Annotated in this window: 33 protein-coding genes, 7 tRNA genes and 3 pseudogenes (1 of these 43 only partly in view); 30 read left to right on the forward strand and 13 right to left on the reverse strand. The window is 72.0% G+C overall.

Translation table 11 applies throughout. From position 1 onward, the window contains the following. The 7 genes from AC07CM_RS14485 to AC07CM_RS14515 form a co-directional block, all read left to right on the forward strand. On the forward strand, nt 1–539 hold the 3' portion of the coding sequence (locus AC07CM_RS14485) for a methionine ABC transporter permease (RefSeq protein ID WP_478876706.1). Its footprint begins 199 nt before the window's first position; 539 of the gene's 738 nt are visible here — the last part of the coding sequence; its start codon lies beyond the left edge, outside the window; it ends in the stop codon at nt 537–539. 75 nt (nt 540–614) lie between these two features. Further along, nucleotides 615–1,445, forward strand: a complete 831-nt coding sequence (locus AC07CM_RS14490; protein WP_478876707.1) for a MetQ/NlpA family ABC transporter substrate-binding protein — start codon at nt 615–617, stop codon at nt 1,443–1,445. A 143-nt stretch (nt 1,446–1,588) separates the two neighbouring features. After that, nucleotides 1,589–2,227 (forward strand): GNAT family N-acetyltransferase, encoded by a 639-nt coding sequence (locus AC07CM_RS14495; RefSeq protein ID WP_478876708.1) that lies wholly within the window; start codon nt 1,589–1,591, stop codon nt 2,225–2,227. A 136-nt stretch (nt 2,228–2,363) separates the two neighbouring features. Next, nucleotides 2,364–3,620 (forward strand): precorrin-6y C5,15-methyltransferase (decarboxylating) subunit CbiE, encoded by a 1,257-nt coding sequence (cbiE, locus tag AC07CM_RS14500; RefSeq protein WP_478876709.1) that lies wholly within the window; start codon nt 2,364–2,366, stop codon nt 3,618–3,620. 345 nt (nt 3,621–3,965) lie between these two features. Beyond that, nucleotides 3,966–7,979, forward strand: coding sequence for a nicotinate-nucleotide--dimethylbenzimidazole phosphoribosyltransferase (cobT, locus tag AC07CM_RS14505; RefSeq protein WP_478876710.1), 4,014 nt, complete (start codon nt 3,966–3,968; stop codon nt 7,977–7,979). 141 nt (nt 7,980–8,120) lie between these two features. Further along, nucleotides 8,121–9,353, forward strand: coding sequence for a uroporphyrinogen-III C-methyltransferase (gene cobA, locus AC07CM_RS14510; protein ID WP_478876711.1), 1,233 nt, complete (start codon nt 8,121–8,123; stop codon nt 9,351–9,353). 74 nt (nt 9,354–9,427) lie between these two features. Next, nucleotides 9,428–10,246 carry a TrmH family RNA methyltransferase gene (locus tag AC07CM_RS14515; RefSeq protein WP_478876712.1) on the forward strand — a complete coding sequence of 273 codons (819 nt, stop codon included), beginning with the start codon at nt 9,428–9,430 and terminating at the stop codon, nt 10,244–10,246. Between the two features lie 10 nt (nt 10,247–10,256). On the opposite strand, the gene AC07CM_RS14520 is transcribed toward AC07CM_RS14515, so the two are convergent. Beyond that, nucleotides 10,257–11,651, reverse strand: coding sequence for a protein kinase domain-containing protein (locus tag AC07CM_RS14520; RefSeq protein WP_478876713.1), 1,395 nt, complete (start codon nt 11,649–11,651; stop codon nt 10,257–10,259). A 603-nt stretch (nt 11,652–12,254) separates the two neighbouring features. On the opposite strand from AC07CM_RS14520, the gene AC07CM_RS14525 reads away from it, so the two are divergent. From AC07CM_RS14525 to AC07CM_RS14535, 3 genes are all read left to right on the forward strand, one after another. Then, nucleotides 12,255–12,431 carry a hypothetical protein gene (locus AC07CM_RS14525; RefSeq protein ID WP_014671580.1) on the forward strand — a complete coding sequence of 59 codons (177 nt, stop codon included), beginning with the start codon at nt 12,255–12,257 and terminating at the stop codon, nt 12,429–12,431. Nucleotides 12,432–12,937: 506 nt separating this feature from the next. After that, a complete protein-coding gene (locus AC07CM_RS14530; protein WP_478876714.1) occupies nt 12,938–13,894 on the forward strand; it encodes a phosphotransferase in 957 nt (318 codons plus the stop codon). An 80-nt stretch (nt 13,895–13,974) separates the two neighbouring features. After that, complete coding sequence (locus AC07CM_RS14535) at nt 13,975–14,280, forward strand: TFIIB-type zinc ribbon-containing protein (RefSeq protein WP_478876715.1); 306 nt, start codon at nt 13,975–13,977, stop codon at nt 14,278–14,280. A 53-nt stretch (nt 14,281–14,333) separates the two neighbouring features. Here the strand turns inward: AC07CM_RS14535 and AC07CM_RS14540 are convergent. The 5 genes from AC07CM_RS14540 to AC07CM_RS14560 all read right to left on the reverse strand — a co-directional run bounded on the left by AC07CM_RS14540 (nt 14,334) and on the right by AC07CM_RS14560 (nt 14,814). After that, nucleotides 14,334–14,405 (reverse strand) — tRNA-Val (locus AC07CM_RS14540). Between the two features lie 53 nt (nt 14,406–14,458). Beyond that, nucleotides 14,459–14,530: transfer RNA gene (locus AC07CM_RS14545), tRNA-Val, on the reverse strand. Nucleotides 14,531–14,556: 26 nt separating this feature from the next. Continuing rightward, nucleotides 14,557–14,628 (reverse strand) — tRNA-Val (locus AC07CM_RS14550). 1 nt (nt 14,629) lies between these two features. Then, nucleotides 14,630–14,703, reverse strand: a tRNA-Cys gene (locus tag AC07CM_RS14555). A 38-nt stretch (nt 14,704–14,741) separates the two neighbouring features. Further along, nucleotides 14,742–14,814, reverse strand: a tRNA-Gly gene (locus AC07CM_RS14560). A 178-nt stretch (nt 14,815–14,992) separates the two neighbouring features. Between AC07CM_RS14560 and AC07CM_RS14565 the strand changes: the two genes are divergently transcribed. Genes AC07CM_RS14565 through AC07CM_RS14575 form a run of 3 tightly spaced genes read left to right on the forward strand, consistent with a single transcriptional unit; the run spans nt 14,993 to nt 17,766 of the window. Beyond that, nucleotides 14,993–16,069: a chorismate-binding protein gene (locus tag AC07CM_RS14565; RefSeq protein ID WP_478876716.1), complete on the forward strand. Its 1,077-nt coding sequence runs from the start codon at nt 14,993–14,995 to the stop codon at nt 16,067–16,069. Further along, on the forward strand, nt 16,066–16,887 hold the full coding sequence (locus AC07CM_RS14570) for an aminotransferase class IV (RefSeq protein WP_478876717.1): 822 nt from the start codon (nt 16,066–16,068) through the stop codon (nt 16,885–16,887). The genes AC07CM_RS14565 and AC07CM_RS14570 overlap by 4 nt, the downstream gene beginning before the upstream one ends. 54 nt (nt 16,888–16,941) lie before the next feature. After that, complete coding sequence (locus tag AC07CM_RS14575; protein WP_478876718.1) at nt 16,942–17,766, forward strand: GNAT family N-acetyltransferase; 825 nt, start codon at nt 16,942–16,944, stop codon at nt 17,764–17,766. A 9-nt stretch (nt 17,767–17,775) separates the two neighbouring features. Here the strand turns inward: AC07CM_RS14575 and AC07CM_RS14580 are convergent, their stop codons facing one another. After that, nucleotides 17,776–18,297, reverse strand: a complete 522-nt coding sequence (locus AC07CM_RS14580) for a DsbA family protein (RefSeq protein ID WP_478876719.1) — start codon at nt 18,295–18,297, stop codon at nt 17,776–17,778. A gap of 274 nt (nt 18,298–18,571) precedes the next feature. Here AC07CM_RS14580 and AC07CM_RS14585 point away from each other — a divergent pair, with 274 nt between their 5' ends. Beyond that, a complete protein-coding gene (locus AC07CM_RS14585) occupies nt 18,572–19,015 on the forward strand; it encodes a hypothetical protein (RefSeq protein WP_478876720.1) in 444 nt (147 codons plus the stop codon). A gap of 122 nt (nt 19,016–19,137) precedes the next feature. Next, a complete protein-coding gene (locus tag AC07CM_RS14590; RefSeq protein WP_208031233.1) occupies nt 19,138–19,290 on the forward strand; it encodes a hypothetical protein in 153 nt (50 codons plus the stop codon). A 95-nt stretch (nt 19,291–19,385) separates the two neighbouring features. Here AC07CM_RS14590 and AC07CM_RS14595 read toward each other — a convergent pair whose 3' ends face one another. Both AC07CM_RS14595 and AC07CM_RS14600 read right to left on the reverse strand, forming a co-directional pair. Continuing rightward, nucleotides 19,386–19,946: a CGNR zinc finger domain-containing protein gene (locus AC07CM_RS14595; protein ID WP_478876721.1), complete on the reverse strand. Its 561-nt coding sequence runs from the start codon at nt 19,944–19,946 to the stop codon at nt 19,386–19,388. Nucleotides 19,947–20,236: 290 nt separating this feature from the next. Further along, complete coding sequence (locus tag AC07CM_RS14600; protein WP_004002642.1) at nt 20,237–20,650, reverse strand: SsgA family sporulation/cell division regulator; 414 nt, start codon at nt 20,648–20,650, stop codon at nt 20,237–20,239. A gap of 191 nt (nt 20,651–20,841) precedes the next feature. Between AC07CM_RS14600 and AC07CM_RS14605 the strand changes: the two genes are divergently transcribed. The 6 genes and pseudogenes from AC07CM_RS14605 to AC07CM_RS14630 all read left to right on the forward strand — a co-directional run bounded on the left by AC07CM_RS14605 (nt 20,842) and on the right by AC07CM_RS14630 (nt 26,067). Next, the gene (locus AC07CM_RS14605; RefSeq protein ID WP_478876722.1) at nt 20,842–21,321 is read left to right on the forward strand and encodes a TIGR02611 family protein; all 480 of its coding nucleotides are present in this window, start codon (nt 20,842–20,844) and stop codon (nt 21,319–21,321) included. A gap of 81 nt (nt 21,322–21,402) precedes the next feature. After that, a tRNA-Val gene (locus AC07CM_RS14610) sits at nt 21,403–21,474 on the forward strand. Nucleotides 21,475–22,045: 571 nt separating this feature from the next. Next, nucleotides 22,046–23,125, forward strand: a pseudogene (locus AC07CM_RS14615) (ABC transporter substrate-binding protein); the annotation flags it as partial. 1 nt (nt 23,126) lies between these two features. After that, nucleotides 23,127–25,381, forward strand: a pseudogene (locus AC07CM_RS14620) (exo-rhamnogalacturonan lyase family protein); the annotation flags it as partial. A 128-nt stretch (nt 25,382–25,509) separates the two neighbouring features. Next, nucleotides 25,510–25,956, forward strand: a complete 447-nt coding sequence (locus tag AC07CM_RS14625) for an SRPBCC family protein (protein WP_478876723.1) — start codon at nt 25,510–25,512, stop codon at nt 25,954–25,956. A 39-nt stretch (nt 25,957–25,995) separates the two neighbouring features. Continuing rightward, nucleotides 25,996–26,067, forward strand: a tRNA-Val gene (locus AC07CM_RS14630). Nucleotides 26,068–26,116: 49 nt separating this feature from the next. Here AC07CM_RS14630 and AC07CM_RS14635 read toward each other — a convergent pair. Next, nucleotides 26,117–26,842 (reverse strand): exonuclease domain-containing protein, encoded by a 726-nt coding sequence (locus tag AC07CM_RS14635; protein WP_478876724.1) that lies wholly within the window; start codon nt 26,840–26,842, stop codon nt 26,117–26,119. 168 nt (nt 26,843–27,010) lie between these two features. Here AC07CM_RS14635 and AC07CM_RS14640 point away from each other — a divergent pair, with 168 nt between their 5' ends. The 3 genes from AC07CM_RS14640 to thrS all read left to right on the forward strand — a co-directional run bounded on the left by AC07CM_RS14640 (nt 27,011) and on the right by thrS (nt 30,882). Beyond that, complete coding sequence (locus AC07CM_RS14640; RefSeq protein ID WP_478876725.1) at nt 27,011–27,577, forward strand: DUF4365 domain-containing protein; 567 nt, start codon at nt 27,011–27,013, stop codon at nt 27,575–27,577. Further along, nucleotides 27,574–28,806 (forward strand): hypothetical protein, encoded by a 1,233-nt coding sequence (locus tag AC07CM_RS14645; protein ID WP_478876726.1) that lies wholly within the window; start codon nt 27,574–27,576, stop codon nt 28,804–28,806. Before AC07CM_RS14640 ends, AC07CM_RS14645 begins: the two co-directional genes overlap by 4 nt. Nucleotides 28,807–28,905: 99 nt before the next feature. Then, complete coding sequence (gene thrS, locus AC07CM_RS14650; RefSeq protein ID WP_478876727.1) at nt 28,906–30,882, forward strand: threonine--tRNA ligase; 1,977 nt, start codon at nt 28,906–28,908, stop codon at nt 30,880–30,882. Between the two features lie 28 nt (nt 30,883–30,910). Here thrS and AC07CM_RS14655 read toward each other — a convergent pair whose 3' ends face one another. Then, the gene (locus AC07CM_RS14655; protein WP_478876728.1) at nt 30,911–31,570 is read right to left on the reverse strand and encodes a potassium channel family protein; all 660 of its coding nucleotides are present in this window, start codon (nt 31,568–31,570) and stop codon (nt 30,911–30,913) included. A gap of 67 nt (nt 31,571–31,637) precedes the next feature. On the opposite strand from AC07CM_RS14655, the gene AC07CM_RS14660 reads away from it, so the two are divergent. Further along, nucleotides 31,638–32,198, forward strand: a complete 561-nt coding sequence (locus AC07CM_RS14660) for an HIT family protein (protein WP_478876729.1) — start codon at nt 31,638–31,640, stop codon at nt 32,196–32,198. 151 nt (nt 32,199–32,349) lie between these two features. Here the strand turns inward: AC07CM_RS14660 and AC07CM_RS14665 are convergent, their stop codons facing one another. Further along, nucleotides 32,350–33,996, reverse strand: coding sequence for a hypothetical protein (locus tag AC07CM_RS14665; protein ID WP_478876730.1), 1,647 nt, complete (start codon nt 33,994–33,996; stop codon nt 32,350–32,352). Nucleotides 33,997–34,231: 235 nt separating this feature from the next. Further along, entirely contained in the window at nt 34,232–36,433 is a 2,202-nt protein-coding gene (locus AC07CM_RS14670) for an elongation factor G-like protein EF-G2 (protein WP_478876731.1), read from the reverse strand. 251 nt (nt 36,434–36,684) lie between these two features. Between AC07CM_RS14670 and pgsA the strand changes: the two genes are divergently transcribed. The 5 genes and pseudogenes from pgsA to AC07CM_RS14695 all read left to right on the forward strand — a co-directional run. Continuing rightward, nucleotides 36,685–37,413 (forward strand): phosphatidylinositol phosphate synthase, encoded by a 729-nt coding sequence (gene pgsA, locus AC07CM_RS14675; protein WP_478876743.1) that lies wholly within the window; start codon nt 36,685–36,687, stop codon nt 37,411–37,413. Continuing rightward, nucleotides 37,410–38,318, forward strand: coding sequence for a phosphatidylinositol mannoside acyltransferase (locus tag AC07CM_RS14680; protein ID WP_478876732.1), 909 nt, complete (start codon nt 37,410–37,412; stop codon nt 38,316–38,318). The genes pgsA and AC07CM_RS14680 overlap by 4 nt, the downstream gene beginning before the upstream one ends. Beyond that, nucleotides 38,315–39,475 carry a glycosyltransferase family 4 protein gene (locus AC07CM_RS14685; RefSeq protein ID WP_478876733.1) on the forward strand — a complete coding sequence of 387 codons (1,161 nt, stop codon included), beginning with the start codon at nt 38,315–38,317 and terminating at the stop codon, nt 39,473–39,475. The genes AC07CM_RS14680 and AC07CM_RS14685 overlap by 4 nt, the downstream gene beginning before the upstream one ends. A 266-nt stretch (nt 39,476–39,741) precedes the next feature. After that, nucleotides 39,742–40,284, forward strand: a complete 543-nt coding sequence (locus AC07CM_RS14690; protein WP_478876734.1) for a LemA family protein — start codon at nt 39,742–39,744, stop codon at nt 40,282–40,284. 102 nt (nt 40,285–40,386) lie between these two features. After that, nucleotides 40,387–40,522, forward strand: a pseudogene (locus tag AC07CM_RS14695) (pyridoxal 5'-phosphate synthase lyase subunit PdxS); the annotation flags it as partial.

The raw sequence follows: 40,522 nt of genomic DNA on the forward strand, positions 1-40,522 counted from the left end.
TGCCCTTCATCATCCTGATGGTCGCCCTGATGAGCTTCACCCGCTGGGTCACCGGGACGACGATCGGTACCACCGCCGCGATCGTGCCGCTCGCCATCGGCGGTATCCCGTTCTTCGCCCGCCTGGTCGAGACGGCCGTCCGCGAAGTGGACAACGGTCTCGTCGAGGCAGTTCAGGCCATGGGCGGCAACACGTGGACGATCGTCCGTAAGGTCCTCGTCCCCGAGGCGCTCCCCTCGCTGATCGCCAGCACGACCACCACGATCATCGCCCTGATCGGCTACTCCGCCATGGCCGGCACGGTCGGCGGCGGCGGCCTCGGCGACCTCGCCGTCCGCTACGGCTACCAGCGCTTCGAGACCGAGCTGATGTGGATCACCGTCGCGATCCTCGCGGTCGTCATCTCCCTCATCCAGTTCGCCGGCGACTACGCGGCCCGCTCCCTGCACGACCGCGGCGGCCGCTCCGGGCCCGCGCCGAAGCTGCGCCTGCTCAAGGCCGAGGAGCCCGCGGCGGCCGACATCGGCAAGGTCGCCTGAGCACCCGCGACACCCCCGAAGACTCCCCGTACACCCATCACGGGGTCGCACCACCCTTAAGGAAAGGCACTTTTCGTGCGTAACACCGCCAAGCTCACCGCTGCCGTCCTCGCCGCCGGAGCCCTCACCCTCGGGCTCACCGCCTGCGGCTCGGGCAAGGACTCCGGCTCCTCCGACACCAGCGGTCCGCTGGTCGTCGCCGCGAGCCCGACCCCGCACGCCGAGATCCTGAACTTCGTCAAGAAGAACCTCGCGCAGAAGGCGGGCCTCGACCTCGAGGTCAAGGAGTTCACCGACTACATCACGCCGAACACGGCGACCGAGGACGGCTCGGTGGACGCCAACTACTTCCAGAACCAGCCGTACCTGGACGACTTCAACAACAAGCGCGGCACCCACATCGTGCCCGTGGTCACGGTGCACCTGGAGCCGCTCGGCCTCTACTCCCACAAGGTCAAGAGCGCCGACGCGCTGAAGAGCGGTGCGACCGTCGCCGTCCCGAACGACGCCGTGAACGAGGCGCGCGCCCTCAAGCTGCTCGCCGCCAAGGGCCTCATCACCCTCAAGGACGGCGCCGGCAGCGAGGCGACCCCGCAGGACATCGCCAAGAACCCCAAGAACCTGAAGTTCAAGGAGGTCGAGGCGGCCCAGACCGCGCGCTCCCTGGACGACGTGGACGCGGCCGTGATCAACGGCAACTACGCCATCTCCGCGGGCATCAGGCCCGCCAAGGACGCCCTGGTCCTGGAGTCCGCGAAGAACAGCCCTTACGGCAACTTCCTCGCCGTGAAGAAGGGCAACGAGAAGGACCCGCGGGTGAAGAAGCTCGCGAAGCTCCTCACCTCGCCCGAGGTCAAGAAGTTCATCGAGGACAAGTACCAGGGCTCGGTCATCCCCTCCTTCTGACGGGGCGTATACCGCGTATCGCCACGCACGGGGTCCACTCCTTCACTTGGAGTGGGCCCCGTCGTGCGGTTCGGTGGTTTCATGCTGCATGCTGGGCAGTTCAGCAGGCCCAGAAGGTTTTTCCGAAGGTTACGGAGCGGCGCATGACTAGCACCTTCCCCAACATCTCCATCAGCACGGAGCGGTTGGTGCTGCGTCCCCTCGACGAGGACGACGTGCCCGCCCTGGCCGAGATGATGAACGACGAACAGGTCGGCGCCTGGACCGATGTGCCCCAGCCCTTCACCGAGGACGGCGCCCGGCACTGGATCACCGAGTGGGCGCCCACCGAGCGCGCCGAGGGCCGCGGCCTCGACCTCGCGGTCACCGAGTTCCTCACCCAGCGCCTGGTCGGCATCGTCCAGCTGACCAAGACCAACTGGCGCATCCGCGCCACGGAGCTGTCGTACATCATCGCCCCGTGGGCCCGCGGCGAGGGCTACGCCTCGGAGGCCGCGCTCGCCACCGCGCAGTGGCTCGTCGGGGACCAGAAGTTCGAACGGGTCGAGATCCGCACCGCCGCCGACAACACCGCATCCCAGCAGGTCGCCCAGAAGATCGGCTGTATCAGCGAGGGCGTGCTGCGCAACGCCTGCATAGTGCACCACCGCGCCGAGGACGGCACCTGGACCGACGTGCGCACCGACTTCATCGTGTGGAGCCTCCTCCCCGAGGACCTGGAAGGCGCCGACGAGCAGCTCGCCGACACCGGCGGTTTCACCTCGTACTCCGACTGGAACTGACACCCCCGAGGCGCGCCCGGAACCGCGCACGGCCCCGCCCCGGCGCGCGTCCGCTACCTTCACCGGGTACTCTCACGAAGTCCGCCCACGGGCCCCGCACCCCTGACGACCTGCGCAAACCGGGAGACTGACGACGATGGCCGATCGGGTCACGGTGATCGGCTGGGACGGCTCGCCGCTGACCGACGCGGCACGCGCCGCCCTCGGCGCCGCCACGCTCGTGGCGGGCGCGGCCCACCACCTGGCGCTCCCCGAGGTCCCGCCCGGCGCCGAGCGCATCCGTCTCGGCAGCCTCGCCCTGGCCGCCCGCCGCATCGCCGCCCACCGCGGCACCGCGGTGGTGCTCGCCGACGGCGACCCCGGCTTCTTCGGCGTCGTACGGGCCCTGCGCGCACCGGAGTTCGGCCTCGAGGTCGAGGTCGTTCCCGCCGTCTCCGCCGTGGCCGCGGCCTTCGCGCGGGCCGGCATGCCGTGGGACGACGCCCAGGTGGTCGTCGCCCACCCGCGCACCCTGCGCCGGGCCGTGAACGTGTGCCGCGCCCACACCAAGGTCGCCGTCCTCACCTCACCGGGCGCCGGACCCGCCGAACTCGGACTGCTGCTCGAGGGGGTCCACCGCACCTTCGTCATCTGCGAGGAACTGGGCACCGACCACGAGCAGGTCACCGTCGTCACCTCCGACAAGGCCCCCGACCACACCTGGCGCGACCCGAACGTCGTCATCGTCATCGGTGGCCCCGCCGGACCGGGCGTCGCGGCCGAGGGCGGCGGCTGGATCGCCGGGCGCGACCCGGGCGCCGGCCCGCGCGGCTGGGTGCAGCCGGACGCAGAGTACGCGGAGTACGCGGAGTACGCGGAGCACGCCGGGTACGGCGGCGGGCTCGGCGAGGGCGAGACACAACTGCTCCGCGCCGCCCAACTCGCCCGGCTCGGCCCCCGGGTCGGCGACCTCGTCTGGGACATCGGCTGCGGCAGCGGCGCGTTCACCGGCGAGGCGGCGCTCGCCGGAGCCGCCGTCATCGCCGTCGACCGGCTTCCCGACGCCTGCGCCCGGACCGAGGCGGTCGCGCGCCGTTTCGGGGTCCAGCTCCAAGTGGTGCAGGGAACCGCCCCGCACGTCCTCGAAAACCTGCCCGAACCGGACGTCGTACGGGTCGGCGGCGGGGGAGCGGCCGTGGTCTCCGCGGTCGCCGACCGCCGCCCGCAGCGCATCGTGACCCACGCCGCGACCCGCGACGAGGCCGAACTCGTCGGCCGTGGCCTGACCGAGCACGGGTACCGGGTCGAGTGCGCCCTGCTGCAGTCCGTCGAACTGGACACCAGGGCCTGGACGGAGACCGAGCGGAACGTGGTGTTCCTGCTCAGCGGCGTACTGCCGGACCGCGCCCCGTGATCCTGTTGTCGTACCGCGCGCGGTAGGCTGGCCGATCGTTGTACCCCACCGGTGGCCCGGAAATTCGTTCGCCAATGTCCGGAAAACACGCCCGTTTTGGGGCGGGTGTGGTACGGCAGAACCCGAGGACGCGCAACGTGGCGCAGTCCACAGCGGACTGTCGCGGATCATGCTGTCGCGATGGCGGAACGGCCGGGACAATGCCACTGAATGGCTTTGTCGCCTTTTTTGGGCGGGTCGTTCGTGCCGCTGGGCACGCACGCTCGTTCTTCACTACGGGGCGGTCGGTGCGCCGTTCCGGGTGAGCTGGTCGTAGAAGCACTAACCGATGGGCGAGGGGTACGCATGACCGACACCGGCCAGGTCCCGGGCGAGGGGCAGCCGGAGAGCGCAGGCATGGTGGAGCAGCCGGGCGTCCCCGCGCACGGCGCGTACACCTACCTCTCCGAGGCACCCGCCGAGGACGAAGACCTGCTGCTGCCGGGTGCCCAGGGCGCGTGGGGCAACGAAGTGCCGCCACCCGCCCCGGAACCGGTGGTCGAGGCCGTCCATGAGCCGGGCCCGCACGAGGCGGCGGGCCGGGACAGCGGTTCCGTCGACCTCAACGGCGTCCGGCTGCCGAACCCGGCGCCGGCGTCCGTGCCGTCTTCCGCCATCCTCTCGAACCCGCACGACCAGGCGGCGGCAGCCCAGCCGCCGCGCCGGCCGCTGCACCTCGGCCCGCCGATCCCCGACGCCTCCGCGAGCCCGGTCCGCTCCCTCGCCGACCGCGGCCCCGCGGGAGCGCCGGTACGGCAACCGGGGCCCGCCGCGACCGGGCCCGAGTACCTCGACGTCCAGCCGCTGCGTGAGATGGCTCCGCAGAACGCGGCACCGTGGGGCGCGGCGCCCGCCGCCGTGGCCCAGGTCGGCGCGGAGCCGCCGGCCGCCGAAACGGTTGGTCCGGCCGGTGCCCCCGAGCCCGCCGCCGACGCGTCCGACGCCGCCCAGGCGGCGGTGGCCCGACTCGCCACACAGGCGGCCGCACAGGTCCGGGCCGAGGACGTCCGGGCCGCGGGCGGGCCGCAGGGCGTGCACGGTCACGACGGTGTACAGCCCGCGCACGGCCACGACGGCGTGCACGTCACTCCGGGCACCCCGGGCCAGGCGCCCGAAGGCGCGCAGGCTTCGGCCGGTGCCGAGCCGGCGGCTCCGACGGGGCACGGGCATGGCATGCCGGGCGCGCAGCCGGCCGAGGCCGTGAACGTCCCCGGGGCCGAGGCCGCCGTCGACGCCGTGAGTGCTGCCTACGGCTCGGTCGTGGCCGAAACGCCGGCCGCGGCGGAAGTCGCCCCGCAGGCCGACGGGGTCGTACCCGCGCCGGAAGCCGTGGAGACCGGGGAGACCGTCCCGGCAGCCGAGACCGCGGCAGCCGCTGAGAGCGGACAGATGCCGGAGGTGGCGGAACCGGTCGCTCCGGTCCAGGCGCCGGAAGCGGCACAGGTCGCGGAGCCCGTCCGGGCGCCCGAGCCCGGCCGGCCGGCCGAACCCGTTGTGCAGCCGGCCGAACCCGTTCAGGCGGCCGAACCCGTGCAGCCCGTCGAAGGCACGCAGATCCCCGAGACCCCGCAGGCGGAGGTCCCCTCGGCCGTCGCCGAGGCCGCGGATGCCGTCCCGGCGCGGGCCGAGAGCGCCGACGCCACCGCCGAGGGCATCGCCGACGCGGCTGCCGCCGCCCACGCCGTGGCCGAAGTCGCGGAAGCCGAAGACGTCGCCGTGGCCGCCCCGGTGCAGCCCGACCCGCAGGCCTCCGGCATCGCCGAGGCCGGCCCCGTCGCCGCCGATCCCGCCGCCCAGGTCCCGTCTGCCGCCGACCCCGCGCAGGCACCCGAGTTCGTGCCCGTTGCCGAGCCGATGCCGGCCCACGGAACCGAATCGGCGGAGGCGGCTCCCGAGGCCGTCGCCCCGGCGCAGGACGCCGTACCGGCACCGATCGCCGAAGGCACCCCCGTGGCGCCCGAGCCCGCACCCGAGCAGGCCCAGGGCCCGCAGCTCGCGGGGCCCGTTCCGCACGACGGCGAAGTCGCGGCCGCCGAGCAGCAGCCGCAGCCTCAGCAGCAGGATGCGGACCAAGTCGCCGCCGAGCAGGCAGCCGCCGTCGGCACGCGGACCCCGGCCACCGGCACCGCCCTGCCCGCCGGCCCGCAGCTCCAGCCCGCCGAGGACGCTCCCGTCCCGGCGGCGGACGAGACAGTGACGCCGGCCGAGCCGTCCCCCGAGGCCGACCCGGCCGCGGGTGCCGCGCAACCGGCCGCCGCCGGTACCACCGAGCCGCTGCCCTCCGGCGTCCCGCTGCAGCCGCACCCCGAGCAGCCGCTCGGCCGGTTCGTGCCTGTCGAGGGCCAGGTGCCGACCACCCCGCACCTCGCGCCGACCCCGCCGCACCCCCTCGTCCTGCCCGCCCAGGAGCAGCGGGAGCCCGTCGCCACGGTCCCCGCGCCCCGCGAGGCGGAGCCCGCCGCAGCGGCGGCCGCGCCGGACGGCGAGCACGCCCCCGACGTCGTACAGCAGGCGGAGGACCTGGAGACCAGGGCCGCCGACCAGGAAGAGAGCGCGGCCGCAGTGGAAGAGGCAGGACAGTCCACCGGACCGGCCGCTCCCGCGTACGACGACGCCGAGCGCGAGGCCGTCCTGAAGGTGATGCGCGAACGGCGCGACATCCGCAACGGCTTCCGCAACGACCCCATCCCGCACGAGGTGCTGCTGCGCGTCCTGGAGGCGGCCCACACGGCGCCCTCCGTGGGCCACTCGCAGCCCTGGGACTTCGTCGTCATCCGGTCCGCCGAGACCCGCCGGACCATGCACGAACTGGCCATGCGCCAGCGCGAGGCGTACGCGAAGTCGCTGCCCAAGGGGCGTGCCAAGCAGTTCAAGGAACTGAAGATCGAGGCCATCCTCGACACCCCCGTGAACATCGTCGTCACCGCCGACCCGACCCGCGGCGGCCGCCACACCCTCGGCCGGTACACCCAACCGCAGATGGCGCCGTACTCCGCCGCGCTCGCGGTGGAGAACCTCTGGCTCGCCGCCCGCGCCGAGGGCCTCGGCGTCGGCTGGGTCAGCTTCTTCGACGAGCGCGAGATGGTCCGCGCCCTCGGCCTGCCCGAGCACCTGGAGGTCATCGCCTACCTGTGCGTCGGGTACGTCGACGAATTCCCGGACGAGCCCGAGCTGATGCAGGCCGGCTGGTCCAAGCGCCGCCCGCTGTCCTGGGTGGTGCACGAGGAGACGTACGGCCGCCGCGCCCTGCCCGGAGAGGAACCCCACGACCTGCTTGCCGAGACCGTCGCACAGATCCGCCCGCTCGACGCCAAGGCGCTCGGCGAGGCCTGGGAGCGCCAGAAGCGCATGACCAAGCCGGCCGGCGCGCTCGGCATGCTGGAGATCATCTCCGCGCAGCTGTCCGGGCTGTCCCGGCAGTGCCCGCCGCCGATCCCGGAGCCCGCGGCCGTCGCCATCTTCGCCGGCGACCACGGCGTGCACGCCCAGGGCGTCACCCCCTGGCCGCAGGAGGTCACCGCCCAGATGGTGGCCAACTTCCTGGGCGGGGGAGCGGTCTGTAACGCCTTCGCCGGCCAGGTCGGCGCCGAGGTGTGCGTCGTGGACGTCGGTGTCGCCGCCGACCTGCCCGCCACGCCCGGCCTGCTGCCCCGCAAGATCCGCGGCGGCACGTCCGACATGACCACCGGCCCCGCGATGAGCCGCGAGGAGGTCAAGGCGGCCATCGAGGTCGGCATCGAGACCGCCCGCGACCTGGTGGCGGCCGGCAACAAGGCGCTGCTCACCGGTGAGATGGGCATCGCCAACACGACGGCGTCCGCCGCTCTCATCTCCGTCTTCACGGGAGCCGACCCCGCCGAGGTCACCGGCCGGGGCACCGGCATCAACGACGAGACGCTGGCCCGCAAGACCGAGGTCGTCCGCCGCGCCCTGGAGCTGCACCAGCCGGACCCGGCCGACCCGATCGGTGTCCTCGCGGCCATCGGCGGCTTCGAGCACGCGGCCATGGTCGGACTGCTCCTCGGTGGTGCCTCGCTGCGTACGCCGGTGATCCTGGACGGCGTCAGCGCGGGCGCCGCGGCTCTCGTCGCCCGTGCGATCGCCCCCGAGGTCCTCGCGGCCTGCATCGCCGGCCACCGCAGCGCCGAGCCCGGCCATGTGGCCGCCCTCAACAAGCTGGGCCTGCGCCCCCTGGTCGACCTCGACCTGCGCCTCGGCGAGGGCACGGGCGCGCTGCTCGCGCTGCCGCTGGTGCAGAGCACGGCCCGGGCGATGCACGAGGTGGCGACGTTCGATTCGGCGGGGGTCACCGAGAAGTAGGGGAGGCGCACGTGGTGGTCCGGTGCTCAGCTGCCGGACCACCCGTGCCGTCTGCGCTGCCCACAGCATAAAATCCGCACGTCAGGGCCGCTTCGGAGCTGCAGCGGGCCCACCTCACAGCTGCACGAGGAGCCGTACCTCATGGCCGAACACCCCGCCTATCCCGTAGGCCTCCGCCTCTCCGGCCGCCGCGTGGTCGTCCTCGGCGGCGGCCAGGTGGCCCAGCGGCGTCTGCCGGCGCTCATCGCCGCAGGTGCGGACATCGTGCTCGTCTCGCCGGAGGCGACTCCTTCCGTGGAGGCGATGGCGGACACGGGCGAGATCACCTGGGAGCGGCGCGCCTACGCCGAGGGCGACCTCGCCGGGGCCTGGTACGCCCTCATCGCCACCAGTGACCCCGAGGCCAACGAACAGGCCTCGGCGGAAGCGGAGCGCCACCGCGTCTGGTGCGTCCGCTCCGACGACGCCGACCGGGCGACCGCCTGGACCCCGGCGACCGGCCACAGCGAAGGCGTCACCGTCGCCGTCCTCACCACGGACGCGCGCGGCCGCGACCCGCGCCACACGGCCGCCATCCGCGACGCGGTGGTCGAGGGTCTGCGCGACGGCACCCTGGTCGCCCCGCACCACCGCACCCGCACGCCCGGTGTGGCCCTGGTCGGCGGCGGCCCCGGCGATCCGGACCTCATCACCGTCCGCGGCCGCCGCCTGCTCGCCGAGGCCGACGTCGTCATCGCCGACCGGCTCGGCCCGCGTGACCTGCTCGCCGAACTCCCGCCGCACGTCGAGGTCATCGACGCGGCGAAGATCCCGTACGGCCGCTACATGGCCCAGGAGGCCATCAACGACGCGCTGATCGAGCACGCCAAGCAGGGCAAGTCCGTCGTCCGGCTCAAGGGCGGCGACCCGTTTGTCTTCGGGCGAGGCATGGAGGAGGTCCAGGCGCTCGCCGAGGCCGGCATCCCCTGCACGGTCGTCCCCGGCATCTCCAGCTCGATCTCGGTGCCGGGCGCGGCCGGCATTCCGGTCACTCACCGGGGTGTCGCCCACGAGTTCACCGTGGTCAGCGGCCATGTCGCCCCCGACGACGAGCGGTCCCTGGTCGACTGGCCGTCGCTGGCCGGACTCACCGGCACGCTCGTGATCCTCATGGGCGTCGACAAGATCGGGAAGATCGCCGAGACGCTCGTCGCGCACGGCAGGTCGCCCGCGACCCCCGTCGCCCTCGTCCAGGAGGGCACGACGGCCGCGCAGCGCCGCGTGGACGCGACCCTCGCCACGGTCGCCGAGACCGTACGCGCCGAGGACGTGCGGCCCCCGGCGGTCATCGTCATCGGCGAGGTCGTGAACGCCGGTCCCGAGCCCGCGGCTTGATCACGCGTAACCCGGGGTAACGCAACCCGTTCCCAGCCGTTGGCAGCACACCCAGGACAAGGCAGTATCACTCTGTGGCCGATCTCATCACCGTTGAGGATCCCGACGACCCGCGCCTGCGCGACTACACGGGCCTGACCGACGTCGAACTGCGCCGCAAGCGCGAGCCGGCCGAAGGCCTGTTCATCGCCGAGGGCGAGAAGGTCATCAGAAGGGCCAAGGAAGCCGGCTACGAGATGCGCTCGATGCTGCTCTCGGCCAAGTGGATCGACGTCATGCGCGACGTCATCGACGAACTCCCGGCCCCGGTGTACGCCGTCAGCCCGGAAATCGCCGAGCAGGTCACCGGCTACCACGTGCACCGCGGTGCCCTCGCCTCGATGCAGCGCAAGCCGCTGCCGACGGCGGCGGAGCTGCTCCGCTCCGCCCGCCGGGTGGTGGTCATGGAGTCGGTCAACGACCACACCAACATCGGCGCCATCTTCCGCTCCGCGGCCGCCCTCGGGATGGACGCGGTACTGCTGTCGCCGGACTGCGCCGACCCGCTGTACCGCCGGAGCGTCAAGGTCTCCATGGGCGCTGTCTTCTCCGTGCCGTACGCCCGTCTGGAGACCTGGCCCAAGGGCCTGGAGTCGGTCCGCGAGGCCGGCTTCACGCTGCTCGCGCTCACCCCGGACGAGAAGGCCAAAACCCTGGACGAGGCCGCCCCCCACCGGATGGGCCGGGTAGCCCTGATGCTCGGCGCCGAGGGGGACGGCCTGTCCACGCAGGCCCTCGTCGCCGCCGACGAATGGGTGCGCATCCCGATGTCCCACGACGTCGACTCCCTCAACGTGGGAGCGGCGGCCGCGGTGGCGTTCTACGCGGTGGCGTCGGGACGGCCGGGGGCCTGAGCCCGGGGCGTCACTTCCCGGGGCCGGACGTGAGCGTCGACTCGTACCGCTGCGACAGCGGCTCGCCGTCGTCCGGTGACGTGAAGCCCGTCCCCGTGTGCTGCGGCTCGCGCCGGTCGCCGTCACCGCCGAGCCCGCGCGCCGGACCCTGACAGCCCTGCGCCACCGCGATGCCCAGCGCCACCAGCAGTGTCACCACCACGAACACGAACAGCCGCTGGCGCAGCAGCCGGGGATTGGCCGGCCGCCGCCCGGTCCCGGTCGCACGCGGCGCCGGACGTCCGGCGCCGCTGCGCGCAGCGGGCCGGCTCCCGCTCCCGGAGCGCGGGCCCGCGACGCGCGGGGTGGGGGTGGGGCGGGCCGCGCCCGGCCGGTTGGCGACACCCCCGTTGCGCGGGGCGCTGCCGCCGCGCGAGGGCGCACCGCCCCGTGCCGGCGTGCCGCCGCGCGGCACCGGAGTGCCGGGGGCGGTCCGCCGCTGGGTGCGCTGCTGCTCGGGGTAGGTGTCCACGAGCCGTCCGGTGGGCCGGTCGGCCTCCGCGGCACGCGGCGCGGGCGGCCGTGCGTCGGTCAGGCCCTGTGCCTCGCGGGCGGCGATCTCCTTGAGCCGCAGCGACAGTTGGAGCGTGCTGGGCCGGTCCTCGGGGTCCTTGGCCAGACAGGCCCGGACCAGCGGGGCGAGGGCGTCCGGTACGCCGTACAGGTGCGGCTCCTCGTGCACCACGCGGTACAGCATCACCTCGGAACTGCCCTGTCCGAACGGTGAGTCGCCGGTCGAGGCGTACGCCAGGGTGGCGCCCAGCGAGAAGACGTCCGTCGCCGGGGTGACGAGCGCGCCGCGCACCTGTTCGGGGGCGAGGAAGCCGGGGGAGCCGACGGCGGTGCCGACGTGGGTGAGCGTGGAGGCACCGGTGGCCCAGGCGATGCCGAAGTCGATGATCCGCGGCCCCTTGGGGGACAGCAGGATGTTGGAGGGCTTCAGATCCCGGTGGACGACGCCGGCCTCGTGCACGGCGACGAGCCCCTCGGACAGCGCGGCGCCGATCGCCGCCGCGTCGGCCGCGGCGAGCGGGCCCTCGCCTGCGACCTTGTCGTGCAGGGAGGGGCCGGGCACGTACTGCGTCGCGAACCAGGGACGCTCCGCCTCCAGGTCCGCCGCCACCAGGCGGGCCGTGCACCCGCCCCTGATGCGCCGGGCCGCCGAGACCTCACGCGCGAACCTCGACCGGAACTCCTGGTCCTCCGCCAGATCGGGCCGGATCACCTTCAGCGCGACCCGCTGCCCCTTCTTGTCGGAGCCGAGGTAGACCACACCCATCCCGCCCGCGCCGAGCCGTCGGTGAAGCCTGAACGAGCCGACGACGCGCGGGTCCTCGCGCCTCAGGCGCATCATCGCCATGTTCATCCCCGCTGCCCGGTCCCTGTGACGTGGCACAGCTTACGTTTCCACGGCCGCCTGCGCGCAGAGGCCGCGCCCTCTCGGGCGGACGGATTGTGCGCGGCGGGCGCACGAGGTGAAACGCGGTCAGGAAGCCAGTCCCTGAGGTGGCTTTGGGGCTCCTGTGGCTTCAACGTACGCATATGACAAGGAGGTTGAACCCGAGACGGATGACCACGGCCCGGGACCCGCGACCTCCCGGACCGGCCCGCGAGCCCGCGGGCGTACGTCGTTCGGAACCGTCGGCGGCCCGGATGCGGCCCCTCACCCCTACCCGGTCGAAGTGATCGAAGTCACTCGAACCGTCCCGCCGGACGGTCCGGACATGGCGGTACACCGCGGGCGCCCCCTCCGGGAAGACCCCGAGACCTGGGACCGCGTCTCCACCCAGGGGAGTACTCCTCGGGCAATGGCTCATCCTCCGGGAGGCCCGCGATTCGGTACGAGGGCATGACGTCCGCCGGGCGCCCCGCGCCTAGATTTGAGGTCAAGCGGCGGGTGCAGCACTCGTCCCCCGAGGTCAGGCACCCGCCGCTGCCAACGACAACCGAAAAGGTCAGGAGAGGGACCATGGCCCACACGGCACCGAGGCGCACAGCGTTCGCCCCTCGCCGGACGGGCCGTCGCCACCCCCTGGTGGCGACGCTCATGGCCCTTCCCCTGGCGGCCCTGCTCCTCCTCGTCTTCGACGGCTGGGAGACAGTGGCCACACAGGCGTCGTCCGTGGGTGCGATGCTGGGGCGCTGAGCGGCGACCCCAGGCCCGGAAGAGCGGTCCGGGCGGGGACATCCATCCATGAAACCCCGTGGGGACGGGGGTCCGGCGGACGGCACAAATGCCGGCGCAGCTGGGGAGCTGCGCCGGCATCGCCGTTCCCTGGACCCGTGACGGGCCGAAGCCCACGTAGCTGCGGGCACTCGCGCCTCCCTCGGTGCGCACCGTCTACGACCCGGACGCCGACGACGTTGTCCAGGCCGAGCTCGCCGCCGACGCGCGGGAAGCCAGGCTCCGCGAAGCCGCCGGGATCACGGCCCGCGCCGATGAGCGCGCCGACGCCCTGACCGCCCTCGACCCTGACTGGCGGCCTTGCGGAACCGGGGGGACCCCAGGCGCCACGGGTGGGCGCGGCGGCACCCGGCAAGCGCGGGCGAGCGACCCCACCCCCGCCCAGCCCCAGCGCAGGGCGCCGACGCGGCTCCGGCGACCGTCACCCGCGTACGCTCACCCGCAGACCCCACCCACCCGAGGCCCCCGTGACCCCAGACACCCCCGCCCTCCTCCCCGCCCTCACCGCAGAGCTCACGGCCACCGCCCACCCCCGAACCGGCGGAGCCCCCTGCACCTGCGCCACCATCCCCCTCGCCGACCGCCCCGACGCCACCGTCGTCCGGCACGCCGGCACCGTCGCCAAGGCCCACGCCCCGGACACGGTCCCCGCCGAGCTGGCCCTCCGCCTCTCCGCGGCGACCCGGCTCCCGGACGTCCTCCTGGCCCCGCTCGCCGCCACCCCCACCGCCCTGCACGAGCGTCTGGTGACCCTCTGGCCGTACGGCGCCCCCGTCGACCCGGAGGACCCGGACGCCGCCCCCTGGGAAGCCGCCGCCGCGCTCCTCGCCCGGCTGCACCGGACGGCCCCTCCCGGCCCCCTGCCCCCGATGCGCGGCCCCGCGAAGGCCGCGCACGCCGTCGGCCGGCTGCGGACGGCCGTGAGCGCCGCGCCCCACCCCGCCGCACCCCCGGTCCTCCAGGCCTGGCAGGCTCTGCCCGCCTGGGCCCGTGCCGAGGCCCCCATGCCCGGCACACCGGCTCTCTGCCACGGCGACCTGCACCTCGGCCAGCTCGTCCGCCACCCCGCACCGGACGGCCCCTGGCGGCTGATCGACGTGGACGACCTCGGCCTCGGTGTCCCCGCCTGGGACCTCGCCCGCCCCGCCGCCTGGTACGCCTGCGGGCTCCTCCCGCCCGACGAGTGGACCCGCTTCCTGACCGCGTACCGCGAGTCCGGCGGCCCCGCCGTGCCCCCGGACGGCGACCCCTGGGCCGCCCTGGACGTGCCGGCCCGCGCGCTCACCGTGCAGACCGCGGCCCGCGCGATCACCAAGGCGCTCGCGGCGGACCGCCCCCTGGACGAGGTGGAACGGGCCCTGGTGGACGCCTGCGCCCGAATGAGTCCGGTCCCGCAGCAGTTGGGACACGGATTCCCGGCGTAGGGTGCAACCGACCGGGGCCCGACGGAGTCTGTCCTGGGGAAACGCGAAGCAGTACCAACCGGCGAGGAGTTGAGCCGACCATGCAGTGTCCGAAGTGTCATGCGCCGATGCACACCTACAACCGCAACGGCGTCCAGATCGAGCAGTGCAGCGGTTGTCGCGGCATCTTCCTCGACTACGGCGAGCTGGAGTCGCTGACCCGCCTGGAGTCCCAGTGGTCCCAGCCTGCGGCGCCCCCGCCCCCGGCGGCCCCGCAGGCGTATCCCGCGCCGTCCGCCCCCGCCTGGGGCGCCCCGCACGGCGGCGGCCACCACGGTGGTCACTACGGCGGCCACGGCAGCCACCACCGCCACAAGAGCTTCGGCCACATGCTGTTCTCCAGCTGAGCGCACGAAGAAGCCCCCGGCCGTACGAGACGGCCGGGGGCTTCTTCGGTGTGTGGACGATACTGGGATTGAACCAGTGACCTCTTCCGTGTCAGGGAAGCGCTCTCCCGCTGAGCTAATCGTCCTCGGACCACGATCACTCCGCTGTAACTCCATGGAGCGGATCATGGGCACTGCGTGCGCGATACTGGGATTGAACCAGTGACCTCTTCCGTGTCAGGGAAGCGCTCTCCCGCTGAGCTAATCGCGCGGGTGGGGACCTTCGAGAAGATCCAGTGGACGATACTGGGATTGAACCAGTGACCTCTTCCGTGTCAGGGAAGCGCTCTCCCGCTGAGCTAATCGTCCTTGGAGGTGGAGACGGGATTTGAACCCGTGTAGACGGCTTTGCAGGCCGTTGCCTCGCCTCTCGGCCACTCCACCAGGAGTGTAGGGGACCGGGAAGACCCCTTCTTCCTTCGAGCGGACGACGAGGCTCGAACTCGCGACCTCAACCTTGGCAAGGTTGCGCTCTACCAACTGAGCTACGTCCGCCTGTCGTTTCGGTCCGCTTGCGCGTCCCGGCGACGTGTTGAACTCTAGCGGATTCCCGGGCCAGCACAAAAACGCGTTTGCGCAGCGTGCTGCGCTGCACCCGACGGACTACGTGGTCAGTGCCCCCGACGGGACATCCCGGAGCCACCTTTCGGACACCCGTCCTAGACTCGACCCCGTGCTCCCCCACCCTCTCAGACGCCCTTCCGGGCTCAGTCCTCTCGCCCGCTTCGGCGACCGGCTCGCCACCGGACTCCTCGATGTCACCAGCGATCCCGCGGCCCTGGACTCCACCGGCTTCTGGGCCGTCTGCGCGGACTTCGAGGGCGGGCTGACCTGCGCCCGGTTCGCGCAGGTGCGGCGGGAGCCGGTGCCCGCCCCGGTGCCGGGCGCCTGGCGCGGCCCGGCCGTCGGCGACTGGACGTCCTCCCTGGACCGCGCCGCGTACACGGCGGCCGTCGGCCGGATCCGCGAGCACATCGCGGCCGGCGAGGTCTACCAGGCAAACCTCTGCCGGGTGCTCGGCGCGCCCGTCGCCTCCGACGCCGACGTGGACGCCCTGACCGCCCTGCTGGCCCGCGGCAACCCGGCGCCGTACGCGGGCACGATCCGGCTGCCGGAGCACGCCGTGGAGATCGCCACCGCCTCGCCCGAGCTGTTCCTGCGCCGGGACGGCCGCACCGTCGAGTCGGGCCCGATCAAGGGCACCGGCCGCACCGAGGCGGACCTCCTGCAGAAGGACTACGCCGAGAACGTGATGATCGTGGACCTGGTCCGCAACGACATCGGACGCGTCTGCGCCACCGGCAGCGTGACCGTGCCGGACCTGTGCGCCGTGGAGAAGCACCCCGGCCTGGTGCACCTGGTCTCCACCGTCCACGGCGAGCTGCGCGCCGGCGCCGGCTGGCCGGACCTGCTCGCCGCCGCCTTCCCGCCCGGCTCGGTCACCGGCGCCCCCAAGTCGAGCGCCCTCAGGATCATCGAGGCCCTGGAGACCGCGCCGCGCGGCCCGTACTGCGGGGGCGTCGGCTGGGTCGACGCCGACCGGGGCGTCGCCGAGCTGGCCGTGGGCATCCGCACCTTCTGGATCGACCGGTCCGACCGGGGCGCTGCGGTGCTGCGGTTCGGCACCGGCGCCGGCATCACCTGGGGCTCCGACCCCGAGGGGGAGTGGCGGGAGACCGAACTGAAGGCGTCGCGGCTGCTCGCGGTAGCGTCGGGAACGTACGAGGCGAGTGGAGGCGCACTGACATGAGGATCTGGCTGGACGGCGGGCTGCAGGACATCGAGTCCGCCCGGGTCTCCGTCTTCGACCACGGCCTGACCGTGGGCGACGGCATCTTCGAGACGGTGAAGGCGGTCGACGGGAAGCCCTTCGCGCTCACCCGGCACCTCGACCGGCTGACCCGCTCTGCCCGCGGTCTGGGCCTGCCCGACCCCGATCACGACGAGGTCCGGCGGGCCTGCGAGGCCGTCCTGGAGGCCAACCCGATGCCGCTGGGCCGGCTCCGGATCACCTACACCGGCGGCCACGGTCCCCTCGGCTCCGACCGCGGCGACCACGGCCCGACCCTGGTGGTCGCCCTCGGCGAGACCGCGCGCCGCCCCGACGTCACCGCCGTGATCACCGTCCCCTGGACCCGCAACGAGCGTGGCGCCCTCACCGGCCTGAAGACCACCTCGTACGCCGAGAACGTCGTGGCCCTCGCCCGCGCCCACCAACACGGCGCCTCCGAGGCCCTGTTCGGCAATACGGTCGGACAGCTGTGCGAGGGCACCGGGTCGAACGTCTTCGTCGTCCTGGGCGGCGAGATCCACACCCCGCCGGTCTCCTCCGGCTGCCTGCCCGGTATCACCCGCGCACTGGCCGTCGAGTGGTCCGGCGCGAAGGAGACCGACCTGCCGCTGGACGTGCTGGAGCGGGCCGACGAGGTGTTCCTCACCTCCACCCTGCGGGACGTCCAGGCCGTGCACCGGATCGACGACAGGGAACTGACCGCGGCCCCCGGCCCGGTGACCGCCAAGGCGATGCAGATCTTCGACGAGCGGGCCGGCGACGACCTGGATCCCTGACGGACGCGGGAAATTCGGCTGACCGGCGGCTGCCGAGCGGGTAGAACACCCGTGATGACGACGACCCTGCGGCCGGCCGAGCCGCTCCAGCAGCACGCCGACGGGACCCGCTCGCGCCGCTACCAGGTGTGCGTGAACAGCCGTCCCGTCGGCGACATCCACCTCGGCACCTCGCCGTCCCTCGGCGCCTCGGTGGCCCGCATCCTCGACCTGCGGATAGCCGAGCCCGACCGGCGGCGCGGCCGGGGCACGGTGGCCGCGCTCGCCGCGGAGGAGGTGGCACGCGGCTGGGGCTGCACCCGGATCGAGGCCGAGGTCCCGGCAGGGGCAGCGGCCGCACTGCGGCTCGCCGAGGTCCTCGGCTACCTCCCGCGCAGCCGCAGGATGGAGAAGCGGCTCGGCGACACTCCGCCCGAACTGCCTTCGGGCAGCCGGGCGCGGCCCATGACCCCGGCCGAGTTCGAACCGTGGCTGGAGCACGAGTCCGAGGACTACGCCCGGATGTGGATCGAACAGGGCGTGCCCGAGGCCGCCGCCCGCGCAAAGTCCCAACGGGACCACGAGACGCTGCTGCCGCGCGGCCTCGGCACCGGGGACATGCTCTTCAGCGTCCTGGAACACGAGGGGACGCGGGTGGGCACGCTGTGGGTGGCCCTGCGGGACGTCAGGGCGTACGTCTACGACGTCGAGGCCGACGCGGCCCACCGCGGCCGGGGGCACGGCCGCACGCTGATGCTGCTGGCGGAGCGCCAGGCGATCGGCGCGGGCCGGACTGTTCTCGGGCTCAACGTGTTCGCGGGCAACACCCCGGCCGAGCGGCTGTACGAGTCGCTCGGCTACGAGACGACCGACCGCTCCTTCTCCAAGCCGCTGCTGTAGGGCCCCGGGTCAGGCCTCCCCGGCCAGCAGCCGGTCCGCGATCTCCTCGATGCGCTCGCGCAGCCCGTCCTGGCTCTTGCCGCCGTCCAGGCGCTCGCCCCCGATGACATAGGTCGGCGTGCCGGTCACGCCGATCGCCTTGCCCTCGGCCTGGTCCGCGTCGACGATCAGGATGTGCCGGCCGTCGATCAGCCCGGTGTCGAACTCCTCGGCGTCCAGGCCCAGTTCGCGGGCGACCTCGACCAGGAGGGGTTCTCCCGCACGGTCCAGCTCCTCGACCCGCGCCAGCACAGCCTCCACGTACGGCCAGCCCTTGCCCTGCTCCAGGGCCTCCTCGGCGGCCTGGGCGGCGGCGAAGGCGTGCTTGTGCTTCTCCAGCGGGAAGTGCCGCAGCCGCAGCTCCAGCCGGTCGCCGTAGCGGGCGCGCAGGGCACGGAGGTCGTCCAGGGCGCTGCGGCAGTCGGGGCACTGGAGTTCGCACCAGACGTCGAGGACGGGGGCTTCGGTGCGGGCGGGGGAGGAGTCGCTCATGTGCCCCAGTCTTCCAGGCCGCGCGCGGGCGACCCAATCCGGACCGTACGGCTCCGCACGGCCGCGGCACCTGGTACGGCCGGATCGGCGGACCGGCACTCCGGGCCGGATCGGCGGACCGGCACTCCAGGAGGAGGTGACCCGGAGATCTCCCTGATCTCGGGCCTGGGCATGGCATCGCGAGGAGCGGACGGTGCAGGATGGAAGGGACGAAGCGCACCCTGCCGTGCCCTTGCGTCACCCGCCGACCGACCCAGCCCGCCAGGAGGACCGGATGATTGCCGAGACCGTCTGCTCCGCCGTGTCCGCGGCGGGCCTGGGCATCGCGGTGGTCACGGCCTACCGCAAGCGTTTCCTGTCGGCCGCGCGCATCGCCGCCTACTCGCTCGTGCCGATCGGCCTGGTGATGACCGGGGTCGTCGGCTGGCTCGCCGACACCGCCTTCAGCCCCACGGCCTGGGCGGGCTTCGGCCTGCTGGCCACCGCGTGGCTGCTGCTCGCGGGCACCCGTGCCGTGGAACGCCGGCGCGGCGGCACCCGGGCCGAGCGCAAGGCGGCCCGGAGCGGCCGGGGTGACGCCGTGGCCCCCGCGGCTTCGGCGCCCGCGGTCGGTGCGGGGACGAGCCCGGCGGCCCGTCCCGCCACCGCCCCGCGCTCCAGCGGCTCCGCCGACGACTTCAGCGACATCGAGGCCATCCTCAAGAAGCACGGCATATGAACTGAAACCGTTCACAACCGGAAGCAAGTCGAACGGGCCGGTACGGAGATCGGTGCAGTCCCGTACTCGGCGGGTGTGTTGATCGCCAACAGGGTGCGCCCTGGGCCATCATCACCGGCGAGATGCTGGACACGTCACAGAGCGAGGCCGCGCCGCCGAAGGACGAGCCGCGCGGGTGCCTCTTCGCCCTTTCCCAGCCACCGCTGATGATCTTCCTTGCGGTGATCGGGTGTCTGCTCCTCATGGCTGCGCTGCACGACCTGCTGTGGCTGTGAGCCGTACACGTCCGTCCCGGCGCCACCCGCCGGGACCGGCGTCGAATCGGGCGAGTCTCCCTGGCTCGGCCTGTATCGGCCTTGCTCGGGCCGGATCAGCCTGCCGCCTCCTTGCGCCGTGCCCGGTAGGCGGCCACATGCAGACGGTTCCCGCAGGTGCGGCTGTCGCAGTAGCGGCGCGAGCGGTTGCGGGAGAGATCCACGAAGGCGCGCCGGCAGTCCGGTGCCTCGCAGCGCCGCAGCCGCTCCTGCTCCCCGGCCACGACGAAGAAGGCGAGCGCCATCCCGCAGTCGGCGGCCAGGTGGTCGGCCACGGAGGCGCCGGGGGCGAAGTAGTGCACATGCCAGTCATAGCCGTCGTGGTCCGTCAGCCGCGGGGTGGTGCCCGCCGCGGCGACCAGCTCGTTGATCATCCCGGCGGCGGCCCGGGCGTCCGGGGCCGCGAAGATCCCCGCGAACCGTCCCCGGACCTTGCGCACCGCCGACAGGTCGAACTCCGACAGCACCCCCACGTCGCTGATTTCGTGCCTTCGCACGAAATCGGCGAGAGCCGGGACATCCTGCAGTCCGTCCGCCGCCGTGTCGTCCTCCGGCACGGTGTTCACCAGATCCACCACGGTGTCCAGCGCGCACCGGGTGTCGTGGGTGATCAGCACGTTTCGCTCCCTGGCCTGGGGGTCGGGCGGGCGCCCGCCGATGCTGGCCGATGGTAGCGACTACCGCGCCCACCGCACCGGGTTCCGCCCCACCGGCGATTGTCGGTGGAACGCCTCCCTGCCCCTGGGGGTTCCCGAGACCGTCCTACACCCCCGAGCGGGCGGAGAACAGCCCGGCGCCGCCCCGTGAACACTCACGGTGACGGCGCCGGTCCGTGCCGTATGCGGTTGTCTTGGCCCGAGCCGTCTCCCCGAGTGGACGGCGCCGGGCGGCTCTGAGATGCCGCGGCCTAGCTCTCCGCCAGGATGTGCGAGAGCTCCTGATCCAGATCGAAGTGCCGGTGTTCCGTGCCCGGGGGCACGGCGGCGTCTGTTCGCTTCAGGAAGGACTCCAGGGCCCGCGCAGGGGCCTCGAGCAGGGCCTCCCCCTCCGGGGAGCTGAGGGCGATGCACACGACGCCCTGACCATGACTGCGGGATGGCCAGACGCGGACATCGCCGGTGCCGGTGGGCCGGTGAAGCCCCTCGGCGAGGAGGTCGCGGGCGAACACCCACTCGACGGTCTCCTCGGCTCCGGTGTGGAAGGTGGCGTGCACGGCGTAGGGGTCGGCCGTGTCGTACCGCAGGCCTGCGGGGACAGGCAGGGAGGACTCGCTCGACACAACGAGGCGCAGGTGCAGCTCGCAGCTGACCGTGGTGTTCATAAGCGCCAGGGCCTTTCGCTCAGTGTGCGCTCGGGGATTCGCACGTCGGCGAAATCGACATGCCACCTACGGTGCCGTTGTAAACCCCTCTGAGCGTTTTGCCTGTCTTTACGTAACTCTTCCGGCCGAGAACTCGTACGAGGTCTACGACCATTCCGGTGACCTGATTCACTCGGGTAGGGTTTGTCTGCATGAATACGGGGAGTGACGAGGCGGGCGAGGTTGCCGTGGCCTCGGGCAAGGCAGACGGGGTCGGCGGGATGGACGAGGCGAAGGCGGGCGAGGAGTATTCCGAGCGGGGGCTGGGCTCTCGGGCGCCCGAATTCGTCAAGGCCCGCCGGGCCCTGCATCTGAGTTGGCAGGTCGGCGTCTTCGTGGTCGGCCTGGCTGTCGTCGCCGCCGGCGTCGTCATGCTGCCGCTGCCCGGACCCGGCTGGATCGTGATCTTCGGCGGCATGGCGATCTGGGCGACCGAGTTCGTCTGGGCGCAGCTGGTGCTGCGCTGGACCAAGCGCAAGGTCACCGAGGCGGCCCAGCGGGCCCTCGATCCGCGCGTGCGCCGCCGGAACATCACCCTCACGGTGGTCGGCCTGGTGATCATCGGCGTACTGGTCGGCATCTACGTGTGGAAGTTCGGCGTCGTGATGCCGTGGAACGTGAACGATCAGTGAGCCGGGGCGGGGCCGGCCGCCCGCCGGTCCCGCCCCTGGTCGGAGGCGCCCCTGACATGGGGTAATGTTCTTCCTGCACCCGGGCGATTAGCTCAGTGGGAGAGCGCTTCGTTCACACCGAAGAGGTCACTGGTTCGAACCCAGTATCGCCCACCCGGATCCGACGGCCCATCTGCGAGAGCAGGTGGGCCGTCGTCGTGACCACGTCTTCCGTGACCACGTCTTCCTGGCCGGGGAGCAGCCCTGCCGGGGCGCGCCCCCGCTCCGCGTGGGCCGGCTCGACCGGGCCGGGAGTCACGGGCGGAAGCGGAGGCCGCAGGAACACCGGCTGCCCGGCTCCATGATGCGTCTCCCGTCCGGCGGGCCCCTTCGCCGACCACCTCCGTGGGAGCGCCGGGTCGGGTGTCAGGGTCGGCGGCATGGCCTGCGTGGTGCGCGATCCTGCCTCCCGCGGCGTCGGGACCGGCCGGCTTCGTGCGCGCGGTACGGGCACCGACCGCTTCCGGCTGGCCGCCGCCCGCGCTCGTCTCCTCGACCGGCCCTCCCTTCACCTGCGCCGTCATCCCCCGAGCGCCCCTCGTCCGCGGCCCGGCCCCGGTCGACGGCGAGGAAAATCCTGTCCGAATCATTGACGCACCCCGAGCCCCTCCGTAACTCGTGCCAGCAAGCGCTTGCTTGAAACGATTCATGACGGCGACGACGACGCTGCGGGGAGGGTTCGACTGTGGGAACGACCAGGAATCTTGAGAGCCGTACGATCCTGAGGGCGGCCGGGGCCTCGGCGGCCGCGGTCGGGCTCGCCGCGACGACCGGGTGCGGCGGCAGTGGGGCCGGGGACAGGACGGTGACGATCCGTTACTCCTGGTGGGGCGCCGAGGAGCGAGCCAAGAAGATCAACCGGACCATCGCGCTCTTCGAGAAGAAGTACCCGAAGATCAAGGTCAAGACCGACTTCCAGACCTACCAGTCGTTCTGGGAGAAGTTCCAGACCCAGGCGGCCGGCGGAAATCCGCCGGACGTTTTCCAGAACGCTGTCACTTTCCTTCGGAAGTACGACAAGCGGGGAATTCTTCTCGACCTCAAGTCCCAGGTCCAGGCGGGCAATCTGAACCTGGATCACTTCCGGGACGGCGTCACGAAGGTGGGAGAGGTCGACGGCGAACAACTCGGAATTCCCGTCGGCTCCAACACGATGGCGCTCGTCATCGACAGGAAGGTCTTCCAGAAGGCGGGCGTCGAGCCGTAGCAGGGCTGGACCTGGGACGAGTACTTCAAGGCCCTGAAGACCATCCACGACAGGACGAAGGTCGCCGGGGACACCGGTTACTTCACCATCATGTATCTGTACGACCTCTACCTCCGCCAGAACGGCAAGGCGTTCTTCACGAAGGACGGACTCGGTTTCGACAAGGCCGACCTGACGGAGTGGTGGACGGACGGCTACAACCGCGTCAAGGCGGGAATCGTCACCGACCCGAAGGTCGTCCAGCAGGACATGCCGAAGTCCTCCCTCTCCGCCGGCCACGGCGCCGCGGAGTTCACCTGGGACAGCTTCACCGTCCGCTACTCCGCGGAGGGCGACAGCACCTACGGTCTCGCCCCGATCCCCACCACGGACGGCAAGAACACCGGCCAGTACCTCGCCTCACTGATGCTGAGCGCCTCCGCGTACACCTCGCACCCCGAGGAAGTCGCCCGGTTCACCGACTTAATGGTCCACGACCCCGAGGTCGGCAGGATCATGGGCTACGACCGCGGCGTCCTCGCCGGCACCGAGCAGTACGAGGCGTACAAGCCGGCCGACGAAGCCGGTCACCCGGGGGTCGACCGAGATCGCCAGGAACGGCAGGCTCGTGCTCCTCCGGCAGCCCGAGGCCGAGGACGAGGACCAGGGCACCGTGAAGACCGAGCGCTTCGACGGCGCGATCGACACGGTCACCGTCGAACAGGACGGCCCGGTGCGCGCAGTGGTCCGCATCGACGGCAAACACCGCAAGGGCGACCGCGGTTGGCTGCCCTTCTCCATCCGACTGTACTTCTACGCCGGTTCCGAGTCCTTCCGCATGGTGCACACCATCACCTTCGACGGCACGCTCGAGCCCGGAAAGGCGACCCGCGACTTCATCCGCGGGCTCGGCGTACGGTTCGCCGTGCCGATGCGGGACGCGGCCTACGACCGGCACATCCGCATCGGCGGCGAGGGCACCGGCCCTGCTGCGGGAGGCCGTACCGGGCATCACCGGGCTGCGCCGGGACCCGGGTGCGGCGGTGCAGGCGGCTCAGTACGAGGGCAGGAAGCTGCCCGACCCGGCCACCTGGGACCAGCGCGTCACCACCCGCCTCCCGTACGTCCCGCACTGGGGCGACTACACCCTCTCCCAGCTCTCCGCCGACGGCTTCACCCTGCGCAAGCGCACCAGGAAGGGCTACGGCTGGATCACCGCCGGCGGCGGCCGGCACGCCTCCGGCTTCGGGTACGTCGGCGGCGCGAGCGGCGGACTCTCCTTCGGACTGAGGGACTTCTGGGAGGAGTTCCCCGCCCAGCTCGACGTCCGCGACGCCCACACCGACGAGGCCACCGTCACCCTCTGCCTCTGGTCGCCCGAGGCCCAGCCGATGGACCTGCGCTTCTATCACGACGGCATGGGCCAGGACACCTACGCCGAACAGCTCGATGGACTCAACATCACCTACGAGGACTACGAGCCGGAGTTCGGCACGCCCTACGGCATCGCCCGCTCCTCCGAACTCCTCTTCTGGGCCAACGAGTCCACCCCCGCCGCCGACACCCTCGCCGACCAGGTCGGGGCCGTACGGACGCTGCCCCAGCTCGCCGCCCCGCCCAAGCAGCTCGTCGAGGCCAAGGTCTTCGGCCCCGGCCTGTTCTCCGAGCCCGACCGCTCCACCGCCGCCAAGGCGAGGATCGAGGGCCATCGACTTCCTCTTCACCTACTACAGGGGCCAGGTGGAGATGCGCCGTTGGTACGGCTTCTGGGACTACGGCGACATCATGCACACCTACGACTCGGCCCGCCATGTGTGGCGGTACGACATCGGCGGCTACGCCTGGGAAAACTCCGAGCTGTCGCCGGACCTGTGGCTCTGGTACGCGTACCTGAGAAGCGGCCGCTCCGACATCTTCCGGTTCGCCGAGGCGATGACCCGGCACACCGGCGAGGTCCACGTCTACCACCTCGGCCAGTGGGCGGGCCTCGGCACCCGGCACGGTGTGCAGCACTTCGCCGACAGTGCCAAGCAGCAGCGCATCGCCAACACCACCTACCGGCGCTTCTACTACTTCCTCACCGGCGACGAACGCGTCGGCGACCTCATGCACGCCAACGTCGACTCCGACGAGACCTTTCTCGTCCTCGACCCCAACCGCAAGGTCCGCACCGACCGCTACACCCCCGACCGGCACGCCCTGTCGATCGGTTTCGGCACCGACTGGAGCGGGCTGGTCTCGGCGTGGCTGACGGAGTGGGAGCGCAAGGGGCCGAAGTGGGAGAAGGCCAAGGCGCGCGTGCTGTCCACGATGGAGGGCATCGCCGCCCAGCCCAACGGGTTCGTCCAGGGCAGCGGGTTGTACGACCTGGACACCGGGAAGTTCGCCGTCGCCGAGCAGCCGGTCGTCTCCGTGTCCCACCTCTCGGCCGTCTTCGGCCTCAACGAGCTGTGCGCCGAGCTGATCCACCTGGTCGGCATGCCGAAGTTCAAGGAGGCCTACTTCGACCACTGCCGCTACTTCAACGCCACCAAGGCCGAGCAGGCGGCCCGCTACGGCTCCGGCTTCGGCACGCTGCTGCTCTTCCAGGGCCACTCGCGGCTGGACGCCTACGCCGCCGTGCAGACCGGTGACGCCGCACTCGCCAGGCGCGCCTGGAGCAAGTTCTACGGCTCCGACGGCTACACCGAGTCCTCGCCCTGGAAGACGGAGAAGCTGACCGGACCGGCCGCTCTGGTCGAGGGCGGCGAGGCGAGGTGGGTGTCGACCAACGACACTGCGCTGCACGGCCCAGCGGCCATCGAGAACCTGGCGCTGCTCGGCGACAGCATGCCCGGCCAGGGCGATGGGGGAGCGCCGTCGCACGGGCGGCGGCGCTCGCCCCCCGAGTGTGGTCCGCGTCACGCGACGGCGCATGAGTACGCGTACTCAGATTTATGCACCGTCCCGGGCAGACTCGGTCCATGGACTGGAACCACTACCGCTTCCGCACCCTGTGGTCCGTACCCGCCCCGCCGGCCACCGTGTACGCCGCCCTGGAGCGGCCCGAGGACTATCCCCGCTGGTGGCCACAGGTGCGCTCGGTCACCCGCCTCGACGGCGCCACCGGCGTCCTCACCATCCGTTCCCTGCTGCCGTACGCCATGACCTTCACCGCGCGCGAGACGAACCGGGACCCGGCCGCCGGCATCCTGGAGGTCGCCCTGACCGGAGACATCGAGGGCTGGGCCCGCTGGACCGTCACCGGCGCCGGCCCCGGCACACTCGCGCGGTACGACCAGGAAGTCGACGTGCGCAAGCCCCTGCTCAGGTGGCTGGCCGTGCCGGGACGGCCCGTCTTCCACGCCAACCACCGGCTGATGATGCGGGCCGGGCGGCGCGGACTGCTGCGCCACCTGCAAGCGGTTTGAACGAACGCCGCCGAGACCTGTATTGTTCAGTGCGTTCCCGGGCGATTAGCTCAGTGGGAGAGCGCTTCGTTCACACCGAAGAGGTCACTGGTTCGAACCCAGTATCGCCCACCGGGAAGGACCGGCCTGCACACGCAGGCCGGTTTTTTCGTGTCCGCCGTCACGCCGCCGCCGGCAGCTCCGGCCGCAGGGGCCAGTCCGTGCTGACGATCTCCTCCGAGCCGCTGCGCGCGAACCACGCCTGAAGCCCCCGCGCCTGTGCCGCGTGCCAGTTCGTCTGGAGCGTGTGCAGCTCGGCGGGGGAGAGGCGCTCGAGCCGCGTCGCGAAACGGCGGCCCAGGGCCCGTACGACCTCCAGCGCGGCCAGCGCGTCCGCCGCCGCGTCGTGCGCGCCCTCCAGCGTCACGCCGTAGTGCGCGCACAGGTCGGTCAGGGTGCGCCGGCCCTTGCGGTAGCGGTCCAGATGCTTGTCCAGGACCCGGGGATCCAGCACCCGCAGCGGGGTCGTCTCGAACCAGCGGTCGAGCGAGGAGGCGCGGTGCCTGCGCAACTCCCGGTCCAGCAGCGTCAGATCGAAGGGGGCGTTCATCACCACCAACGGGCGCCCCATCGCCGCGTGCTCGGCCAGCTGATCGGCTATCTCGTACATCACCGGCGCCGGCCAGCGGCCGTTGTGCTGCAGGTGTTCCTCCGTCAGCCCGTGCACCGCCGTGGCTGCCTCGGGCACCGGCACACCCGGGTTCACCAGCCATCGGGTCATCCGGGGCCGGGTGCCCGGCGCGTCCTGGACGACGACGGCGGCCGACACGATCCGGTCGGTCTCGACGTCCACGCCCGTCGTCTCCGTGTCGAAGGCGGCCAGCGGCCCCTCGTACCAGGTCGTCATCCCCACACAACTCCTCGTTCACCCATGGCAGGTGACGTTCCGTCTTCTGCCTGTTTGGTGATACCCGGGCCGTTTGCGCCGTACGCCGGAAGGAGACAACAGGAGTACGGGTCTTTGCAGTTCAGCGGCCCGCAGCGGGGAAACTCTTGGCTTGGAAGGCTGTTGGTCATGGCCATAGCGCAGCCCGAGCGGGGCGGGCTGCTGCCCGATCGCACGGGCCCCCTTCGCGGCACGCTCGCCACCACCGCCTGCATGGAGACACTGCAGGTGGGATATCTGCACGCGGTCGCCGCGGCCGCGGGCTGCTCGCTGTCCCAGCCCTTCCCGGACAACGGCATCGACTGGCACGTCAGTCACAGCGCACCCGGACACACCGTCGACGACGAGGTCACCATCAAGGTGCAGCTGAAATGCACCTACCAGGTCGCGCCGAACCCGCCGGGCCGCTTCTTCTCCTTCACGCTCGACAACGACCACCTGCGCAAACTGGCCCGCACGCCCGTCTCGGTGCACAAGATCCTGGTCGTGATGCTCGTCCCGCGCTCCCAGGACGACTGGCTGCGCGCCAGCCACGACCGGCTCGACCTCAGGCACTGCTGCTACTGGGTCAACCTCGCCGGCCACCCGGTCACCGGCCGGCACCGGACCACCGTGCGGATACCGACCTCGCGCATCTTCGACGACCGTGCGCTCTGCGAGATCATGACGCGGGTCGGGACGGGAGGCAGGCCATGAGGATCCGTCCGTACGACGAGCCGGCCCGGCAGGTCCGGCCGCACCCCGACGATCTCACCTGGCACCGGCCGCCCGAGCCCGCCGAGGTCGACCCCGGCGTCCTCGGCGCCCTGCTGCACCGGCACGGCTGGCAGCGGCGCGGCGGAGCGGCCGGCCGCTACGGCCGCTGGACCCCGCCCGGGCCGGGCGGCGGCGGGACCAGCCTGCTGGTGCCCGAGAGCCGGGCCTTCCCCGACAGCGACGACCTGCTCGGCGAGGCCCTCGACGCCCTCGCCCGCAGCGACACCCCCTCGGCGCGCGAAGTGCTGATCTCCCTCGCCGTGCCCAGCGACGAGATCCGCTGGTGGCGGGACACCCCGAGCGGGCCGGTGGGCGCCGCCCCCTGGACGGTCGACGAGCAGCTGCGTGCCACCGCACACCGGATGCTGCTCGCGGCCGCGCTCGCCACCCGCGCACGTGCCGGCTACTACGGCGCCCGGCACCGCCGCTCCGCCGCCACGCTCCTGGGCAACGTCCTCGTCGGCCCCACCGCCGAAAGCCGCCGGCTGACCGCCTTCGTGCCCGTCCCCACCGGCCGCCCGGTCGCCGTCCGCCTTCACCAGGCCCTGTACGCGGCCCGCGAGGCCATCGACTACCAGCGGGCCACCGGCGGCATGGACGCCTTCGACGGTGCCGTGGCGGCGGGCGTCAGCCGTGAGCTGACCGAGGCGCTGACCGCGCTCGTCCGGGGCGCGGAGGGCGCGCGCATCGACATCGCCTGGGCGCCCGCGGCCGGTGTGCCCGAGGGCTGCGCCGCCTCCGTCGAACCCGTCGAGTTCTCACCCGGCGACCTGCCCGTGCTGCACGCGGCCGGCCTCCGCTATCTGCAGGAGGAACCCTCCGTGCCGGTCCGGATCACCGGAGCCGTGGTCCGCCTGCGCAGGTCCGGTCCGCGCGGCGAGGGCACCGTACGGCTGCGGGTGCTCGCCGGGGCCGAGGTGCCGCACGTCCGCGTCACGCTGGGCGAGGAGGACTACCGCATCGCCGGGCACGCCCACCTCGTGGGCCTCCCGGTGTGCGTGCACGGCCGGCTGGAGCGCCGGGGCGGCTTCCGCAGGCTCACCGGCGCCTCCGGGGTGGTACCGGTGCAGGTGGACGACGCCGAGCGGGACCGGCTGATGAAGTCGCTGCAGGAGAATCTCGACTTCTTCGAGGAGGCGTGCGGGGAGGCGTACGGGGACGAGGACTGAGGGTGACCGTTTCGCGGTCGGTGCCGTCGGGTCGGTACGATCGCCTGTGCGCGCGCTCCTGGTATGGCGCCGCACCCCACCTTCAGTCAGGAGAGACCGGTGTCAGACGTCCGTGTGATCATCCAGCGCGATTCCGAGCGGGAAGAACGCGTGGTGACGACGGGCACTACGGCCGCCGACCTCTTCGCGGGCGAGCGCTCGATCATCGCCGCGCGCGTGGGCGGCGAGCTGAAGGACCTCGCGTACGAGCTGTCCGACGGTGACGAGGTCGAGGGCGTCGAGATCTCGTCCGAGGACGGTCTGAACATCCTGCGCCACTCGACCGCGCACGTCATGGCGCAGGCCGTGCAGGAACTGTTCCCCGAGGCCAAGCTGGGCATCGGCCCGCCCGTCAAGGACGGCTTCTACTACGACTTCGACGTCGAGAAGCCGTTCACGCCCGAGGATCTCAAGGCCGTCGAGAAGAAGATGCAGGAGATCCAGAAGCGGGGACAGAGGTTCTCCCGCCGCGCGGTGACCGACGAGGCGGCCCGCGAGGAGCTGGCCGGCGAGCCGTACAAGCTGGAGCTGATCGGCCTCAAGGGCTCCGCGTCCCACGACGACGGCGCGGACGTCGAGGTCGGCGCCGGCGAGCTGACGATCTACGACAACCTGGACGCCAAGACCGGCGAGCTGTGCTGGAAGGACCTCTGCCGCGGTCCGCACCTGCCCACCACCCGCCTCATCCCGGCGTTCAAGCTGATGCGCAACGCGGCCGCCTACTGGCGCGGCAGCGAGAAGAACCCGATGCTCCAGCGCATCTACGGCACCGCCTGGCCGTCCAAGGACGAGCTGAAGGCGTACCTCGACTTCCTCGCCGAGGCCGAGAAGCGCGACCACCGCAAGCTCGGCAACGAGCTCGACCTGTTCTCCATCCCGGAGCAGATCGGCTCCGGCCTGGCCGTCTTCCACCCCAAGGGCGGCATCGTCCGCCGGGTGATGGAGGACTACTCGCGGCGCCGCCACGAGGAGGAGGGCTACGAGTTCGTCTACACCCCGCACGCGACGAAGGGGAAGCTCTTCGAGACGTCCGGGCACCTGGACTGGTACGCCGAGGGCATGTACCCGCCCATGCAGCTCGACGAGGGCGTGGACTACTACCTCAAGCCCATGAACTGCCCGATGCACAACCTGATCTTCGACGCGCGCGGCCGCTCCTACCGCGAACTGCCGCTGCGCCTGTTCGAGTTCGGGACCGTGTACCGGTACGAGAAGTCGGGCGTCGTGCACGGCCTGACCCGCGCCCGCGGCTTCACACAGGACGACGCGCACATCTACTGCACCCGTGAGCAGATGTCCGAGGAGCTGGACAAGACGCTCACCTTCGTCCTCGGCCTGCTGCGCGACTACGGCCTGACCGACTTCTACCTGGAGCTGTCCACCAAGGACCCGGAGAAGTTCGTCGGCTCCGACGAGGTCTGGGAGGAGGCCACGGAGACGCTCCGCCAGGTCGCCGAGAAGCAGGGCCTGCCCCTGGTCCCGGACCCGGGCGGCGCCGCCTTCTACGGCCCGAAGATCTCCGTCCAGACCAAGGACGCGATCGGCCGCACCTGGCAGATGTCGACCATCCAGCTCGACTTCAACCTGCCGGAGCGCTTCGACCTGGAGTACACCGGCCCCGACGGCTCCAAGCAGCGCCCGGTCATGATCCACCGTGCCCTGTTCGGCTCCATCGAGCGCTTCTTCGCGGTGCTCCTGGAGCACTACGCGGGCGCGTTCCCGGCGTGGCTCGCCCCGGTCCAGGCGATCGGCATCCCGATCGGCGACGCGCACGTCGAGTACCTGGAGAAGTTCGCCGCGGCCGCGAAGAAGCAGGGCCTGCGGGTCGAGGTGGACTCCTCCTCGGACCGCATGCAGAAGAAGATCCGCAACGCCCAGAAGCAGAAGGTGCCCTTCATGGTCATCGCGGGCGACGAGGACATGTCGAACGGCTCGGTGTCCTTCCGCTACCGCGACGGCTCGCAGGAGAACGGCATCCCGTTCGACGAGGCCATCGCGAAGATCGCCAAGGTCGTGGAGGAGCGGACGCAGGTCTGATCCGCACCGCCTTGAAGGCCCCCGGGGATCACTTCCCCGGGGGCCTTTCGTCGCCCTCGCGGGTGAAGGTCTGCATCAGCCAGGACGAGAACGAACCCGTCACCGCGCCGAGGAGAGCCAGCCCGCAGGCCATCATCCCGATCGCAATCGTCCGGCCGGCCCTGGTCACCGGGACGACGTCGCCGTAGCCGACCGTGCTGAGGGTCGACGCCGCCCACCACACGGCGTCCCCGAACGTCTGCATGGTGGCGCCGGGCGCCCCGCGCTCCTGCTGGTAGACCGCGAGGGCACCGGAGAAGCCGAGCAGCAGGGTGGACAGGCCGGCGTAGGCGATCACACGTGCGTGCAGGGAGAGCCGGGGCTCTCCCTGCCGGCGCTGGACGACGTCGTAGAGCGGAACGATCCGCAGCGGGCGCAGCAGGGGGAGGATGACCACCACCGTGTGCAGGACGTGCGTGGTGACGAAGCGCAGGAAACGCTGATCGCCGAGCCGCCAGCGCACCACGTAGTCCACGGCGAACACCACCCAGAGGGCGAGCATCGCGAACCCGCACAGGTCCCGCCAGGCCGGGGACAGGCTCACGGCCAGGACGCGCGTGGCATAGGCGGCCATGAAGACCAGAGACGCCACGAAGAGCGGGATCTCGGTGCGCTGCTCCCAGCGAGCCGCGGGGCTGTCGTCGTCCACCGGCCAAGCTTGGCCGCTGACCGTCGTCCTGCCGCCCCGGCGACACGCCGCGAACGGGCGAAGCCATATGCTGCCTTGCATGACGAGTGAGCCGGAGCAGCAGATCGGAGTGGGGACGCAGGACGCGTTCCAGCGCCTGTGGACGCCCCACCGGATGGCCTACATCCAGGGCGAGAACAAGCCGACCGGTCCGGGGGCCGAGGACGGCTGCCCCTTCTGCTCGATCCCGGCCAAGTCCGACGAGGACGGTCTGATCGTCCGCCGAGGCGAGCACGTCTACGCCGTCCTCAACCTGTACCCGTACAACGGCGGCCACCTGATGACCGTGCCGTACCGGCACGTGGCCGACTACACCGACCTCACCGGGCCGGAGACCGCCGAGCTGGCAGAGCTGACCAAGCAGGCGATGACCGCCCTGCGCACCGCCTCCGGCGCGCACGGCTTCAACATCGGCATGAACCAGGGCACGGTGGCCGGCGCCGGCATCGCGGCGCACCTGCACCAGCACGTCGTCCCGCGCTGGGGCGGCGACACGAACTTCATGCCGGTCGTCGGCCACACGAAGGTGCTCCCGCAGCTGCTGGCGGACACCCGCAAGATGCTGGCGGAGGCCTGGCCGGCGGTGTGAGGACACGGGTCGTCCCTTTTCGGGCCGGGCGGCATCTTCAGCCCGGCCGGCGTTTGAGGACGAGGCCCGTTCGGTGCCGAAGCGGGGGTCTGGGGGGCAGCCCCCAGAGCCATCACCTCCATCGACCCGCACCGGCCGAACCGCCGGAGGCTCACGCGTCGTACAGGTCCGCCTTCCTCGGGGTCGGGTCCTGGACCAGGCCGCTGAGGACGGACGAGCGGTTGCCGAACTTCTCGACGTCCACGCCGTTCTCCTCGAGGACCCGGAGCGCGGCCGAGTGCACCACCCGCAGCACCGGCGTGGCCGCGCGCAGCGCGTCGTCGGCCATGAAGCGGTGCCGCCACGGCTGGTCGGCCCAGGCGTGCCGCAGGCCGAACGGCTCGGGCAGGGTGAGCGAGCCGCCGAGCCACTTGAGCAGCGGCGGGTACCAGGCCAGCGGGGCGCGCGCGGAGAGCCGTACCACCTCGTCGGTGGTGATCAGCGGCAGCTTGACCGTCCGCGTCTCCCACGGCTTGAGGGACTTGGAGACCTCCTTGACCGGCGCCTCCGGCTTGGCGGTGAACAGGGGGTTCACCGGCCCCAGGGCATGTCCGGTGACCTCGATGCGCAGCGTCTCGTGCAGCACGGTGACCGTGATCAGCATGGTGAGCACGAGCTGGCCGTCCCACAGGGTCCACTGCACGCCCAGGTAGTGCCGGTCGCCGCTGCCGAACTGCTGCTTGTTGCAGATGTCCTGGATCGCGTGCTGCCTGACCTGGAACGCCTCGACGTCCGTGCCCTCCGGCCGGGACACCGCCGTCGCCTTCTCCCCGATGGGCGTGACGATCCAGTGCCGTATGGACGGCTTCGGGAAGCCGCCGGTGTTCAGCGGGCCGCGCTCCAGCATGCGCAGCTGGTCGTGGATCGCGCGTATGACGTCCCAGCTGCGGAAGGGATGGATCTCCCGGGTCGGGTCCGCGGGCAGCAGGTCCTCGGCGAGCTGCCAGGCACCCCAGCGGGTGCCCATGCCGAGTATGCCCTTGGGGCCGGCGTAGAAGACCGAGTTCGACTGCTGCTCGGCGCTCAGCCGGGCCAGCGACTGGCGCAGCTGCTCGGCCGCGGTCTCGCCGGGGCTGCGCGGCACGGCCTCGGGGACCTTGGCGCCGACACTGCTGCCCGACAGCAGACCGTCCCAGCGCGCCCGCAGGTCCTTGGCGGTGCGCTCGCAGATCTGCTTGGCCCAGAACCAGCCGAGCACCGGGACGACGACGGCCCCGCGCGCGTACCAGGCCCAGAACCCGCTGAACGGCATCTTCAGCAGGAAGAGCGCCGCGAGCACGCCGACTCCGGTGAGCAGGGCGGTGGCGAGCGCTCCGGCCCGCTTGTCGTCGCGTTTGGCGACGAGTGTGCGCAGCTGGAAGACGAGCAGCCAGCCGATGAGTCCCGGAAGGAAGATCAGACCGCACAGCACCGTGACGGCGGACAGCCGATTGTCACGCTCGCGGCGGATGTTGTTCGCTGCCAGACAGTGCTCCACGACGACCTGCGGCTCGGCGCCGAAGGACTGGATGAGCGGCTTGCGCCCGGGAGTGAGCATGCGGTCGACGACGGCCCTGGAGAAGGCCTCGCCGAGGTTGGGCCTGAGCAGGGTGATACGGCCGGCCTTGACGGTGGACTGGTGCCACTCGTTGTCGGTCTTCTTGATGTCCTCGATCACGTTGTCCCGGTAGGCCGCCGAGGCCAGCGCGAAGGTGGCCGCCTGGCCCTCGTCACCCGACACGGGCACCTGCGGTCCGTCCCACTCCGTTCCAACCGACATTCCCGCCCCCATCGCCGCCGGTGTCGCTCCTGCGGCCTTCCCGACTTCCCTGCCCCGCACACCTGTTGCCCGGGCCGTCGTGCCGATACCACACCACTACCGCACGAGTTCGGCACGTCGTGATCAGGTGATCAGCGTATCCGCAGCCACTGACACCGCGTCGGCGGACGGCCGAAGCCGCCCGCCGGCGCGCGGAGTTCAACGGTGGTGAACCCCGTGGATCTCGCCACCCGGACTACGACGACTCGCCCGCCTGTTCGCGGATCCGCTCGGCGATCTGCGGCGGCATCGGCTCGTGCCGCGCGTACCCGCGGTCGAAGCGGGCGGTGCCGTGCGACAGGGAACGCAGGTCGATCGCGTACCGGCCGATCTCGAACTCGGGCACCTCCGCACGGACCAGGGTCCGTCCGGAGCCCACCTGTTCGGTGCCGAGCACCCGGCCGCGCCGGCTCGACAGGTCGCTCATGACCGGGCCCACGTAGTCGTCGGGTACCAGCACCGTCACCTCGGCCACCGGCTCCAGCAGATGGATCCGGGTATCGGCCGCGGCCTCGCGCAGCGCCAGCGCACCCGCCGTCTGGAAGGCGGCGTCGGAGGAGTCCACCGAGTGCGCCTTGCCGTCCAGCAGCGTGACGCGCACGTCCACGAGCGGATAGCCGGCCGCCACTCCCTTGGCGGCCTGCGCCCGTACGCCCTTCTCCACGGACGGGATGAACTGGCGCGGCACGGCGCCGCCGACCACCTTGTCCACGAACTCGATGCCCGAGCCGCCCGGCAGCGGCTCCACCTCGATCTCGCAGATGGCGTACTGCCCGTGGCCGCCGGACTGCTTGACGTGTCGGCCGCGCCCGGCGGCCTTGGTCGCGAACGTCTCCCGCAGCGAGACCTTGTGCGGTACGACGTCGACCTGGACGCCGTACCGGTTGCGCAGCCGCTCCAGGGCGACGTCGGCGTGCGCCTCGCCCAGACACCACAGGACCACCTGGTGGGTGTCCTGGTTCTGCTCCAGGCGCATCGTCGGATCCTCGGCGACCAGCCGGGACAGCCCCTGCGAGAGCTTGTCCTCGTCCGCCTTGCTGTGCGCCTGGATGGCGAGCGGCAGCAGCGGGTCGGGCATCTGCCAGGGCTCCATGAGCAGCGGGTCGTCCTTGGCCGAGAGCGTGTCCCCGGTCTCCGCGCGGCCGAGCTTGGCCACACACACCAGGTCACCGGCGACGGCCTGCGTCACCGGCCGCTGCTGCTTGCCGAACGGCATGGACAGGGCACCGATCTTCTCGTCGACGTCGTGGTCCTCGTGCCCGCGGTCGGCCAGCCCGTGCCCGGAGACGTGCACCGTGTCGTCGGGGCGCAGGGTGCCGGAGAAGACGCGGGCCAGCGAGATACGGCCGACGTACGGGTCGGACGAGGTCTTGACGACCTCGGCGACCAGCGGACCGTTCGTGTCGCAGGCCTTCAGCTCGCGCGGCTTGCCGTCGATCGTGGTGACCCCGGGCATGGGGTGCTCGAACGGGGTCGGGAACCCGCCGGTGACCAGCTCCAGCAGCTCGACCGTGCCGAGGCCCTGCCGGCCGCCGTCGGTGGCGGGGGCGGCCGCGAGGACGGGGAAGAACGTGCCGCGCGCCACGGCCCTCTCCAGGTCGCCGATCAGCGTCTTGACGTCGACCTGCTCGCCGCCCAGATAGCGGTCCATGAGGGTCTCGTCCTCGCTCTCGGCGATGATCCCCTCGATGAGACGGTTGCGGGCCTCCTCGATGTCCGGCAGCTGGTCCTCGCCGGGCTCGGACTCCTTGCGCTCCCCGGTCGAGTAGTCGAACAGCTTCTGCGACAGCAGCCCGACGAGACCGGTCACGGGCGCGTGCCCGTCGTGGCCCTCCGGGCCGCGCAGCGGCAGGTACAGCGGCAGCACGGCGTCGGGGTCGTCCGCGCCGAAGGCCTCCGCGCACACCCGGGTCATCTCCTCGAAGTCCGCGCGGGCGGCCTCCAGGTGCGTGATCACGATCGCGCGGGGCATGCCGACGGCCTGGCACTCCTCCCAGACCATGCGGGTCGAGCCGTCCACCCCGTCCGAGGCCGAGACGACGAAGAGGGCCGCGTCCGCCGCGCGCAGACCGGCCCTCAGCTCCCCGACGAAGTCGGCGTAGCCGGGTGTGTCCAGGACGTTGATCTTGATGCCGTCCCATTCGACCGGCACCAGGGAGAGCTGCACCGAGCGTTGCTGCCGGTGCTCGATGTCGTCGTAGTCCGAGACGGTGCCGCCGTCCTCCACGCGGCCCGCCCGGTTCACTGCCCCCGCGGTCAGCGCGAGGGCCTCCACCAGAGTCGTCTTGCCCGATCCGGAGTGGCCGACCAGCACCACATTCCGTACGGACGCGGGTTGGTCGGCCGTCAGAGCCCTGCCGGCGGCTCCGGGGTGGTGTGTCTGTGCCTTGTCGCCCATGATCCTGCCTCCCGTGCACGGTGAGGTCACTGTGGGCGCGGACACGCGGGACCCGCGTGCACTGGCGGCTCCGGCGACGCCCGCGGTCCTTCGAGCTTTCCACTCCCGTCACGCTGCGTCCATACGAAGGACGCCGGAGGGCGCGGCGGCACGCCGATCGCGCCACGCGCACCCCGTGCGTGCGGGTGTGAACCGGCACGCGGCACGGGCCGCGGGTGCCCGCCCGTCACGCACGCGTGCGCGTGACTACGATGGGCCAGCCGGTGGCCACCAGGGCCGCGGCGACACCGACCGTCGGGAAGGCCATGCTGAACAAGTACGCGCGTGCATTCTTCACGCGTGTCCTCACGCCGTTCGCCGCGTTTCTCATCCGCCGGGGCGTCAGCCCCGACACGGTGACGCTCATCGGCACGGCCGGTGTGGTCGCGGGCGCGCTGGTCTTCTACCCCCGGGGCGAGTTCTTCTGGGGCACGGTCGTGATCACGCTGTTCGTCTTCTCCGACCTGGTCGACGGCAACATGGCCCGCCAGCTGGGCCGCTCCAGCCGCTGGGGCGCCTTCCTGGACTCCACGCTCGACCGGGTCGCCGACGGCGCGATCTTCGGCGGCTTCGCGCTGTGGTACGCGGGCAACGGCGACGACAACGCCCTGTGCGCCGTCTCGATCTTCTGCCTGGCCAGCGGCCAGGTGGTGTCGTACACCAAGGCGCGCGGCGAGTCGATCGGGCTGCCGGTGGCCGTCAACGGGCTCGTCGAACGCGCCGAGCGGCTGGTGATCTCGCTGGTCGCCGCCGGTTTCGCGGGGCTGCACAAGTTCGGCGTGCCGGGCATTCAGTGGCTGCTGCCGATCGCCCTGTGGATCGTGGCCGTGGGCAGCCTCGTCACGCTGATCCAGCGGGTCGTCACCGTCCGCCGCGAGTCCGCGGAGGCGGAAGAGGCGGCGCGGCAGGACACGTCCCAGGGGAGTGAGGCGGCGAAGTGAGCACCGCGGACCGGCTCACCGACGCGCTGTACGGGCTCGGCTGGAGCACCGTCAAGAAGCTTCCCGAACCCGTCGCGGTCCGCCTCGGCCGGAGCATCGCGGACCTCGCCTGGAAGCGGCGCGGCAAGGGCGTGCGGCGGCTGGAGGCCAACTACGCGCGCGTGGTGCCGGGCGCGAGCCCCGAGCGCCTGGCCGAACTCTCGCGCGCGGGCATGCGTTCGTACCTGCGCTACTGGATGGAGTCCTTCCGGCTGCCCGCCTGGAGCGCCGAGCGCGTGAAGACGGGCTTCGAGTGCAAGGACGTGCACCACCTCACCGACGGGATCGCCTCCCCGCGTGGTGTGATCCTCGCGCTGCCGCACCTGGCCAACTGGGACCTGGCCGGCGCCTGGGTCACCACCGGACTGGAGACGCCGTTCACCACGGTCGCCGAGCGCCTCAAGCCCGAGACGCTGTACGACCGCTTCGTCGCCTACCGCGAGGGCCTCGGCATGGAGGTCCTGCCGCACAGCGGCGGCTCCGCCTTCGGCACCCTGGCCCGGCGGCTGCGCGACGGCGGCCTGGTCTGCCTGGTCGCCGACCGCGACCTGTCCGCCTCGGGCGTCGAGGTCGACTTCTTCGGCGAGAAGGCCCGGATGCCGGCGGGGCCGGCCCTGCTCGCCCAGCAGACGGGCGCCCTGCTGCTGCCGGTCACGCTCTGGTACGACGACTCGCCCGTCTTGAAGGGCCGGGTGCATCCCCCGGTCGAGATCCCCGAGTCAGGCACCCGTGCCGAGAAGACGTCTGTCATGACACAGGCGCTGGCCGACGCCTTCGCCACCGGGATCGCCGACCATCCGGAGGACTGGCACATGCTCCAGCGCTTGTGGCTCGCCGACCTCGACCCCGCGAAGGGACCCTCGTGAGAATCGGGATCGTCTGCCCGTACTCCTGGGACGTGCCCGGTGGCGTCCAGTTCCACATCCGCGACCTCGCCGAGTACTTCATCCGCGGCGGCCACGAGGTGTCCGTCCTCGCCCCCGCCGACGACGACACCCCGCTGCCCCCGTACGTCGTCTCGGCCGGGCGTGCGGTGCCGGTGCCGTACAACGGCTCGGTGGCCCGTCTGAACTTCGGCTTCCTGTCGGCCGCGCGGGTGCGGCGCTGGCTGCACGAGGGCGAGTTCGACGTGGTCCACATCCACGAGCCGACCTCACCCTCGCTGGGCCTGCTGACCTGCTGGGCGGCGTCGGGGCCGATCGTGGCCACCTTCCACACCTCCAACCCCCGCTCGCGCGCGATGATCGCCGCGTACGCGATCCTGCAGGCCGCGCTGGAGAAGATCAGCGCACGGATCGCGGTCAGCGAGTACGCCCGGCGCACGCTGGTCGAGCACCTGGGCGGCGACGCGGTGGTCATCCCCAACGGCGTCGACGTCGACTTCTTCGCCGAGGCCGAGCCCAAAGCGGAGTGGCAGGGCGAGACGCTCGGCTTCATCGGCCGTATCGACGAGCCCCGCAAGGGCCTGCCGGTCCTGATGAAGGCCCTGCCGAAGATCCTCGCGGCGCGCCCGCGGGCGCGCCTGCTGGTCGCGGGGCGCGGCGACGAGGAGGCGGCCGTCGAGGACCTGCCGGAGGAGCTGCGCTCCCGTGTCGAGTTCCTCGGCATGATCAGCGACGAGGACAAGGCGCGCTTCCTGCGCAGCGTCGACCTGTACATCGCGCCCAACACCGGCGGGGAGAGCTTCGGCATCATCCTGGTCGAGGCGATGTCGGCGGGCGCCCCCGTCCTCGCCTCCGACCTCGACGCCTTCGTCCAGGTCCTCGACCAGGGCGCGGCCGGCGAGGTCTTCGCCAACGAGGACGCGGACGCCCTGGCCGAGGCGGCCGTACGCCTGCTGGAGGACCCGGCCCGCCGGGGCGAACTGCGAGACCGGGGCAGTGCCCACGTGCGTCGTTTCGACTGGTCGACGGTCGGGGCGGACATCCTGTCGGTGTATGAGACGGTCACCACGGGCACGGCGGCCGTGGCCACGGACGAGCGGTCGGGCCTGCGGGCCCGTTTCGGCCTGGCCCGGGACTGATCCGGGCGGGACGGCTGAGGGCGCGGTTCCTGGCGCGGGACTGGCCCGGGCATGGGCGGGCTGCGGCCGCCGTTCGGGGCTGGGGCGGGACGGGCTGCGGGCCGGGCAGGGAGGACCGCGAGCCCGGTTCGGGCCGGTGTGGGACCGAGCCGTGCGCGGCGGGCTGCGGGGGTGGGGCAGTGCCCACATGGGCCGCTTCGACCTGGCCTGGGACCGATCCCGTACGGGGATGCCGCCGGGTCCGGGGCCCCCGATAGCCTTCGCCCGTGACCGCAACCCTGATCTGGATCCTCGTCGCGCTCGTCGCCGTCGGCCTGTACCTGAGCTGGACGGCCGGGCGGCTGGACCGGCTGCACGTCCGGATGGACGCCGCCCGGGCCGCGCTGGACGCACAGCTGCTGCGGCGGGCCTCCGTGACCCAGGAACTGGCGACCTCGGGCGTGCTCGACCCCGCCGCCTCGATCCTGCTCTACGAGGCCGCGCACGCCGCCCGGCAGGCCGAGGAGGAGCAGCGGGAGGTCGCGGAGAGCGAACTGAGCCAGGCCCTGCGCGCCGTCTTCGAGGACCCGCGGCAGGTGGAGGCCGTACGAGAGGCCCCAGGAGGCGAGGAAGCGGCCCGTGAGCTGGCCGAGGCCGTGCGCCGGGTCCCGATGGCCCGCCGCTTCCACAACGACGCCGTAGGGGCGGCCCGCAGGCTCCGTGAGCACCGCAAGGTGCGCTGGTTCCGGCTGGCCGGGCACGCCCCGTTCCCACTGGCCTTCGAGATGGACGACGAGCCGCCCGCGGCCCTGATCGAGAGGACCGCCTGAGTCCCCGGCGGACCAAAAGGATCCACCGGCTTGTCATTGGCCCTTGCTGTGGCCTGGTCCACTCGCGTTTCCTCAAGGCTGCAGAAAGTCTCTTTCACTTCAGTGAGGTCACCCGTGTCCACCATCGAGAACCAGGCTCCCGAGACCGGCACCGCCCGCGTGAAGCGCGGTATGGCCGAGCAGCTCAAGGGCGGCGTGATCATGGACGTCGTCACGCCGGAGCAGGCGAAGATCGCCG

This window comes from Streptomyces sp. NPDC044061, assembly GCF_056434305.1.

What these genes read in the sequence shown, in the direction of transcription:
- cbiE (WP_478876709.1), top strand. Translation starts at nt 2,364, where the DNA reads ATGGCCGATCGGGTCACGGTGATCGGCTGGGACGGCTCGCCGCTGACC.
- AC07CM_RS14665 (WP_478876730.1), bottom strand. Translation starts at nt 33,996, where the DNA reads ATGTCGGTTGGAACGGAGTGGGACGGACCGCAGGTGCCCGTGTCGGGT.
- AC07CM_RS14525 (WP_014671580.1), top strand. Translation starts at nt 12,255, where the DNA reads ATGGCCCACACGGCACCGAGGCGCACAGCGTTCGCCCCTCGCCGGACG.
- AC07CM_RS14600 (WP_004002642.1), bottom strand. Translation starts at nt 20,650, where the DNA reads ATGAACACCACGGTCAGCTGCGAGCTGCACCTGCGCCTCGTTGTGTCG.
- cobA (WP_478876711.1), top strand. Translation starts at nt 8,121, where the DNA reads ATGGCCGAACACCCCGCCTATCCCGTAGGCCTCCGCCTCTCCGGCCGC.
- AC07CM_RS14585 (WP_478876720.1), top strand. Translation starts at nt 18,572, where the DNA reads ATGATTGCCGAGACCGTCTGCTCCGCCGTGTCCGCGGCGGGCCTGGGC.
- AC07CM_RS14535 (WP_478876715.1), top strand. Translation starts at nt 13,975, where the DNA reads ATGCAGTGTCCGAAGTGTCATGCGCCGATGCACACCTACAACCGCAAC.
- AC07CM_RS14640 (WP_478876725.1), top strand. Translation starts at nt 27,011, where the DNA reads ATGGCCATAGCGCAGCCCGAGCGGGGCGGGCTGCTGCCCGATCGCACG.
- AC07CM_RS14495 (WP_478876708.1), top strand. Translation starts at nt 1,589, where the DNA reads ATGACTAGCACCTTCCCCAACATCTCCATCAGCACGGAGCGGTTGGTG.
- AC07CM_RS14605 (WP_478876722.1), top strand. Translation starts at nt 20,842, where the DNA reads ATGAATACGGGGAGTGACGAGGCGGGCGAGGTTGCCGTGGCCTCGGGC.
- AC07CM_RS14660 (WP_478876729.1), top strand. Translation starts at nt 31,638, where the DNA reads ATGCTGCCTTGCATGACGAGTGAGCCGGAGCAGCAGATCGGAGTGGGG.
- AC07CM_RS14635 (WP_478876724.1), bottom strand. Translation starts at nt 26,842, where the DNA reads ATGACGACCTGGTACGAGGGGCCGCTGGCCGCCTTCGACACGGAGACG.
- AC07CM_RS14670 (WP_478876731.1), bottom strand. Translation starts at nt 36,433, where the DNA reads ATGGGCGACAAGGCACAGACACACCACCCCGGAGCCGCCGGCAGGGCT.
- AC07CM_RS14625 (WP_478876723.1), top strand. Translation starts at nt 25,510, where the DNA reads ATGGACTGGAACCACTACCGCTTCCGCACCCTGTGGTCCGTACCCGCC.
- AC07CM_RS14590 (WP_208031233.1), top strand. Translation starts at nt 19,138, where the DNA reads ATGCTGGACACGTCACAGAGCGAGGCCGCGCCGCCGAAGGACGAGCCG.
- AC07CM_RS14580 (WP_478876719.1), bottom strand. Translation starts at nt 18,297, where the DNA reads ATGAGCGACTCCTCCCCCGCCCGCACCGAAGCCCCCGTCCTCGACGTC.
- AC07CM_RS14575 (WP_478876718.1), top strand. Translation starts at nt 16,942, where the DNA reads ATGACGACGACCCTGCGGCCGGCCGAGCCGCTCCAGCAGCACGCCGAC.
- cobT (WP_478876710.1), top strand. Translation starts at nt 3,966, where the DNA reads ATGACCGACACCGGCCAGGTCCCGGGCGAGGGGCAGCCGGAGAGCGCA.
- pgsA (WP_478876743.1), top strand. Translation starts at nt 36,685, where the DNA reads ATGGGCCAGCCGGTGGCCACCAGGGCCGCGGCGACACCGACCGTCGGG.
- AC07CM_RS14570 (WP_478876717.1), top strand. Translation starts at nt 16,066, where the DNA reads ATGAGGATCTGGCTGGACGGCGGGCTGCAGGACATCGAGTCCGCCCGG.
- AC07CM_RS14520 (WP_478876713.1), bottom strand. Translation starts at nt 11,651, where the DNA reads ATGAACATGGCGATGATGCGCCTGAGGCGCGAGGACCCGCGCGTCGTC.
- AC07CM_RS14645 (WP_478876726.1), top strand. Translation starts at nt 27,574, where the DNA reads ATGAGGATCCGTCCGTACGACGAGCCGGCCCGGCAGGTCCGGCCGCAC.